A 56,453-nucleotide genomic window follows, 5' to 3' on the forward strand; every position below is an offset into this window, starting at 1 on the left:
GCCGGTCGATGGAGTCCACCTCGGCGACGGGGATGTTGCGCACGGGACCGAAGCTATCGGGTGTTGTCCGCTGCGCGAAGGACAGTGGCGTTCCTTCGAAAGCGCGCCAACCACCGTCTGCCTAACGTGGTCCGGGTGCTCACCTTCGTCCTTCCCCTGCTCGCCCTGGGCCTGCTGACCGGCGTCACCACCGTCCTGTTCGGCTTCGGCGGCGGCTTCGTGGTCGTCCCCGTCGTCTACTACGTCACCCGCGCCCAGGCCGACCCCGGCGTGGACCCGATGGCCGTGGCCGTGGCCACCTCCACCGCCGTGATGGTCGTCAACGCGCTCACCGCCACCCTCTCCCAGCACCGGGCCGGGCGGCTGCGCCGCGACTACGTGTGGCCGCTGGCCGCCTACATCGGCGTCGGCGCGGTGCTGGGCTCCCTGGTCGCCACGGTCGTCGGGGGAGGGGCCCAGCGCGTGCTGTTCATCGCCTACATCGCCGTCACCCTGCTCGACACCCTCCTGCGCAAGGGCTTCCTGACCCGCGACCCCGACGCCGGGCCCCGACTGCTGGGGCGGCGCACCACCACGGCGGGCGGGGTCGCGATCGGCGCGGTGACCAGCTTCCTCGGTGTGGGCGGCAGCGTCATGACCGTCCCCCTGCTGCGCCGCCGGGGCCTGCCGATGGGGGAGGCGACCGCGATGGCCAACCCGCTCAGCCTCCCCGTCGCGGTGGCGGGCACGGCGGTGTACGCGCTGTTCGGCGACGGGGGAGGCACCGGGCCCGGCCACCTGGGTTCGGTGGACCTCGTGGCCGGAGCCCTCCTGCTCGCCGGGTCGCTGCCCGCCATCGCCGTCACCCGCCGCCTGGTGGGCCGGGTGCCCGACCGGGTGCACGCGGTCTCCTACGTGGTGCTGCTGGCGGTGGTCCTGGCGGCCTTCGTGCTCGTGTGAACGTCCGGCCGGGGGCCTCCTACCGCTGACCGGCTCTCAGCGGAACCGTCCCACCGCTGACCTTCCCTCCGCCGCCCCTCCCGCCGAGTACCGCTGGTCGCCGGAGGCTCCGCCGGGACGCGTGTCGGTGCCCAGTCCCCCCGCCACCTGCGGAAATACTGGTCGTATGGATCTAGAGGGAGCCCGCGTCCTGGTGGCCGGGGCCACGGGCGTACTCGGCAAGCACATCAGCAGGGCACTGAACCGGGAGGGCGCGCGGGTCGTCCTCGCCGGACGCGACGAGGAGGCGCTCGACGCGCTCGCGCGGGAACTCGACGGGTCCTCCACGGCCGTGTTCGAGGCGGCCGACACCGAGGGCTGCGCCGCCCTCGTGCGCCGCACCGCCGAGGAGCAGGGCGGACTGGACGGGCTGGTCATCGCCTTCGGCGTCGTGGCCTTCGACACCGGCTCCGACTCCGGGTCCGGCATCGAGGACGCCGCGGTCGAGAAGATGTTCCAGGTCAACACCCTCGCGCCGATGGCGATGCTGCGCGCGGCGGTCGGCGCGGTCAAGCCCGGCGGGGCGGTGGCGGCGGTCACCGCCGTGACCGCCGAGTACCCGACCCACGGCATGGCGGCCTACTCGGCCAGCAAGGCCGCCCTGTCGGCCTGGCTGACCGCCGCCCGCGCGGACTACCGGACCAGGCACGTCGCGGCCCTGGACGTGCGCGCGCCGCACATGGACACCGGCCTCGCCGACCGCCCCCTGGCCGGGACCGCGCCCGCGAACCTGCCCGAGCCCCACCCCGTGGACGAGGTGGTGGACGCGATCGTGCGGGCCCTGCGCTCCGACGCCAGGACGGTGGCCTTCGACCCCCGGGAGCGCAAGCTCACCGTCCGGTAGCCGGTGGCGCCCGCGTCGAGGCCCTGTGCCAGGGTTCGGTCATGGACCCCCGACCTCCCGAACCCCCTCGGTCCGACGAACCGGCCCTCGCGGCGCTGGGCGCCCTGGTGGACCGCTCCGTCATCCAGATCGCCGAGGCCGCACGCGACGCGCGCACCTTCGACCGCGAGACCGTCCGCGCCGTCTCCGACCTGTGGGACAACGCCGTTGTGCCCCTGTTCCGGGCCGCGACGGGTCGGACCGGTCGTGAGAGGGAACGGCGCGCTTTTCCGCCCCGGGCGGGCATGCCATCGCCGGACCGGGCGGCGCGTCAGCCTTCACCGGATCCGACCGCCAAGCCCTCACACCGAACCCATCCCGAAAAAATCAGTGAAGGGTGTCCGCGCCTTTGTCAAACGCCTCCCTGTGCCGTTCGACTTCGGGGAGGTGGTCGGCGGTCCAGGAGCGCAGGATCGAGAAGGGCTCCTCGAGCGTGCGGCCCAGCGGTGTGATCCGGTACTCCACAGCAACGGGGCGTTGCATCAGTACCCGGCGCTGGACGAGGCCGTTGCGCTCCAACCGTCGCAGTGCCTGCGTCAGCGATTTCTGAGTGACCCCGTCGAGCTCCCTCTTGAGCTCGTTGAAGCGTCGCGGCTGCCGGCACAACGCGGCCAGCAGCAGATGACCCCACTTGTCCAGCAGCTGATCCAGGAGTTCGCGCTGCGGGCCGACGATGGTCTCGTGATCGGCCCGATCTTCGCGGATACCAGGTTTCTTTGAAGTACCTGTCATGTACCAGGTATACCAGAGATACCGGCAATCCAGAGGAATCTCATGACCGAACAGTCCCTGCCCAGCCTCAATCTCAAGCGCCAGGACGGAGTGCTATGGGTCTCGATTGATGTTCCGCCCGTCAACCTGATGACGGCGCAGCTCATGCTCGACCTGGACGCCGTCGCCGCATCGGCCGAGAATGATCCCGATCTGCACGTCATCGTGGTCCAGAGCGCTAATCCGGAGTTCTTCCTGGCGCACGGCGACCTGTCATTCGTGGAGGACCCCGCGACCTACGCCGCCCTCCCGGTCGCGGAGGAGACCCTTGTCGGGACGGGCCCGATGATGCGGCTTCATGAACGCTGGCGGCGTCTGCCCCAGACCACCATCGCCAAGGTAGCGGGACTCGCCCGTGGCGGTGGAGCCGAGCTGGTCTCCAGCCTGGATCTGCGATTCGCGGCCCTTGAGACTGCGGCGTTCGGCCAGTTCGAGGCGCTGATCGGCATCGTCCCCGGAGCCGGTGCAACTGCCCACCTGCCCCGCCTCGTGGGTCGCGCTCGCGCTCTCGAGATCGTGCTGACAGGCGGGCTCGTCGACGCGGCGACTGCCGAGCGGTGGGGTTGGGTGAACCGAGCTCTGCCCGCCGCGGAACTGGATGAATATGTTGAGTGGGTCGCACTGGCCATCGCCTCTCTGCCCGACGGTGTCCGCGCCGCGGCTACCGAAGCGATCGACGCGGCCGACGGCACGCTTGAGGGCGCACTGCGCGCGGAAAACCGCCTGCTCGGCGAAACGTTCACTCCCGCGTCTGGAGAGCTTGCCCGGGCAGCGCTCGCGGCCGGGGTTCACACGCGCGAGGTGGAGCTGAACCTCGAAGAGGTGCTGCGCGCGAACCTCGTCCGACATTCGTAACTAATCGCCCTGCGCGGGTGGAGTGCGGAAGTTGCCCGTGCGGTCCGTTTGGTAATTCGGGTCGAACGACCGTACGGGCCGCCTCCAACTCCGTGAAGCTGATTGTCTCGGGATGGGTTCGGCGTGAGGGCTCGGCGATCGGATCCGGTGGTGGCAGATTTCCGGGATACCAGATCGCCCCTGGTCGTAGCATGCAGATGGGGTTCGCAAACCACGAAGCGTGCTAACGCTGCCGTCTCCTGATGAGGACATGTGCTCCATGATGACAAAAGAAGAGGCAATTGAAGTCGGCAGAAAATTCTTTGATGACGCGGTTGGTGAATTAATTCTCCAGGGAGGGATGATATCGGAGCAGGATATTTTCTGTCATGAAAAGTACGTTGTCCTTCCCTGGGATTCGATCGGCTTCCTGGAGGAGGGAAAATGGGAGGAGCGCTTCATTGGGAACGCTCCCATCAGGGTGGATCGGGATACCGGTGATTGCGAATTCATAGGAGTTCTGCAGGCGGTGGAGTACCGAAAGCTCGGTTTTCCTGTATAGCGGAGAACCCTTGGTGCCGTCGGCCGGGGTGAGTCCGCCGAAACGCGGAGCCGTGCCGTGCCAGAGGGCGCCCTGCGCGGACGCCGAGCCGGACCGGGCCGGGCTTCCCTCCGAGGCGGGGGAAGCCCGGGAGACGCTCCGCTGCTCGGCACGCCTGATCGGTTTCCTCTTCGGGTCCCGGTGACGGTTACCGTCGAACGCGGTGGGGCTCGATCCACCTCGACGCACCCCCACGGTTGTCCGGGAACGGCGAGGGCCCGCCCTCCCGGACCGGGCGGCGCGTCAGCCTTCAGGGTCCAGCACCGCCGCCGCGGCGGCCATGTCGGCGTCAGCGCCGGTGGTCAGCGCGTACAGGGCGTACCCGATCGGGGAGGCGTCCCACAGGCACCTGGCCTGCGCCGCCAGGCCGGGGTGGACGTGCCCACCCGCCCGCTCGTAGGCGGTGAGGGTGGCCCGCAGCATCTCTTCGCCCGCGGCGCCGTACTGGGCGGACAGGTCGCGCGCGGGGTCGTCCACGCGGGCGGTCGTCCAGTCCAGGACCCCGGTGATCGCACCCTGCCCGTCGAGCAGCACGTGCGCGGGGTAGATCTCGCCGTGGGTCATCACGGTCCGCTCGGGCCAGCAGGTGTCGTCATCGAGCCACGCCCTCCAGGCCTCGGTCAGGGCGGGGGAGACGGTGAAGGCCTCGCTCACGCGGGCGATGTCGTCCCGCCACGCCTGACGTACCCGGGCCGGGGTACGGACCTCGACGCCCGCCGCCTCGGCCCGCTCCGGCGTGATCGAGTGCAGGCGGGCCAGCAGACGCCCCAGGCGCTCGGCGTAGTCGGGGCTGGCGGGGTCCATGTGCCAGACGGGCTCCCCGGCGTCGGTCAGGGTCAGGCCCGGGTCGCCGGGCAGGGCCGGGTAGGCGATCAGCTCGGGGGAGCGGACCCGCCAGTCGGGGACCGCGACGCCGTCCCCGGCCAGGACCGGGGCGACCAGGTCGAGGATGCGCGTCTCGGCGGCCATGCCCCCGGAGACGTCGGCGCAGCGCGGTACGCGCAGCACCCACCTCCGGCCGGTCGCGTCGCGGGCCATGACGACGCGGTAGTCCAGGCCCGCCTCGTTCACCGTGGCGTCCTCCGCGGACAGGTGCAGGCCGTGGGCGGCGGCCAGGGCGATGGTGTCGTCGATCGTGCTCATGGGGCCAAGTTGCCATCCGTGCCCGCGCCACGCCAAACGACAGGTCGTGCGGGCGCTGTCGGGCGCGGCCCACGAGCGGTCGCGCTCCAGCCCGGTCCCGAGCCGCCGCGGAGCACCGTCCGCCGGGTACGGGTCGGGGCGGCGATCCCGCCGACCGTCCGTCGCGGACGGTCTGGAGCGGGTTCGCCGGATCAGTCGTCCGCGCGGCGGACCACCCAGTCCGGGGCCCACACCTCACCCGGGGTTCGCGGGCCCGAGGCGCGCAGGTACTCGCGCAGCGCGCTCAGCACGGGGTGCCGCTCCCCGCTGCGGGACAGCAGCACGTGCGGGTAGACCGGGGTCGGGTCGCGCAGGGGGACGCGCCGCAGGTCGTGGCTCTGCGGCCACAGGTACCGGTCCCCGCTGCCGACGAGGGTGGCCAGGGAGGCGGAGTCGGCCAGCGCGTCCATCAGGGCCTCGTCACCGAAGTTGGGGCCCAGCGCGTCGATGCTCAGGCCGAAGGCCTCCGACAGCGCGCGGTAGAACTCCGCCCACTCCGTGTCCGGCCTGATCCCGGGGATCCAGATCCGGTGGCCGGCCAGGTCCGCGGGCCTGACCTCGCGTGCCCCCGCCAACGGGTGGGCGGGCCCGACCAGCAGCTCCAGGGGTACGTCCAGGAGCCGTTCGCCGCTGACCCCGGCCGGGACCCGCTCCGCCGCCAGGGCGCGGAAGGACGCGTCGACGGTTCCTTCGAGCACCGCCCGGGCGGCCTGGACGGCGTTCTCCCCGCTCAGCGTGACCGCGTCCAGGTCCGCCCCCGGGTGGGAGCGGTAGAACCGGTAGACGGCCTGGGCCGGGGCGATGCGCCGGTTGAGCACGTCCACGCGCAGGGGGCGGCTGCCGGGGCGCACGGCCCGCTCGGCCTGCTCCAGGGCCGCGAGGACCCTCCGGGCGTGCGGCAGCAGGACCCGCCCGTCCAGGCTCGGCCTGGAGCCCCGGGAGGTCCGCACCAGGAGCGTGACCCCGAGGTGTCGCTCCAGGGCGGCGATCCGCTTGGAGACCGCCTGCTGGCTGATCCCGAGCTCCTCCGCCGCTGCCTGGAACTGGCCGGTCCCGGCGACGGCCACGAACGTGCGCAGCGCTTCGACATCCACGACCCCAGCCTACTGTTACAACTGGTGGTTGTATCCGGTGGGCCGTGCGGTTGTTTGACCGGGCGTCGCGCGGGGTGGTGGGATCAGCGCATGTCCACACGCACAGAGCAGGTCATGTACGTCCAGACACCCGAGTTCGCACGTCACGCGGAGCGCATCGCGGAGGTGACCGACGCGACGTCCCGGCTGAACGTGCTGCCGTTCAGCGACAGCGAGGGCCGCGCCGAACTACTCTCCGTTGTGTTCGGCGGCCCGCTGCCGGAGTCGGTGACGATCTACCCGCCGTTCTTCACCGAGTACGGGCTCGACACGGCGTTCGGGGAGGACGTCTTCGTCAACCAGGGATGCACGTTCATGGACAGGGGCGGCATCCGCGTCGGCGACCGTGTCATGATCGCGCCGAGGGTCAGCCTCATCACCGGCGGGCACCCCCTGCCCCTCGCCGAGCGCCGCGAGTACCTCTCCTTCGCCCCGATCACCATCGGGGACGACGTCTGGATCGGAGCGGCCGCCGTGATCACGCAGGGGGTGACCATCGGCGCCGGTTCCGTGGTCGCCGCGGGCGCGGTGGTCACCCGCGACGTCCCCGCCCGCACCCTGGTCGGGGGAGTCCCCGCCCGCGTGATCGGGGCGATCGACTGAGCCCGCCCCGGGTCACCCGGCCCGCAGGGGGCCGGACTCCGACGCCGGGGCGGCGAAGTACTCGTGCGCCGTGCGGGCGAGCAGCGTGGCGCCGTCGGCGATGACCCCGTTGGCGGCCTCCCCCACGCAGACGGCGGCGAACTCGGGCTGGTGGTTGCTGACCGGAAAGCAGCCCAGGCCGATGTAGGGGTGGATGGCCGGAACGTGCTGGGAGACGTTGCCCATGTCGGTCGAGGCCCGGTTCATCGTCTGGTGTTCGGGGGGCGCGTCGAACCGCCGCCCGAGCGCGAGGGCGTGACGCGTGTAGATCTCCAGGGCGCGCTCGTCGGTGCGGAACTCCGAGTAGGGCTGCGACTCCGGGGTGAACTCCAGGGCGGTGTCGGTCGCCAGCGCTCCGGCCCGGAAGCACTGTTCCACCCGGCGGCGCAGCGGCTCCAGCTGCTCCAGGCTCTCGGCCCGGGTGTACCAGCGGCCCTCGGTCACGGCGGGGATGGCGTTGGGCGCCTGCCCGCCCACCGTCTGGATCCCGTGGACGCGGGTGCCCGGCGGGAGCTGCTGGCGCAGCAGGCCGAGGGCCACCTGGGCGACCACGAAGGCGTCGTTGGCGTTGCGGCCCTCGTGCGGGTAGGCGGCGGCGTGGGCCGACCGGCCGGTGAAGCGGACGTGGTCGTGGGCGACGGCGTAGGGCTCGGCCCGCGGCGCGTCCACCGGCCCGGGGTGGGCCATCAGCGCCAGGTCCAGGTCCCGGAAGGCTCCGGCGTCCAGCAGTTCGATCTTGCCGCCGCCGCCCTCCTCGGCCGGAGAGGCGATCACGTCGATGCGCAGGTCGAGCGGATCCGCCCAGGGGCGCAGCGCGATCGCCGCGCCCGCCGACATCGCGGCGATCAGGTTGTGCCCGCAGGCGTGGCCCAGGCCGGGCAGCGCGTCGTACTCCACGACGAAGCCGACCCGGCGCCGACCGGACCCGTAGGAGGCGTGCAGCGCGGTGGGAAAGCCGAGGTAGGCGGCGTCCACGGCGAAACCGAACCGCTCCAGCAGCTCCGCCGTCCACCGCGCCGCGCGGTGCTCCTCCCAGGCGGTCTCGGGGTGGGCGTGCAGCGTCTCGGAGTAGGAGACCAGGTGCGGCAGGTGCTCCGCGGCGCTCGGCAGCGCGCCGGGTTCAGCGGTCATCGCCCGGCACCCCGTATCCCGGTGAGGCGGCCGGTTCCAGGCCGCGCCGGACGTAGTCGTCGCGCTGGGGGAGCCAGACCCCGAGCAGTTCCGCCAACTCCCCGATCGGGTCCTCCCGCCAGTCCACGCGCAGGTCCGTGTCGCGCCAGCCGTGCGCGGACACGGTGGACAGGCCCGCGGAGTAGACCGGTCCGGCCTCGCCTCCGGCGGCCAGGCCCGCGGCCAGGGCGGTGAGCAGGCGTTCCTCCAGCTCCCCCCGGGCCGAGGCGAAGGCCTCGCACATGGCCGCGGGGACGCCCGGGTCCGAGAGCATGTTCCCGGCGGCGGCGCAGTGGGGGCCGGTGGCCTCGCCGTGGACGCCGAGGGTGAGGCCGCCGCTGAACGTGGCCGCGGCGCCGGAGGCGTCCACCACCGTGAGCTGCCGGTAGGCGATGTCCGGTGCGGTGCCGGTCACGGCGTCGAGCGCGGCCCGGGGGCTCGCGCCCGCCGCGAGCCGGTCCAGCAGCGCCGTTCCCAGCCGGGGGTCGGTGATGTTCTGTGAGGCGACCGCTCCGACGGAGTCGCGCAGGTGGACGACCCGCGCGGCGACGGCGGGGGAGGACGAGGACGCGGCGATGCCGAACCTGCCGTCCTGGTGGGCCGCGATGGAGAAGGTCACTTCCCGCCTCCCGAGATCACGGCGGTCGCGTCGATCTCCACGAGCCATTCGGGCCGGGCCAGGGCCTGGACGACGATGCCCGTGGAGACCGGGTGGACCCCCTTCAACCAGCGCCCCATCTCGCGGTAGACCTCCTCGCGGTAGCGCGGGTCGGTGAGGTAGACGGTCACCTTCACGATGTCCTCCAGACCGCTGCCCGCCTCCCTGAGCAGGAGGTCGATGTTGGCCATGGCCTTCTCGGTCTGCGCGCGGACGTCGCCGACGCCCACGGACTCCCGGGTGTCCAGGTCCTGGCCGATCTGGCCGCGCAGGTACACGACCCCTCCGGCCACCACCGCCTGGCACAGGTCGTTGTCGAGGTTCTGCTCGGGGTAGGTGTCCCTGGTGTTGAACTTGCGGATGCGCGTGTGCGTGGTCAAGGTGTGATCACCCCTGGGTGTGGGACGGGTGCGGGTGCGCGTCGTGGTGTTCCATGTAGCCGCGCTGGATGCAGATCTGGTCGGCCACGTACTTGGCGTCGTGCCAGGCCCCCCAGATGAAGCTCGAACCGCGGCGGGACTGCCACGGCAGCCCCATGAAGTAGACGCCGGGCTCGGAGGAGACCCCGCGCTGGTGCCGGGGCCTGCCGTTCTCGTCGAACGCGTCCACCCGCAGCCAGCCGTAGTCGGCGGTGAAGCCGGTCGCCCACAGGACGGTCCCGATCCCGGCGGCGGCGAGGTCGAGTTCGGTGAGGGGGTCGGTCACCGACTCCGGGTACGCGCCCAGGACGCGGGCCTCGGGCTCCTCGGGCAGGTCGAGTCCGTTGCGTTCGACGTAGGCGTCGGCCTCGTCCAGCAGCGACAGGTAGTTGGCGTCGCCGCGGGCGATGTTGTCCCGCAGGTCGGGCGCGAAGCGGACGGTTCCGGCGTCGAAGGACTCCGTCCGGCCGACCAGCGTGACGCCGCGCCCGGCCAGGGCCCGGAAGTCCACGGTGTGGCCGCCGTGCGCGCCGCTGACCGCGATCGTGACGTGCTCGGCGCCCTGCGCGGGGGCCGAGGCCTCCCACTTGCCGAGGACGCCCAGCCACCAGACGAAGTCGTGCCCCCGGTATCTGCGCGGCGGGCGGTCGTGCGGACCGACGGAGAGGTACACCCGTCGGCCGCTGGCACGGAGTTCGTCGGCGATCTGGACCCCCGAGGAGCCCGACCCGACCACGAGCACGCCGCCCTCGGGCAGCTGCCCGGGGTTGCGGTAGGCGCTGGAGTGGAGCTGGACCAGACCCGAGTCCTCGGGGACGAGCGGGGGGACGACCGGCCGCTGGAACGGGCCGGTGGCGGCCACGACGTAGCGGGCGTCGATGTCACCGTCCGAGGTCCGGACCCGGAACCCCCGGCGTCCGGTGTTGCGCTGCACCGAGGTCACCTCGACCCCGCACCGGATCGGCGCGCCGATCTTCTCGGCGTAGGTCGCCAGGTAGTCCGCGACGCCGTCCTTGGAGGCGAAGTCCTCGGGGTCCAGACCGGTGAACTCCAGTCCGGGGAACCGGTCGTGCCAGACGGGCCCGTTCGTGACCAGCGAGTCCCACCGCTCCGAGCGCCAGCGCTCGGCCACACGGTTCCTCTCCAGGACGACGTGGGGCACCCTGCGGTCGCTGAGGTGCTCGCTCATCGCGATTCCGGCCTGCCCCCCTCCGACGACGACGACCTCGATCTCTTCCAGTGACATGCACAGCCTCCAGGCTCTGGTCAACGCGTGTGTTCGGGGCGGGTGCGTCCCGCGTGCCTCCCCCGGCCGCGCGGGCACCGCCCCCCGGGTCCGGCCGCGGCCGGACCCGGACAGGTGGGGGAGGGCTCAGCGCGGGGCCCGGTCGCTCTCGTGCAGCAGGTCGGAGCCGCTGGTCTCGGGCATGGTGCGCAGTGTGACCGCGCCGATGACGCCGATCACGATCATGGTGAAGGCGGGGACCATGCTGCTGCCGGTGAGGGAGATCAGCCAGGTCATCAGGTACGGCAGGGTTCCGGCGAAGAACGCCCCGGCGACGCTGTAGGCCATCGACAGCCCGCTCTGCCGGGTCCGGGTCGGGAAGAGCTCCGCCACCGCCGACGCGTGGGTGCCCAGGATGACCGCCAGGATCGCGGCCAGGCCGAAGGTCGCGGCGAACGCCGCCCAGGAGGTCTGCACCTGCATCAGCCAGAACAGCGGCACGGCGGCCACGATCAGCAGCGCGGCGGCGGTGTAGAGCACCGGCTTGCGGCCCACGCGGTCCGACACCCTGCCCGAGAGCGGGATGATCCCCATGGCGACGACCGAGGCCACCGCGGAGAGCAGGGCCGCCCGGTCGGCGGGCACGCCCACGATCTCCTCCTGGTAGGTGATCAGGTACACCAGGACGATGTAGAAGGTGGAGTTCATGAAGGTCTCGATGCCGACCGTCTGGAGGAACTGCCTGCCGTTGGAGCGGAACACCTCGACGACCGGCTGGCTCGGGACGTTGTTCATGTCCTCCAGCGCGCGGTACTCGGGCGTGTCCTCGATGCGCAGGCGGATGTAGAGGCCCACCGCGGCCATGGGCACTGTCAGCAGGAAGGGGATCCGCCACGCCCAGTCCAGGACGACCTCGGCCGGGAAGGACGCGTGCAGGGCCCACACGGCGAACGACGCGCACAGGAACCCGGCGACCGAGCCGAACTCGATCCAGGAGCACCCGAACCCGCGGCGCTTGGGCGGCGAGAACTCCGCGAGGAAGGCCGCGGCCGAGCCGAACTCCCCGCCCGCGGCGAGCCCCTGGATGATGCGGGCGACCACCAGCAGGATCGGCGCGAGGATGCCGACGGACTCGTAGCTGGGCAGCAGCCCGAGCATGAGCGTGCCCGCCGCCATCGAGATGATGACGATCGACAGCGTGGTCTTGCGCCCGAAGCGGTCACCGAGGTGGCCGAAGAGCACCGAGCCCAGCGGGCGCACGAAGAACGCCACGGCGAAGACCGCGAAGACCGACAGCAGGGCGGTGGTGCCGTCCTGTTCGGGGAAGAACACCTGCGCCATGGTGGTGGCCAGGTAGGCGTAGACGGCCCAGTCGAACCAGTGGACGAAGACGCCCACCGCCCCGGCGAACACACCCCGCCGCAGGTCCTTCTCGTCGACCTGCTCCGCGACCTCGCTCGTCATCTCTTCTCCTGGGGGTCTCGTCCTGGCGCGCACCGGGGTCGGTGAGGCCGCGGCGGCCTCCCCGTTCGGGGCGTCCCTGCGCATGGTCAGGCGGTCGCTCGTTCGCGGGAGTGGGGTCCCGAACGCCCGGCGGGGAAGGGGCGGGGCCCCGGCGCCGTCGGTATCCGACCTGCCTGTGTCAGGGGTCACCACTATCCAGGCGGGGCCTAGGATCTGTAAAACACATAGTTCCGAAGATCTCCTTCGGAAAAAGCGATAGGGGAGGTCCCCACCGATGGGCGACGTGAGCCTGCGGCAGCTGGAGTACCTGAGGGCCATAGCCAGGCTCGGATCGGTGACGGCGGCGGCGCGGGAGCTGTTCGTCTCGCAGTCGACGGTCTCGACGGCGCTGTCCGACCTGGAGGCCGCGCTGGGGGTCACCCTCTTCGTCCGCTCCCCGAAGGGGATGCGCCCCACCGCGTCGGGGCAGCGCGCCCTGGCCGTGGCCGACGACGTGCGGGCCAGCCTCGAACAGCTCCGGGAGACCGCCAGCCGGGAGAGGGAGGAGGTCGAGGGGGACCTCACCATCGGCTGCTACGCGACCATCGCGCCGATCCTGCTGCCGAGGGTCATCGCGGAGTTCTCGCGCCGGTATCCGCAGGTGCGGCTCTCGTTCGTGGAGGCCTCCCACGGGACCCTCCTGGACGACCTGCTCAACTCCCGCATCGACCTGGCGATCACCTACCACTACGAGCTGGCGGGCGTGCGCCCGGCGGTCGGCGTGGCCTCGACGTGGCTGCGGTCCGATCCCCCCTACGCGCTCACCCCGGTGGACGGGCCCCTGAGCGCGAAGGGGGAGCTGACCCTGGCGGACCTGGCGGACGAGCCGCTGATCCTCTTCGACCTGCCGCCCGGCGGCGACTACTTCCTCGGCCTGTTCGACAGGGCGGGGCTGACGCCCAACGTGCGCTTTCGCACCACGAGCTTCGAGATGGTGCGCGCCCTGGTGGCCCGCGGCCTGGGCAACGCCCTGCTCACCCAGCGCACCGTGCTGGAGCGCAGCTACGAGGACCTGCCCTACGCGACCAGGGAACTCGACATCCGGTCCGAGGGGCTCGGGATCGAGGTCATGCGGCTCGCCGGGCGCAAGCCGGTGCGGCGGATGGAGGCCTTCGTCGACGTGTGCAGGGAGGTCGTGGTCTGACCCGCCGCCCGCGTGGACCGGAGCGGAACGGGGCGGGAGGCCTCGGCGGCGGACGGAGGCGCCCCGACCCCGGACCCGGGCGTCCGGGGCCGGGTCGGCCCGGGGCGAAGCGCTCACCCCCGCGCGGTGCGCTCCTCAGGGGCGGTCCTCGCGCGCCGCCGAGAGCTGTGCGGTGGCCAGGTGCGGGAACTCCGCGGCGGTGGTGAACCGGTCCTGGTCGTGGTGGACGGTGAGTTCGCCGCCGCTGTCGGCCACGCGTTCGCGCAGGGTGGCCAGGCCGCGCAGCCGGGTGGGCGGTTCCTCGGCGGCGCCGTCGTTGACGATGGTGATGCCGGTCTCGGTCAGGGTGATGCGCACCCGGCTGGCCTGGGCGTGGCGCAGGATGTTGGTGGTGGTCTCGCGCAGCACCTGGCCCAGCAGCTCGCCCGCGCCCGGGGCCACCTCGGCGCGGCGGTCCACGCGCACGTCGATGTCGGCGGCCTCGAAGAGGTTCTTGGCGTTCTCCAGCTCCGCCGACAGGTTCAGGCGCCGCTGGGCGTGGGCCAGCTCCCGGGTCTGGGTGATGGTGTCACCCACCAGTGCCTGGATCTCGCCGAGTTCCTCCTCGGCGCGGTCGGGGTCGGCGCGCACCAGTTTGCGGGCCAGCGCGGTCTTGAGTTTGACCACGTGCAGGGTGTGGCCCTGGATGTCGTGCAGGTCGCTGGCGAAGCGCATGCGCTCCTGGGCCACGGCCAGTTCGGCCTCGCGCTCACGCGCCGCCGCCAACTCCGCGATGAGGCCGTGCATCGCGTGGACGAGGATCGTGAGGACGACCCCTCCCAGGGCGACGCCCGCCGAGGCGACCACGTACTGGAGCAGGAAGTCGACCACGCCCTCGCGCGACACCACCAGTTTCGCCGTGAGCCCGGCGGCGGCGAAGACGGCGATCCCCGCCACCGCCGCCCGCTGACGGCGCGGCAGGTCGAGGACGATGATGGTGGACACGATGGCGAACCCGTAGGCGGGCATGGAGACGTCCACCAGGAGCATGCCGAGCAGCCACAGGGCCGCGGTGACGGCCAGACCGGTGAACGTGGCCCGGGAGAGGCGCCCCACGTGCCACCGGCTGACGACCAGCAGGGTCACGGCCAGGCTCACACCCATCAGGAGCGCGTCCCGCCACGAGCTGGCGTTCACCGCCACCAGCAGCGCCCCGACGGCGGAGATCGCACCGGACATGAGGTCCACGTGGAGCTTGCGCAGCCGTCCCTGCGTCTCCTCGGTCTTCTCGGAAGTCAAACGTGTCCCTTCCAGGTTCGTGTCCACCGGCGCACGGTCCTTCGCCCCGTTCCCGGCGTCGGAGCGGCGGCGCCCGGGCGGAGCGCGGGCGGAGCGCGGGTGTGCCGCCCTCCCCGGACGCGGGCGAGGGTCGCGTCCGCGCCAGCGGGCGCCGGGCGCGCCCCCAGTATCCTTCCGGCTCCGCCGCACGCACCAGTGACACCGCGTCATGGCCTGGACCCGACAAACGTCACGGTCAGGTGGTGACGTGGTCCCACTGCCCCCGGAGCGCGACGACGGCTGCAATGGACACCAGTCCCCCGAACGCAGACCGATCGCCGCGAAGACCTCTGGAGCCCGTCACCATGACGACCGACCGTGCCGAAGGCCCATCCGCCGTCCCCGGCGGCGAGGACCCGCCCGCCGCCGACATCCGGACCCCGGCGCGTTCGACGCCGGTCGCCGAACGCGCCCTCGCCCCGGACCTCGCCCGAGGCATGATGCTGCTGCTGATCGCGCTGGCCCACGTGCCGTGGTTCCTGTACCAGGCGCCCACCGGCCTGGCCATGCTGCACCCGGTCGGCGGCACCCTCGCGGACAAGGTCGCGCAGTTCGTGACGATCGTCGTCGTGGACGCCCGGACGCACACGATGTTCGGCTTCCTCTTCGCCTACGGCATCGGGCAGATGTACCGCAGACAGAGGTCGCGCGGCACCAGCGAGAAGGACGCGCGCGGACTCCTGCGCAGGCGCCACCTGTGGATGCTCGCCTTCGGCGCGGTGCACGCCGCCCTGCTGTGGCAGGGCGACATCCTGGGGACCTACGGCCTGATCGGGCTCATCATGGTGCCGCTGTTCCTCAACCGCAGCGACCGCACCCTCAAGATCTGGTTGTCCGTCCTGCTGGCCCTGGGCGCCCTGGTCACCGCCGTCTCGGTGGCCTCGGTCCTGCTGGCGCCGGACGCGGTGTCCACGGCCGCGGCGACCGACATGCAAAGGGCCAGCATCGCCGAGACGAGCTACCTGCTCTCCACCGTGTTCCGCCTCCCGGCCTGGTTCTTCGGGCTCTTCTCCGGCCTGTTCACCCTGGCCCTGCCGACGGTGTTCCTGATCGGCCTGCTCGCGGCGCGGCACCGGTTCCTGGAGGACCCGGCGCGACACCTGGGGCTGCTGCGCCGGGTCGCGGTCCTGGGCATCGCCGTGGGGTGGGCCGCCGGAGCGGTGCTGGGCCTCCAGCACGTGGGCGTCCTGGACGCCGCCCACATCTCGGCGGTCGCCTCGGTGCACTTCTACACCGGGATCTTCACCGGGGTGGGCTACGCCGCGCTCTTCGGGCTCCTGGCGCACCGGCTCTCCGCCCGGGGGACCCGGCGGTCCCTACCGGTCCGGGCGCTGGTGTCCCTGGGGCGGCGCTCCCTGAGCGGCTACCTGGCCCAGTCGGTGGCCTTCGCCCCCTTCCTGGCCGCCTGGGGCCTGGGCCTGGGCGTGTACCTGTCCAGCTGGTCGGCGGCGCTGGTGGCCGTGGGCACCTGGCTGCTGACCGTCGCGGCGGCGTTCTGGCTCGACCGCGCGGGCAGGCGCGGACCGGCGGAGGTCCTGCTGCGGAGGCTGACCTACCGCAAGCCGTGACGCGGGGCCGTGGCGCGCTCCCGCGACGGGGCGGCGCCACCGCCCCGGCATGACGTTTCTGCCCCCTCCCGGCTCCTGACGCGGTGCCACCGGTGGCACTCCGGAGCCGGGAGAACACCGAAAGACGGATTCCAGCCGACGCCGCGGAGCCGCGGACGGACACGGGGGCACGGCCCTCCCGGTCCGCGGCCCCCGTCACCGAACACCAACGAAAGGGATGACATGGCACTGCCCGCGAGGATCCCGGTCGAGGACTTCTTCGGTTCGCCAGCGCGCGCCGGTGCGACGATCTCGCCGGACGGCACCCGGATCGCCTACCTGGCGCCGTGGAAGGACCGGCTCAACGTCTGGGTCCAGGACCTGGACCCGTCCGGGGGCTTGGACGGCGAGCCGCGCTGCGTGACCGCCGACGAGGCCCGCAGCGTGCAGAGCTACCAGTGGACCGACGACCCCCGCTGGCTGCTCTACCTCCAGGACAGCGGAGGCGACGAGAACTGGCACCTGTTCCGGGTCGATCTGGACGCGCCGGGTTCGGCGGCGGTGGACCTGACCCCCTTCCCCGGCGCCCGGGTGGTGGGCTTCGAGCCCTCCCGGGGACAGCCGGGGAGGATGACCGTGTCGCTCAACGCCCGCGACGCCGCCGAGTTCGACCTGCACGAGTTGGACGTGGCCACCGGCGAGCTCACCATGCTCGCCCGGAGCCCCGGCGCCACGGGGGTCTGGTTCCAGGGCCGCGAGGGTGAGCTGTTCACCAGCTCCCTCAACGCCGACGGCGACTTCGAGGTCTCCCGCCGCGACCCCGAAACGGGCGCCCTGCGCCCGGTCCTGGTCCACGAGGGCGCCGACTACCCGCTGGGCGTCTTCCCCGCGCAGGTCACCCCGGACGGGACCGGCATGTGGATCGGCTCCGCCAAGGGCACCGACCGCACCCGCCTGGTGCGCGTGGACCTGTCCACGGGTGAGGAGATCGAGGTGGACAGCCACCCGGACTTCGACATCGACACGCGCGCACAGGTCTTCCCCACCTTTCCCCCGCCGCTGATCCGGGACCGGAGGGGTGAGCTGCTGGGGGTGCGCTACATGGGTGAACGCCAGGTCGTCCACGCCCTGGGCCCGCACTTCGCCGAGGTGCTGGCCAACCTGGAGAAGCTGTCCGAGGGCGACCTGGCAGCGGTGTCCTGCGACGACAGCGGACAGCGGTGGGTCGTGGGCTTCACCCACGACCGGGACCCGGGCGCGACCTGGTTCTACGACCACTCCACCGGGGAGTCCCGGCTGTTGTTCCGCGCCCATCCGCACCTGGACCCCGACGCGATGGCCCCCATGCGGCCGGTCACCGTCACCGCGCGCGACGGGCTGGAACTGCCCTCGTACCTGACCCTGCCGGTGGGCGTGGAGCCCGAGAACCTGCCGATGGTGCTGATGGTGCACGGCGGTCCCTGGGCCCGGGACAACTGGGGGTTCAACGGTTCGGCGCAGCTGTTGGCCAACCGCGGCTACGCGGTGCTCCAGGTCAACTTCCGCGGCTCCGTCGGGTTCGGCAAGGCCCACATGAAGGCCGCCATCGGCGAGTTCGCCGGGAAGATGCACGACGACCTCATCGACGCCGTGGACTGGGCCGTCGCGCGGGGTTACGCCGACCCGGAACGGGTGGCGATCTTCGGCGGCTCCTACGGCGGCTACGCCGCCCTGGTCGGGGTCACCTTCACCCCCGACCGCTTCGCCGCCGCCGTCGACGTCGTCGGCATCTCCGACCTGGCCAACTTCATGCGCAACCAGCCGGCGTTCGTGCGGCCCGCGCTGGCCAACAACTGGTACCGCTACGTGGGCGACCCGGCCGTCCCCGAGCAGGAGGCCGACATGCTGGCCCGCTCACCGATCACCAGGGTGGACCGGATCACCGCGCCGCTGATGGTCGTCCAGGGGGCCAACGACGCCCGCGTGGTCAAGGCCGAGTCCGACAACATCGTCGCCGCGCTGCGCGGGCGCGGCGTGGACGTGGAGTACCTGGTCTTCGACGACGAGGGGCACGCCATCGTCAACCCGGAGAACCTGATCACCATGTTCGGCGCCATCGACCGCTTCCTCGCCCGCCACCTCGGCGGACGGTGAACCCGTGACCGGGTAAGGCCGCGCCCCCGGTGCCAGGGCAGGGGACCGGGGGGAGTGGAGGCCCGCCCCGGGCAAGGCCCGCGGTCGGCGGGGGACGCGTGTGCGTCGCGCCCTCCGCGTCCCGCCCGCCGGGGACCCTGATCAGTAGGGAACGCGGTTGCGCCCGACGAGGAACCACAGGATGGCCCCGATCAGGGGCGCGATACAGACGAAGATGAGCCAGACGACCTTCATCGCCCCGTCCACCCGCGACGTGAGGATGCTGAACACCGCCGCGATGATCAGCACGACCGCCACCAGGGACACCACCGCGACCCCGACCAGCAGCAGGATCGGGAACACGGTGGTGAGGAGGCCCGAGTCGTTCAGCGCCAGGAGTGACATGTGGTTCCCTTTCGAGGTCCGGGGTCGGGCGTCGTGTCCCCGACCGGCCGCGGTGGATCCGCGGACGGACGGGCTCCCGGAGGTCCGCCGGTGCGGGCCGACCGGGCGCCCCCGCGGGGACGAACACCACGCTAGGTGCGTGACCCGGGGAGAGGCATCCCTCTGGAGAACCCACCGTGTCGTCTCCTAAGGCGGCACGCCTCCGGGAGCGGCGTCGCTTTGGTCGGTGCGCCGACCGACTTTCGTCGGTGCCCTCCGGGCGGCCGGCTCCCGGAGCAGGTCGGACCCCTGCGGCTCCTCCGCCCCCCCGGGCCCCGGACAGACCAGCTGCCGCCCGCGCCCGCACCTCGTACGGGCGCGGGCGCGGGCGGCGGCCGGTGGAGCGCGCGGGGCCGCCGCGCCGCGGCGGCCCCGCGTCCGTCAGGGGGTGACGATCCCGGAGAAGTACCGGTCCAGCATCCGGTCGGGCAGGACCCGGGACATCGCGTTCACCAGCCGGGAGTCGGCCCCCACCCGGTAGCGCGTGCGCGGGTTCGCCTCGGTCAGGGCCCGCGCCACGGCACGGGCGAACTCCTCCGGCGTCGTGTCGCTGTCCACCGCCTGCCGGGCGTTGGCCTCAAGGAACCTCTCGAACGTGATCCTGTACAGCGCCGCCACCTCCGGGGGAGCGTCGCGCAGCGCACGAGAGCCCACGTCCGACACCTTGCCCCAGATGGGGGTCAGGATCGCCCCGGGCTGCACGACCGACACCCGCACACCGCTGGAGGCCACCTCGCGCCGCAGCGCGTCGCTCATCGCCTCCTTGGCGAACTGCGCGGCGGAGTAGGCGCCCATGTAGGGCACGGCGACCCTGCCCAGGCCGGAGGTGACGTTGACGACGCGCCCCCTCTGGCGGCGCAGCAGGGGCAGGTGGGCCCTGATCATCGCCAGCTGTCCCACCACGTTGGTCTCCAGCTGGTCGCGCATCCGCTCGGAGCTGACCGCCTCCAGGGGAGCCGAGACGCAGATCCCGGCGTTGTTCACCAGCCCCCACAGGCCGCCGAACTCGCGTTCGCAGAACCGTGCGCAGGAGGCCACGGACTCCTCGTCGGTGACGTCCACCCGCTGGTGGACGAGGCGGCCGTGCAGGGACTCGGCGACGAGCTTCTCGCCGTCCTCGTCCCGTCGCACCCCGGCGACCACGTGGAAGCCGCGGTCCTCCAGTTCCAGGGCGGCCTCCCGGCCCAGCCCGGAGGAGGCCCCCGTCACCACCACTGCCCGGGAGGAGGGATCGAAGGTCACTGGACCGGTCCTTTCACGGAGGAGACGGGGGAGGGGAAGGTGAGCGCCGGTTCGAGCTTGCCGACCAGGGACCGGTGGGACATGAACCGGAAGTAGGCGTCGCGCACCCTGCGCCGCACCGGCCCCTCGGACTGCTCGAAGTCGCTGATGGCGCGGGTCGCCTCCACGATGCCCCGGGTCCGCTCGCGGCGGGAGTCCTCGTAGGCGCGCAGCGCCGTGGGGACGTGGTCGGTCCCGCGCAGGCAGTGGGCCAGGACCACGGCGTCCTCCATCGCCATCGCCGAGCCCTGCCCCAGGCTGGTCAGCATCGGGTGCGCGGCGTCGCCGAGCAGGGTCACAGGACCGTGCCCCCACCGCTCCAGGAACGTGCGGTCCCGCGAGGGGACGGCGAGGATGTCCGCGGGCGGGGTGACCCGTACCGCCTCGCGCACCTCGTCCGGCCAGCCGGACAGGGCGCGCATCACCTCGGCCTTGTCGCCCGTCCAGTTGGCGGAGCGCTCGGCCGGCATGTTCTTGGTCGCCCACCAGTACAGGCGGCCGTGGCCGATGTCCACCAGACCGAACCGCTGCCCGTCGCCCCAGTAGTGCACCACCGACCCCGGAGCGAAGCGGGGGTGCTCGTAGTCGGTGATCCCCAGCCAGCAGATGTAGCCGCTGTCGTGGGCGGGCTCCGGTCCGGCGATCTGCGCGCGGACCACCGAGTGGAACCCGTCCGCGCCCACCAGCAGGTCGGCTTCGTCCGCGCTCCCGTCGGACAGGTGCAGGCGCACCCGCTCGCCCTCGGTCTCGAACCGTTCGGCGGCCCGGCCCAGCTCGATCGGGATGCCCGCCGCCTCCTCCGTCAGGGCGCGCAGCAGGTCGGCGCGGCTGATGCACACGCTGGGCACGCCCAGCCGCGCGATGATCTCGGGGAAGGGGAACTCCCGGATCAGCCGTCCCCGGGTGTCGCGGACGTGGTAGCTGTCCAGTGTCCTGCCGCGTTTGTCCAGCTGGAGGTCGATCCCCAGGAAGTCCAGGGCGGCCACGGCGTTGCTCATCACCGACAGTCCGGACCCGGACGCCCGGATCTCGGGCGCGCGCTCGTACACGCGCACGTCCACGCCGACCCTGCGCAGGGCGATCGCGGTGGTCAGGCCGCCGATCCCGGCGCCGACGACGATCGCGGTCCTTCTGGCTCCCATGTCAGTTCCCCCCGTCCGGCCGGGGGGACACCGCGTCCATGACGGCTCTTACGACTTCGGCCACGTGGGGCTCCTCCATGATCGTGAGGTGGTCACCGGGCACGTCGACGACCGTCAGACGCCCGGAGGTGTGGTAGCGCCACCCGTTGGCCGGGTCGGCGTGCATGCTCCCGATCGCCGAGTGCATCGACATCAGGACGTCGGGCAGCGGCTCCAGTGCGTGCACCAGCACCGCGTCCAGGTCGGTCCCCTCGGGCCGGTAGGCGAAGGCCGACCGCCAGTTCGCCTCGTACAGCCGGAACAGGCGGCGGACGATCGCGTCGGTGCTGCCGGGCGGCAGCACCCCCTCGTCCACGGCCAGGCGGGTGATGAAGTCGAACTTCTCGTCCAGCGTGGTCAGCTCGGAGGGGATCACCGCCTCAGGCGACTCGCCGCCGCGCTCCAGCCACAGCAACTCCCAGAAGAACCAGCCGATGAGGGCCTCGTCGTCGGTCCAGGGACGCCGCCCCGGGTTGAGCGCGGTGGTGTCGAGCAGGACCAGGGAGGCGACCTCCTGGCCCGCAGCGCGCAGCTGCCGGGCCATCTCGAAGGCGACGAACCCACCGAAGGACCACCCTCCGACGTGGTAGGGGCCCTCGGGCTGTACCCGACGGATCGCCTCCACGTACCCCCGGGCCATCTCCTCCACCCCGCGTACGGGCTCCGTGCCCGCGTCGGTCCCGGCGGCCTGGAGGGCGTAGAACGGCCTGCCCTCGGGCAGGTGCCGCGCGAACGGCACGTAGCAGAGCACGTTGCCGCCCATCGGATGGACGTAGAACAGCGGTGGCAGGTCGCCCCCGGGCCGGATCGGCACGAGGGGGTCGAACTCCCGGGTGACGGGCCCGCCGTCCTGCTCCGCTCCGATCCGCTCCGCCAGGGCGGCCACGGTCGGTGCCGAGACGAACTCCGACAGCGGCACGCTCACCCCGAACCTCTGCTCCATGAGCACCACGAGCCGCATCGCGGTGATCGAGGTGGCGCCCAGGTCGAACACGTCGTCGTGCACGCCCAGGCCGGACACGTCCAGCAGGTCGGTGAGCATCTCCGCCAGGGCGCTCTCGCGCGCGTCGCGCGGGGCCACCCTCGCGCCCGTGCCGCCCCGGGTCAGCGCGACGCCGCGCAGCGCGTCGTCGTCGCGCTTGCCGCTGGGGGTCAGCGGCATGGCCTCCACCCACTCCAGGTGGGAGGGCACCATGTACTCCGGCAGGGTCGAGCGAAGACGGCGGCGCAGCGCCTCCAGGTCCGAGCGTCCGGGGTCGCCGACCAGGAACGCGGCGAGGAAGGTGTCCTGCCCCTCGCGCCTGCGCGCGACCACGGCGACCTCGCGCAGGTCGGCCAGGCCCGTCCCGGCCGCCTCGCCGATCGCCAGCTCGACCTCGGCGGGTTCGACGCGGAACCCGCGCACCTTCACCTGCCGGTCCGAGCGGCCCAGGCACACCACGTCGCCTCCGGGCAGGACCATGCCGACGTCGCCGGTGCGGTAGAGGCGCTGGCCGTCCACGGTCGTGAAACGCTCCCCGGTCAGGTCGGGGCGGCCCACGTAGCCGTCGGCCAGGCACACCCCGCCCAGGTGGATCTCACCCCTGCCACCGACGGGGACCGGCCGACCGCGCCCGTCCAGGACCAGCACCCGGGCGCCGTCGATCGCCCCGCCGATGGGCGGGAGGGAGGGGAAGTCCGACGGATCGCCCGTCATGGTGTGGACGGTCACCACGTGGCTCTCCGTCGGACCGTACTGGTTCTCCAGCAGGACGCCGTCCAGCGCGGCGCAGAGGCGGCGGATCTCGTCGGTCACGCGCAGCTGCTCGCCGGAGGAGGCCAGGACCCGCAGGCGCCGGGGCACGATCCCCAGGCCGTCGGCGGCCTCGGCCAGGCGTTGCAGCGCCACGTAGGGCAGGAACACCCGTTCCACGCCCTCACGGTCCATCAGGCGCAGCAGCTCGGGGATGTCCCGGCGCAGCTCCTCGGTGACCAGCACCAGGGCGCCGCCTCCGCACAGCGTGGAGTACACCTCCTGGAACGACACGTCGAAGCTGCTCGGCGCGTACTGGAGGGTGCGCCCGCCCACGGCGCCGCTGGGCCGTGAGTTCTGCCAGGCGACCAGGTTGGCCAGGGAGCGGTGGGGCATGGACACGCCCTTGGGCAGGCCGGTGGAGCCGGAGGTGAAGAGCACGTACGCCTCGTCCTCCGGGGAGATCCGGGGCAGTTCCGCGGCCCTTGCGGCCCCGGCGGGAAGGGTGCCGTCGAACAGGGACTCGGCCGTCAGCAGGCGTTCGCCGTCCTCCACCAGGTGCGCGTGGTGCTCGTGGGCGATGATCCGGGCCGGTTCGGCCAGGTCCACCATGGACCGCAGCCGCCGCACGGGATAGGAGGTGTCCAGGGGGACCACCGACGCACCGGCCCGGGCGATGCCCACCAGCGCGGCGACGGCCTCGGGGGAGCGGTCCATGGCCACGCCCACCCGGTCGCGAGGCCGTACGCCCACCCCCAGCAGGGCGCGGGCCACGTGCGCCGACCGCTCCTCCAGCTCGGCGTAGGTCCAGGAGCGGTCGCCGAACACCAGTGCCGTGTCCTCCGGGCTCCGCCGCGCCTGCTCCTCGAAGGCGCTCGCCACGTCCCGCGAGGCGGCGGCCGTCGGCGCGGGGGAGGCGGGGCCGGCCAGCCGCGCCGGGTCCACCGGGCCGTCCGGGTGCTCGGTCAGCAGCCCCAGCACCCGCACGAGGGTGTTGGCGTACAGGTCGCCCTGGGCGGGCGTGAAGCGGCGGCCGGACAGGTCCAGGCGCAGGGTGATGCCGCCGTCGACGGGGTCGACCATGGCGTTGAGCAGCAGCGCGAAGTTGGTCTCCTCCCACGCCTCGAAACCCCGGTCCTCCACCTCGGGCAGTGCGAACACCGGCCCCAGCTGGCGGAAGTGGATGAAGTTGAACGCGGTGTCCACCAGGGAACCGCCGCCCAGGTCCTCCTGGATGGTCGCCAGCGGCACCCGGCGGTGGGGGTGGCCCTCGCGCTCGCGCTCCACGACCTCGCGCACGGTGTCGAACCAGGTCCGGGGCTCGGCGGACACGCGCACGGGCACGGTGTTGAGGAACAGGCCGCAGACGCGGTCACCGTCCTCGACCTCGGGCCTGCCGTGGGTGACCAGGCCGGTGGTCAGGTCGTTCTGGCCGGAGAGGAGGCGAAGGGCGGTCACGTGGGCGGCGAAGAGCACCGACTTCAGGGGCACCCCGCGCTCCCGCGCCAGCGCGCCGACCCCCGAGACCAGCGGCTCGGGCAGGGCCACCCGGCGCGCGACGACCGGTGCGGCGTCCGGGACGGGCCGCTCGTGGGGGACGAAGCCCTCCAACAGGGGAGGGGCGGCGCCCTCCAGCGCGCGGCGCCAGTAGGCCCGGGACTCCTGCGACTCCGTGGCGGCGCGCTCGTCGGCCACGTGCAGGGCGGGGGAGGGCAGTGGGGTCTCGGGCACGGGCCCGACGTTCAGGCCCAGGGAGTGCAGGTGGTCCTGGAGCAGTTCGCTGACCAGGTTGGCCACGCTGCCTCCGTCCAGGATCGCGTGGTGGAAGCTCAGCACCAGCTCCACCGAGTCGGGCAGCACGAAGAACCGGAAGTGGTGCAGCGGGGCGCGCTCGAACGCGTAGGGGTGCACCCTGCGCTCGCGCATGTGGGCGACGACGGCCTCCTCGGCCCTCTCGGCGGGCTCTCCGCGCAGGTCGGCGACCGAGAGCGCGCCGTCCACGGTGCGCTCCACCAGCTGGAGGGGCTCGGAGTACCCGGCCAGGGCGAAAGAGGACCGCAGCACGGGGTGGCGGGCCAGGAGGCGGTCGAAGGCCGCCCGCATGGCCGACTCGTCCCAGGGGAGCGCGAGGCTGTAGCGGAACACGTCCTTGTAGACGGCGCTGTCCTCGTGCTCGCGGGAGTGGTAGAGCAGACCGAGCTGAAGCCGGGTCAGGGGGTAGGCGTCCTCCCTCCCCTCCAACCGGGCCCGGTCCATGCGCGAGACGAGCGCGAACGGGGCGAGGCCGCTTTCCCGGCCGCGGGCGTCGGCCTCCACCCGGGTGGCGACGGACGCCAGGCCCGCCACGGTCGGGTTGGCCACGAGGTCGGACAGGGAGAAGCCGACTCCGGCGCGCTCGGCCAGGGCGCGCACCCGCAGCATGGTGATCGAGTCCCCGCCCAGGGCGTAGTAGTCGTCGTGCACGCCGACCCGCCGCACGCCCAGGGCCTCGGCCCACACGCGGGACAGGACCCTCTCGGTGCCGCTTCCGGGGGCGTCGCCCCCGGAGCGGTCACCGGGCAGCTCGGGCGGGGGCAGGGCCCGGCGGTCGGTCTTGCCGTTGGGGGAGAGCGGGATCCGCTCCAGGCGCACGAACAGCGAGGGGAGCATGTAGTCGGGCAGGGAGCGGGAGAGGAGGTCGCGCAGCTCGGCGGGGGCGAACTCCCTCGGGCCCGCGTAGTAGGCCACGAGCAGGGCGTCCCTGCCCTCGGGGCGGTGGTCCACGACGGCGGCCTCGCGGACGCCCTCCACGCAGACCAGGGCGTTCTCCACCTCGCCCAGTTCCACGCGGTTGCCGCGGATCTTCACCTGTCCGTCGATGCGGCCGAGGTACTCGATGGTGCCGTCGGCGAGCAGGCGCGCCAGGTCACCGGTGCGGTACAGGCGTCCGCCGGGGTTGAAGGGGTCCTTGAGGAACCGCTCCCGGGTCAGCTCGGGTCGGCCCAGGTAGCCGCGGGCCACCTGGACACCGCCGATGTGCAGTTCTCCGGGCGCTCCGACCGGCTGCGGGCCCCCGTGCTCGCCCAGCACGTAGAGGGTGGTGTTCTCCACCGGGCGGCCGATCGGCACCCGGGTGACGGGCCCCTCCTCGGCGGCCAGGTCGTGGTAGCTGACGTCCACGGCGGCCTCGGTCGGGCCGTACAGGTTGACGAGCAGGGGTGAGTGCGCGCCCCCGGCCGGGCCGAACACCCGGTGGAAGCGCCGGACCCGCTCCGCGGGCAGGGCCTCCCCGCTGCAGAAGACGTACCGCAGCGAGTCCAGGCCGACGCGCAGGTCGGGCTCGTCCTCCAGCAGGTCCAGGAACGGGCCGAGCATCGAGGGGACGAAGTGCACCGCCGTGACCCGGTGGCGGCGCACGGCCCGCGCGATCTCGCGGGGGTCCTTCTCCGCGCCGGGCGGCAGCATGGCCACCCGCGCCCCCTGGGCGCCCCACCAGAACAGCTCCCAGACCGAGACGTCGAAGGAGGTCGGGGTCTTCTGCAGGAGGGTGTCGCCCGGGCCGATCGGGTACCGGCGCTGCATCCAGGTCAGGCGGTTGACCACGGAGTGGTGCTCGACCATGACGCCCTTGGGACGGCCGGTGGAGCCGGACGTGTAGATGACGTAGGCGAGGTCCCCCGAGCCCGACACGGGGGTGAGCGGGGCGTCCGCGCCGTTGAGCAGGTCGCCGATCCGGTGGACCGGGGCGGCGCCGGGCGCTGATACCTGCACGCCCTCGCTGGTCAGGACGGCCTTGGCCCCGCTCTCGTCGAGCAGCATGCGCACGCGGGCCTCGGGGTGCCCGGGGTCCACGGGCACGTAGGCGCCCCCCGCCCGGAGCACGCCCAGGAGCGCGGGCATCAGTTCGGGGCCGCGCTCGGCCACCACCGCGACGCGGTCGTCGGTCCCCACGCCCTCGGCGCGCAGGGCGCGCGCCACCTGGTTGGCCGCCCGGTCGAGTTCGGCGTAGGACGTCACCGCGCCCGAGGCGTCGTCGACCACGGCGGTGAGTTCGGGCGTGCGCTCGGCCTGCTCGGCGAAGAGCCCGTGCAGGGTCTTCTCGCTGGGGTAGCGGGCGGTCTCGCCCTGGCGCAGGCGCACGACCTCCTCGTACTCCGCCGGGGTGAGCATGGACAGGCCGGAGAGGGGAAGCTCACGCAGGTCCAGCCCCTTGCGGACGAGTTCGCGGACGTGTCCGGCCAGCGCCTCCGCGCTGAGGTCCCCGTCGAAGACGTCCAGAGCGAAGTCCAGGTCGATCCTCAGGTCGTCCTCGTCCTCGAAGGCGTGGACCATGACCGACAGCGCGTTCTCCTCGTGCACCGGGGCCATGATCGTGGTGTCGCGGCGCACCGCGGGCAGGGCCGGGGGGCGCGGGTAGCGCATGTAGGAGACGGTGACGTCGAACAGGCGCCGGGCGCCTCCGCCCCGGGCCGGGGCCTGGCGCAGGATGTCGCCGAAGGGCAGCCGCTCGTGGCCGCGCAGCTCACGCAGGTCGTCGCGCACCCTGGCGGACAGGTCGAACAGGGACTCGCCCTCCTCGACGCGGACGCGCAGGGGCAGGTTGTTGGCGAACTGGCCGACGATCTCCCGCTCCTCCTCGGTGGGGCGGTTCAGGAAGGGCACGCCGAGGATCACGTCGGAGGAGCGGTGCACACGGGCCAGGGCCACCGAGAGCGCCGAGGCCAGGTAGGCGAAGGGCGAACCCCCGGCCTCCAGGACGCGGCCGACCGTCTTTCCGTCGATGGTGAACGAATGGCGGCCCCTGCGGGAGAGCCCGGCGGACGTACGGGGGAACAGCGCGGGGGAAACGCCGTCGAGGTAATTCCTGTAGAACTCCCGGTCGCTGTCCTGGGCAGGGGGCGCATGTCCGGTTCCTGAATTGGCCAGTGTCCCGGAGAAAGATGTGCCCTTTCGTTCGGGAGGGGCGGCGCCGGTCAGCGCGGAGCGGTACTCCTCCACTATCTCCAGCGTGACGGAGTTCAGGGACCAGGCGTCGGTGATGATGTGGTGCGCCTTGACGACGAGGTGGACGAGGTCCTCGCGTTCCACGACCAGGGCCGCCCGGACCAGCGGGCCCACGCGCGGGTCCAGGGGGCGGTACAGGGCGTCGCGCAACCAGTCGCGAAAGGCCCGCCCGGCCTGGCCGCTCTCCGTTAAGTCCACCTGCTCGATCAGCTCTGACCAGGCGAAAAGGTGCTCCTCGGCGAGTTCGGCCCAAGGCGTGGCGTCGGCGTCCTCGCGGAGGCGGAGCCGGAAGGCGTCGTGGCGCCCCAGGGTGCGGGCCACGCAGTCGCCCAGCAGCGCGCGGTCGACGCGCCCCTCCAGCCGTTCGTGGATGACGACGTTGAACTGGGGGCTTTCCGGAAACCGTGACTCAGCTGCCCAGATGTCACTCTGATACTCGTTCAGGGGGTGCCCGGAGTTATTCATCATCGTGTTCACGTCTCGTTTCCAATATTTTGCTTCGTGATCCTTGGCATTGCTTCGGGGGTGGCCATTTCCGGTGGTCCGGGGGCGGCGCGGCTAAACCAGTTTCAGGCTAGTTCTCGCAAACTCGGGAGGCGACTGCGAAATCAGGTAGGAATTCGACCGAACGGGTAGTCGGGCGCTCCCGGCGTCCGCGGACGCGGGGTGAGCGGTTGTGTGTCGTTCGTCACTTTGGCTTGCGCGCGGGTGGCGTCGGGTAGAAATTGGGACGGGCGTCCCAGTTTTTTGGCGGGGCGTTCCCGTCACGAACCCCCTACACGCGGAAGGACCCCTGCGCCATGCCCAATCCGTACGCGCAGATCTTCGCGGTGCGTGGAGCCAAGGGCTTCACCGCCGCCGGAATCATCGGGCGCATGCCCGTGGCCATGACCAACATCGGCATCATCACGATGCTGTCCACCACCCACGGCAGCTACGCCCTGGCGGGCGCGGTGGCCGCCACCTTCACCCTGTCCATGGCGCTGATCACCCCGCAGGTCTCGCGTCTGGCCGACCGCTACGGCCAGCGCCGCGTGCTGCCCCCCGCGGCCGCCGTCAGCGTCGCCTCCCTGCTCCTGATGCTGCTGTGCGTGCAGTTCGACGCGCCGTACTGGACCCTCTTCGCGTTCGCGGTCCCCGCCGGGACTATGCCGAACATGTCCGCGATGTCCCGCGCGCGCTGGACCGAGCTGCTGCGCGGCTCGCCCCGGCTGCACACCGCCTACTCCTTCGAGTCCGTGGCCGACGAACTCACCTTCATCACCGGCCCGGCGCTGTCGGTGGTGCTGAGCACCATGGCCTTCGCCCAGGCCGGTCCGCTGGCCGCGGCCGCCTTCCTGGCCCTGGGCGTCACCCTGTTCGTGGCCCAGCGCGGTACGGAGCCGCCGCTCCAGGCCCCCGTGGCGCCCGGGACCAAGGGCGCGGGCGCGCTCAGCGGCTCCCTCCTGGTCCTGGTGCTGACCCTGCTCGCGGGGGGCGTCATCGTCGGCTCGGTCGACGTGGTCGCGGTGGCCTTCGCCGAGTCGCTCGGCGTGACCAGCGCCACCGGCGTCGTGCTGTCGGCCTACGCGCTCGGGTCGGCGATCTCCGGACTGACCTTCGGGGTGCTCAACCTGCCCTGGCGGCTCCACACGATGCTGATCGTGGCCGTGGCCGGCACGTTCGTGACCACCCTCCCCTTCCTGGTGGTCGGTAGCATCTGGACCCTGTCCGTGGCCGTGTTCTTCGCGGGGATCTTCTTCGCTCCCACGATGATCCTGGTGATGACGCTGATCGAGCGGACCGTCCCGCCGTCCAAGCTGACGGAGGGCATGACCTGGGCCCTGACCGGCCTGACCATCGGTACCGCGATCGGCACCTTCTCCTCGGGTCTGGCGGTGGAGGAGAGCGGCACCACGGGCGGCTTCCTCGTCGCGGTCGCGGCCGGCGCCCTCGCCCTGGTCCTGACCCTGGTGTTCGCCCCCCTCCTGGCCCGGGCCCAGGCGAGGGCCGAGCTGGCGCAGGAGGAACAGGCCGCGGAGGAGGCGGCCGGCACCGCCGGGTGAACGCCCCCGGGGGCCCGCGCCGACCTCCGCCCCGCGGCACCACCCGACCCGAACCGGAGGAGAAGCGTTGAAACAGTCGGACGGACGCCGCCTGAAGGGCGAGCAGCGCCGCCAAGCCCTGATCGAGGCCACCCTGCGCGTCATCGAACGCGACGGGGTCGCCGGGGTCAGCCACCGCACGGTCTCCCAGGAGGCGGGGGTGCCCACCTCCGCCACCACCTACTACTTCACCGGCCTGGGCGACCTGCTGACCGCGGCCCTGACCAGTGTGATGGACGAGGACTCCGAGCGGATGCGCCGCATGTCCTCGGGGGGCGACCGCCGACGCGACCTGGCCGAGCTGCTGTCCAAGGTCGTCTCCGACCCGGGCCGCCTGCTGGCCGAGTACGAGCTGTTCCTGCTGGCCGCCCGCCAGCCCCACCTGCGTGAGGCCACGGACCGCTGGCTGGCCGCGGTCTCGGCCTTCGCGCGGTGCTACACCGACGACCCCGTGCGGGTGCGCAACGTGGCGGCGGTCATCGACGGCATCCTCCTGCACACCCTGCTGAGCGACCACAAACCCGACGCCGACGAATTCGCGGCCCTGCTGGAGGACGTCCTTCCGCACGCGCCCCGGACCTGAGGCGTACCGCCCCCGACAACCCGCCGCGGCCCTCCCCTTCGGGGGAGGCCGCACCTATTGACCCGCCTCGGTCCTCCCCTTCGGGGGAGGCCGTCTTATGATCCGCCTCGGCCCCTCCTTCGGGGGAGGCTGCTCCGCCACGACGACACGAGCCCCTGCCCCGGTCCGTGTCACCGAACCCACCACGGCAGTGTGAACACGTCGACAGGAGACCAGTCGTGATGAACGCAGTCAGCGGCCCGCCCGTCGCGCCCACCGGGAGCGGGCGCCCTCTGCGCGGCCGTGACCGGGAGCTGGCCGGGTTCGCCGGCGTCCTCGAACACCTACCGGGACGGTGCGGCACCCTCGTCCACGTGGAGGGGGCCGTCGGCTCGGGCCGCACACGGTTCCTCCAGGAGTGCATCGACCTCGCCAGGGAGCGAGGCTACCGCGTCAACCCCGCGGGCCCCCTGAGCGGACTCGTACACGGGCGCGGTCCCGACGTCCCGGCGGAGCGCTACCTGATCGTGGTCGACGACGCCGACCGCCTGAGCGATCTGGAGCTGCGCAACCTCGCGCTGTTATGGGAGCAGAGCGGGTGGGGGAGCGTGTGGCTGGTGGCCCGCCGCCCCGGCGCCGGGACGCGCCGCCTCCACTCGCGCCTGTCCACGCCCAGCCGCGAGACGGTGCGCATCGCCCTGGGAGCGCTCGCGCCGGACGAGGTCCACTGGCTGTGCCGCGACATCCTGGGCGCCAGCCCCTGCCCCGAGCTGGTCCGCCTGGTGAGACAGGCCGAGGGCAACCCCCAGCTGGTGGTCGAACTCCTCCACGGCCTGCTGGAGGAGCGTTCGGTACTGGTCGACGGCCCCTGGGGGCGCCTGGTCGCCGACCAGCTGCCCCGGCGGCTCCACCACTGGGCCGAGGCCGTGCTGGACGAGTGCTCCGCCGAGTGCAGGCAGTTCCTCAGGGTCCGGGCCGTGCTGGACGACGGGGTGACCCTGGACCGGTTCCTGGCGTTCCTGGGGATGCGCCCGGCCGAACTCCTGCCGCTCATCGAGGAGGCGCGCTGGGTGGGCCTGCTCAGGCCCGGGCCCGACCTCGGCTTCTCCAGCCCCCTGGTGCGGCGGGTGATCTCCTCCATGGTCCCGGAGGACTTCCGGCTGGTCATGCGTCGGGATTCCCACACCCCCGAACCCGCGGCGCCGCCTTCGGGCGTGTCCGCGCTCCGGCCCGGCCCGCGCGCGGACCGGGCACCGGAGCGCGATCCGCGACGGGCCCGACCCCTCACCGATCAGGAGCGCACCATCGTCGAACTGGTCGCCGAGGGGTTGACCAACCGCCAGGTCGCCCGCCGCCTGACCATCTCACCCAACACCGTCAACTACCACCTCAAGAAGCTCTTCCGGGTCTACGGCGTGGGCTCACGCATGGAACTCCTGCACACCCTGCGCCGACACGAGCCGGTCGGCTTCGGCTGATCCCGCGGAGCGCCGCACCCCTACCACCGCGAACCTGGCCGCGGCGAACGCCCCCCGCGAACCGCCGAAGTTGCACGCCGGGTTGAGCCCGCTGCCGTGCAGGTCGGAGAAGACCGACGACTGGGTCATGAGCCAGCCGCCCGTGAGATTGATCGACACCCCCACCCCGCACGCACGGGCCGCGGCCTCGGCCCCCCGTCGCACCTCCTCGCGGGTGGTGTGCACGCCCAGAGCCAGGGAACCGCTGGTCAGCGCGATGTCCTGGACGGACTCCAGGGCCGCCCGCGCCGAGGGGACGGGGACGACGAAGGAGACCGGCGCCGGGTGCTCCCGGTACAGCCGGGGTGAGCCCGGTGCGGCGAGCACGGCCACGGGGGGTCGTACCACGGCCCCCCGGTGGCCGGGGTGGACGACCTCCGGGCCGGTGAACAGCACCTCGCCCATCCTTCCGGAGGCAGCCTCCTCCCACACCCGCGCGGCCTCGGCGTCGGGCAGGGCGCCCAGCAGTTCGGCGGACTCCTCCCCCCGGCTGAGCAGGGCGTCGACACGCGCGCCCAGGTCGGCGACGAGGTCGGACAGGCTCTTGTGCCCCTCGTCGGTGTCCACCCCCCGCTCGGGGACGAACAGGTTCTGCGGCGCGGTGCACAGCCGCCCGCTGTACAGGGCCAGGGTGAAGGCCAGGTTGGCGACCATGCCCCGGTAGTCCCCGGTGGAGTCGACCAGGACGGAGTTGACCGCGCCGCCGTTGGCCAGGACGGTCGCGCCCGGAGCGGCGTTCTCCTCCAACCAGGTCCCGAAGGACGAGGAACCCGTGTAGTCGACCACGCCCACCCCGGGCCCGTGGGCCAGGTCGCGGGCCAAGCCCTCGCCCGGCAGCTCCGGTGCCAGGCAGACGGTGTCGGGGCACAGGCCGTACTCGTCCAGGACCTCGCGTGCGACGCGCACGGTCAGCGCCAGGGGAAGCACCGCCTCCGGATGCGGCTTGACGAGCACGGCGCTGCCCGCGGCCAGGGAGGCGAACAGGCCGGGGTAGGCGCTCCAGGTCGGCACCACCCGCCCGGCCACCACCAGCCCCACCCCGCGGGGGACCACGGAGAACTCCTTGACCAGGACCTCCTCCCCGGTCGGGGTCGGCTTGCGCCACACGACCCGCTCCGGCAGCCGCGTCTGCTCCGCCAGGACCAGCGCCACCGCCTCCAGGCCGCGGTCCTGGGCGTGGGCGGCCCCGGCGTGGAAGGCCATGAGCTCCCCCTGCCCGCTGGTGTGCGCCGAGGCCAGCGCGAACTCGTGGGACCGGGCGTTGATCCGGGCCAGGATCTCCGCGCACACCGCCGCCCGCGACCACGGCGACAGCGCGGCCCAGGGCCGCGCCGCCTCCGTCATGGCGGGCAGGAGCACGTCGGGGCGGACGTGGGGGTAGGAGATCCGCAGGGGGAAACCGAACGGGGACGTCTCGCCGCCGGCTCCCGGGTCCGGTCCGACACGGCCGTCCTCGCCGGGCTGGCCCAGCTCGAAGTGTCCGCCGAGCAGTTCGCGGAAGGCGGTCCGGCCCCTCTCCGCCGCGCCGGGGCCGTAGGAGTCGCGGTCCTCCCCGTAGGCGGCCCAGTACAGCCGGGTGGAGACGGCGGACAGCGCCGCGCGCAGGAGGCCGTCGTGTCGGTCGCGGAGCCCGCGAAGGCCGTGGTGCGACGTACTTGCGGTGGCGGTCTCGGACATGGGCTCTCACTTCGGGGCGGGGAGGAAGGGGGGTGTGCGCGGCCGGTGCACCCGATGCTAGGGCCGTGCGCGGGGGCGGTCCACTACCCGTACTGGTAGCGGTTCTCCCTGGTCGGGTGAGGTCACGGGGGCCGCCCCGGCCCGATGGCTCCTCGGCCGGGGCGGCCCCACCCCCCTCCGCCGCGGCGACCGTGCACCGGATGGGCGGGGAGGGGCCCGGACGGGGACGCGGGCTCAGGGCGTGCCCGTCCGGGGGAGGGGTGGCGGTTCAGGAGGTCCGGGCGGGCGCCCGGCCCAGGAGGGCCGTGGCGAGCGCGCCCAGGGCCAGGGCGGCGGCCAGCCACAGGACCGCGGTGCCCCCCGCGCCGTCCAGGACCAGACCGCCCACCAGCGCGCCGAGCGCGATGCTGCCGTTGAACACGCCGACGAACAGCGACGAGACGGCCTCGCGCTCCTCGGGGGCGGCGCGCATCATCCAGGTCTGGGCGCTGACGGACACCCCGCCGTAGGCCAGACCCCACACGACCATGAGCACTCCGGCGCCCAGGACCGTGACGCCGATCCAGGGCAGGAGGAACACCGATCCGCCCAGGGCCGCGCCGAGCACCAGCAGGGTGGCGCGCGGAGCCCGGACGGCGCGCGGGCCCGAGGCGAAGTTGCCGACGACACCGGCCAGACCGTAGACCAGCAGCATCGTGCCGATGAGCCCCGCGCCGACGCCCGCCGTCGTCTCCAGGACGGGGCGGACGTAGGTGTAGGCGGCGAAGTGGCCGGTCACCAGCAGCACCGCCAGGAGCAGACCGGTGGTCACCTGGGGGTTGCGCAGCAGGCCGGTCACACCGCTCAGGCGGGCCACCCGCTCGGAGGGCAGGCGCGGCAGCAGTACGACCATGGCGGCCGCCACGAGCAGGGCCAGTACCGCGAACGACACGAAGGCGGCGCGCCAGTCGGCCAGGGCCCCGATGTAGGCGCCCACCGGGACGCCGAACACCGAGGCGATGGCGATCCCGCTGAAGATGGTGGAGGTCGCCGACCCCACGGACCGCTCGGGCACCAGCCGGGGCGCGAGCCCCGCCGCCAGGGCCCAGACGCCGCCCATGCCCAGGCCGACGAGCACGCGGGCCGTGACCATGACGGTGAAGTTCGGCGCCCAGGCCGACAACAGGTTGGCGGCGGCGAGCAGGAGCATGAGCGCCACGAGGACGACCTTGCGGTCGGCGCGGCCGACGAGGGTCGGGACGAAGGGCGCGGTGGCCGCCGCCACCAGTCCGGTGATGGTCAGGGTCAGACCGGCGGTGCCCTCCGTGACCTCCAGCGAGGCGCCCATGGGGGTCAGCAGCCCGACGGGCAGCATTTCGGTGGTGACGACGGTGAAGGTGCCGAGGGCCACCGCGACGACGGCGGACCATCCCCGGGCGGGGGAGAGCGCGGGCTGGGAAGCCTGTGGCGACGAGGTCGTGGACATGCTCTGAGTCAAGTGCCCTTCCGGTCGTCGAACAACGGCGAATCCCTCATACTTCGATCAGCCGGGCTCATCGATCCCGGCCCCCGGGACCGGACCGCCCGGGCACCGACGCCGGAAGGGTACGGCTGTGGCGCGTGAGATCGACTTCCACGAGATCGAGTGCTTTCTGGTGCTGGCCGAGGAGCTCCACTTCGGCCGTACCGGCGAACGCCTCCGCATCTCTCAGAGCCGGGTCAGCCAGCTGATCCGTTCGCTGGAGGGCCGGGTCGGCGCACGCCTGGTGGAGCGCACCAGCCGCCGCGTCCGGCTGAGCGAGTTCGGCGCCGACTTCCTGGAGTCCCTGCGCCCGTCCTACGGCGCGCTGGTCAGCGTGTTCGAGGACGCCCGCTCCCGGGCGCGCTCCACGGTCGAACGGGTGCGGATCGGGTTCCAGGGGGCCGTATACGAGCCGCTGGCACAGGCGCTCACCGTGTTCGAGCGGCGCAACCCCCGGGTCGCGGTCGACCTGGTGGAGATCCCGCTGGCCGACCCCTTCGGAGCCGTGCGGGAGGGCAGGGTGGACGCGGCCGTGGTCCTGACCCCCGTGCGGGAACCCGACCTGACCCTGGGCCTGGCCTTCTCCCGGCAGCCGCAGACCCTGGCCCTGTCCAGCTCCCACCCCTTCGCCGGGCGGAACGAGATCGGTGCGGAGGAGCTGGCCCGTGTGCGGCTGGTCCCGCTGGCCGGACGGGCGCCCGCGTACTGGAGGCAGGTCAACTCGCCCCGGGTGACCCCGGGCGGCGCGCGCATCCCCCAGGAGGGAGGGGCGGTCACGCTCCAGGAGGGGTTGTCGCTGGTCGCGGCGGGCCGGGGCGCCCTGCTGGTGTGCGGTGCCACCGCCGAGTACAACCGGCGGCCGGACGTGACCTACGTGCCGGTCACCGGGCTGGCCGAGTCGGAGCTGGGGCTGGTCTGGCGGACCGCGGCCCGTGGGACGCGGCTGACGGCCTTCGCCGCCGTGCTGGCCGAGACGGTCTCCTGATCCGGGGCGACCGCCCCGGCTTCCCAGTGTCCCGGAGTGGTCGCCCTCCGTGATAATCCTTGTATGGCACTTCCTCTCGACCCCCTGATCACGGGCACGGGCCCCGGGCTGGTCCTGGCCCACGGCGCGGGCAGCGACGTCCGGGACAGCTTCGGCCCTCTGCCCGAACTCCTGGCCGGACGCCACACCGTGGTCGGCGCCGACTACCCGGGCTCGGGCGGTGTCCCGCTCCCCGCGGGGCCCCTCACCCTCGACCTGCTCGCCGACCGTCTGGTGGCCTCGGCCGACGCGGCGGGCCTGGGCGCCTTCGCGGTGTCCGGGTTCTCGATGGGGTCCGCCGTCGCCGTGCGCGCGGCCACCCGCCACCCCGACCGAGTCAGGGCCCTGGTCCTGTCGGCGGGTCTGGCCGCGGCCAACCCCCGCCTTCGCCTGGTCGCCGACACCTGGCGGGCCCTGGTGCGCGCCGGGGACGCCGAAACCCTGGCCTCCTACCTGTCCCTGCTGGTCAACAGCCGCGCGTGGCTGGGCCAGCGCACCTCCGAGCAGGTGCGCGAGCAGGTCCTCCTCTTCGGGCGGGACGCGCCGCCCGGCACCGAGGCCCAGCTGGAGCTGCTGAGCGGAATCGACGTGCGGGGGGAACTCGGCCGCGTCCGCGTCCCGACGCTGGTGGTCTCACCCGCCGATGACCTGCTCCTGACCCCGGCCGACCACCGGCGCCTGGCCGCGGGCATCGCCGACTCCGTCCTGGTGTCGATCGACTGCGGGCACGCCCTGGCCGGTGAGCGCCCCCGGGAGTGGGCCGAGGCCACCGGGCGCTTCCTCGCCTCCGCCATGTGCTGAGGGAGGGGTCAGTGCCCGCCCACCACGCCCTCCAAGGAGGCGATCGCGCGGACCGGGGCCGGAACCGGGCGCCCGGCGTCCTGGCGGGCCTCCACCGCCCGCAGCGCGGACATGACCGCGCCCGCGCCGACCGCGCGCAGGGGTTCGGGAGGGAACGACGGGTCCGGGAGCCGGGTGAGGGCCGACGTGGACCACTCGTCGCGGACGCCGAGCACGAGGGAGGCGACCACCCTGGCCATCATGCGGGAGGCGGCGAGCCCGTCGCCGGAGTACCCGGCCGCGTAGACCACGCCGGGCGCCGTGTCCAGGCGTCCGGCGAAGGGGAGCGCCGTGGGCGTGTACTCCACCGGGGCGGTCCACGCCGCCTCCACGGGCAGCCCGGCCAGCCGTGGCAGGACCATTTCGAGCTGCCTTCGGACCTCGGCCGGGCGCCGGGGCGGCCCCCACAGGGTGCTCTCCCCGGTGCGGGAGACCCCGGTTCCGCCCTTGCCGAACACCAGGCGTCCGTCCGGGGTGGTCCGGTAGTAGTTCAGGCGGCGGCGGGCGTCGGTGACGGCGGTGGCGCCGTCCCAGCCGGACTCGGCCAGGAGGCGGGGTGCGGGCTCGGTGACCAGTGTGTCGCTGGCCAGCGTGACCATGCGGCGCCCCAGGCCCTCGACCCGCCCGGCCCAGGCGTTGACGGCGAGCACGACCCGTTCGGCGGTGACGGCGGCGCGCGGGGTGGTGACCCGCGTGCCGCCCCGGACCGGGGTCAGGCGGACGACGGGCGTGCCCTCGTGGACGCGGACCCCCCGTTCCAGGGCGACCCGGCGCAGGCCCCGGGCCAGGAGCGCGGGCTGGAGCGTGGCCGAACCGGGGTCGACGATCCCGCCGAAGTGGCGGTCGGTCCCCGCCAAGCTGCGGGACTCGGCCACCGACACCTCGCGCAGGGGTTCGACCCCCGCCTTCTCCAGGGCGTCCAGGACGCCCAGCCAGGCGTCCCGCTGCGCGGGTGAGGTCGCCGCCCACAGCCAGGAGGCCCGGCGGTACTCCACGTCCAGTCCGTGCAGGTCGACGAAGGAGAGGATCTCCTCCACCGCCCTGGCGGACTCCTCACCCAGGCGGCGGGCCTCCTCGCGGTCCCGGCTGAGGGCCAGGAGGGACTCGAACCTCCCCCACAGGGGCATCAGGAAACCGGCGTTGGCGCCGCTGGCCCCGCCCCCGCACACGTCCGCCTCCACCAGCAGGACGTCGGTCCCGGGCGCGCGGTCCAGGATCTCCAGGGCGGACCACAGCCCGGTGTAGCCGCCGCCGATCACGCACACGTCGCAGGAGGCGGAGCCCTCCAGGGGAGGGGTCCGCCCGTCCTCCCCCTCCCGTGCGAGGGCCTCCCGCAGCCAGAAGGAGCGTCGGGAGGGAACGGGGGTTCCCGTCCCCGGCCAGTCCTGGGGAAGGACGATGTCCGGCATGGTCGCAGAACCCTTTCCGTGGGTCGCTTCGGACGATTTCGTCCGGAACGATCCTAGAAAGGGCTCATTTCTGGGAGCCACTGCGCGGACGGGTAGTCCTCCTGCCCGAAAGGGCGCGGGAGCGTGCCTTGCGCCGAAGGTCCCCGGGAGCCTGCCGGAGGCGGAGTAGCCTCGGCGGGGAGAGGGAGGATCACCATGACAGGACAGGGCATGACCCCCGGACCCGACCACCCCATCACCGTCGAGCCCACCGGTGCGCGCGTCGTCGCACGGGTCGGGGACCGCGTCGTCGCCGACACCGAGGACGCGCTGACCCTGCGGGAGTCCGTCTACCCGCCGGTCCAGTACGTTCCGCTCGCCGACGTGGACCCCGCGGTGCTGCGGCCGAGCGCGACCACCACCCACTGCCCCTACAAGGGCACCGCCACCTACCGCACCCTCGCGGTCGGGGAGGGTGAGGAGCTGGTCGACGCGGTGTGGGCGTACGAGGAGCCCTACCCGGCGGTCGCGGAGATCGCCGGGTACGTCGCCTTCCAGCCGGGCGGGGTCCACGTCACCGTCGAGCCCTGAGCGGTCGCGCGGCGGGCACCCCCACGGGGCGGTAGCCGCTGCTCGCCCAGCCCGCGGTGGTCCGGCGGCGCGGGTTCGTCCTCCGACCCGGGAGGTGCGGTCGGGGGATGGAGACCGGGAGCGTGGGCGGGTGCGCGCTGCACGGGAACGGCGTTCGCGACGCACACGGGCGAGACGGTCCTCGCCGTCGGGGAGGAGCGTCAACCGCACGGCGGGCGGCGCTCGCTGGAGATCGTCTTCGCCTCGGGAACCGTGCGGTGCGAGAGCCGGTCCGGGGACCTGCGCCTGTCCGCCGGATGAGCCGCACGCCGGTGCCGCCGCGCCCCGCGCGACAGCCGTGCTCGTAGGCGCCGCGCACCCACGGCCATCGACGCGGAGCTGGCGGCGAAGACGTCGGGAACGGTCCCGGATCCCGCGGCCTCCCTCAACCCCCGGGCGCCGTCAACAGCCGTGTTCGTCGGGCGCGGGGCGGAGCCGCCGCCCCTCGGGGGTGAAGGTGAAGGACGCGCGGAACGGGCCGCCGCCGAAGCGCACGGCGAGCAGGACCGGCTCGGGGCGCGCGGGAGGCCAGGAGGGCTCGGCTCCGGGTTCGGTGCCGTTCCAGAGGTGGAAGAACACCACGGGCTGAAGCCGGTCCTCGGTCAGGTAACCCAGCGTCTTGCCGGAGAAGGGGCTGCCTCCGCCGAACAGCACCGACGGGGGACCGAACTCGGCGACCACCTCCGCCCACACGCGGTCGGTCTCCGCCCAGCGGCGGACGCGGCCCGTGAGCGCGTCGTAGGCCCGGGCGTCCAGGACGCGTTCGGGTTCCAGCCAGCCGCGCCGGTGCGCGAGCTCGGCATGGACGGAGGCCATGCCGTGCTCGTAGTCGCCGCCCGGAACAAGCCGCCGGAAGGCTCCGGTGACCCCGGTGGGGGACCAGGCCCCGCGCTCCTCCAGAAGCCGCTGGTGCTCGGCCCCCGCCCGCGGTTCACGCTCCATGAACAGCAGGTGGTCCACCAGCATGCGCAGGGTGGTCTCGCCTCCGTACATCCCGGGTCGCCGCAGGGCCAGGTTCAACTGGCCGACGAGGTGGGAGTGCATGTCGTCGGATGTCACAAGTGTTCTGGAAGCGCCCATGCGCGCATTCTTCCCGCTGGGCCGCTCGGGCGCTTCCTCGGGCTCCGGGCCGTCGCGGCAGGGGTTGACGAACTTGTGTTAGCGAGTAACAATTCTTGCGTCGGAACCGGTCGGGGGAGTGGCGGACATGGACCAGCGCACGCGCCGCAGACAGCGCAACAGGGCCGCCATCCAGGAGGCCGCCCTGCGCCTGTTCGAGCGGCAGGGCTACGAGGCGACCACGGTCGCCCAGATCGCCCGCGAGGCGGGCGTCTCGCACATGACGTTCTTCCGCTGCTTCCCCTCCAAGGAGGACGTGGTCCTGCGGGACGAGTACGACCCGATGCTGGAGGAGCTGGTCCGCGAACAGCCCGACACGCTCCCGGCCGTCGAGCGGATCCACCGGGCCACCCTGGTCGGACTGGGCCGGGTCTACGAGGACAACCGGGAGGCGCTGCTGGCCCGTGCCCGCCTCCTGCTGTCCATCCCGGCCCTGCGCTCGCGTATCGGCGAGAACCTGGCCTCGGCGAGCACCGCCTTCGAACGCGGTCTGGCCCCGGCCCGGGCCGGGGAATCCGGCCCGACTCCGCCTGGCAGCGGAGCCTCCGGCCCGGACTCGCCCGCAAGCGAGGTCCCCGCTCCGGATCCTCCTGGAAGCGAAACCCCCGTCCTGCCTCCGCCCGGGACCGAACCCCCCGACCTGGAGACCAGGGCCGTCGCGGCCGCCTGCTCGGCGGCGCTGTCCGAGGCCGTCATCGCCTGGGCCGACTCGGGAGGGCAGGACGAACTGCCCGCGCTCGTCGACCGGGTCTTCCTCGCCCTGCGCGCTTCCCCACCCGACCACCACCGACCCTGAGGACCCCCATGACCGACCAGGTCATCACCGTCGAGGACCTCCTGGTCCGCTACCCGAACACCGACCGGCCCGCGGTCGCGGGGATGAGCTTCTCCGTGGCCCGCGGCGAGGTCTTCGGATTCCTCGGCCCCAGCGGCGCCGGGAAGTCCACGACCCAGAAGGTGCTCACCCGGCTGCTGCGCCGCTACGAGGGCGAGGTGCGCGTCCTCGGGCGGCCCCTGCGCGACCGGGGCGCGGACTACTTCGAACGCGTGGGCGTGGGCTTCGAGCTTCCGGCCGGGTTCGGCAGGCTCACCGCCCGCGAGAACCTCGCCGCCTTCGCCTCCCTCTACCGCGGACCCGTCGAGGACCCCGGCGAACTCCTGGCCAGGGTGGACCTGGCCGACGCGGCCGACCGCAGGGTGGACGACCTGTCCAAGGGCATGCGCATGCGGCTCAACCTGGCCCGCGCGCTGGTCAACAGACCCGAACTCCTCTTCCTGGACGAGCCCACCTCGGGCCAGGACCCGGTGCGCTCCGCCCTGCTGCGGGAGGTCATCCGGGAGGCGGCCGACCGGGGGTGCACGGTCTTCCTCACCACGCACGACATGGCCACCGCCGACCTGCTGTGCGACCGGGTCGCCTTCGTGGCCGGGGGACGGATCGCCGCCGTGGACACCCCGCGCGGCTTCAAACTCCGCTACGGCCGCCCCGGACTCGTGGCCCGGGTCCGGGGGCGGGCCCCCCGGGAGATGCCGATGGAGGCCCTGGCCGGGGACGCCGAACTCCTGGCGCTGCTGAGGCGGGGCGAGGTGGAGACGCTGCACACCCGCGAGGCCTCGCTGGACGAGGTCTTCGCGACGGTCACCCGGGAGAGGCTGTGAACCGCGCCCACCCGGGAGGGGCCGTGAACCGCCTGCTCGCGGCCACCGCGCTGGAGTCGCGGGTCGGGCTGCGCTACGGCGTCGTGCCCGTGGCCGCCGCCCTCGGCCTCGTGTGGACCGTGGTCCTGCTCGCGGTCCCCGCCGAGGCGGCCGGGACGGTGGCGTCCTACCTGCTCTTCCTCGACACGGCGGGCTTCGGCGCGCTCTTCGCCGCGGCCCTGCTGCTCTTCGAACGCACCGAGGGAACGCGTTCGGCGCTGACGGTGACCCCGCTGCGCGCGGGGGAGGGGGTGGCGGCCCGGCTCGCGGTGCTCACCGCGCTGACGCTGCTCATCGCCGTGCCGATGCTCGCGGCGGCGCTGCGGGGCCGGTCCGCCGACCTCGTGCGGGCCCTGCCGCCGGTCCTGGCCGGGGTGGCGCTCACCTGCCTGCTCCTGCTCACCGTGTGCCTGGTGGTGGGCGCCCGCTCCCGTGACCTGTCGGGCTTCCTCCTGGCGGCCCCGCTCACCGTCGCGCCGTTGATCCTGGTCCCCCTCGTGCACGTCGGCGGGATCCTGGAGCACCCGCTCCTGTACGCGGTCCCGACCACCGCGGGCGCCGACCTCATCCGTCTGGGGACCGCACCCGGCTCCCCCGACGCGTCCCCCACGGCCCTGGCCGCGGGCACGGTCTACGCGCTGGCGTGGGCGGCGGCCGGGGTGGCCGCCGCCTCCCGCGCGGTCGGACGCGGAGCGGCCCCCGCGCCCCGGCGGCACGCCAGCGGCAGGGGCGCTGACGGCCGGGGTGCGAACGACAGGGGCGCGGCCGGGCCCGCCTTGCCGGTCACCGGGTCCGCCCGGCCGGTCACCGGACGCGGCGGCCTCCCGGCGATCGTGCGCTTCGCCCGCGTCGACCTCTTCGGCACGGGGCGCGACCCCCTGCTGCTGCTCATGCTCGGCGCCCCGGTGCTGTTGGCGCTGGTCATCCGCCTCGTCTTCCCGGCGGCCTCGGAGTTCGTCCTCGGCTCCCACGGGTTCGACCTCGCGCCGCACACCCCCGTGGTCCTGGCGGCGCTGGTCCTGCTGCACGTGCCCATGATGTTCGGGGTGGTCGGCGGCCTGCGCGCCGTCGAGGACTCCGACGAGAACGTCCTGCTCGTGCTGCGCGCCTCGCCGGTGTCCGTACCCGCCTACCTCGGCTACCGGACGGCCCTGGTCACCGTCCTGTCCCTGGCCGGGCTCGCCGCGGCCCTGCCCCTGAGCGGGCTCATGTCCTCCGGGTGGTCCGCGCCGGTCGTGGCCGCCCTCGTGCTCGCTGCTCTACAGGCACCGCTGCTGACGGCGTCGATGACCGCGCTGTCGGCCAACAAGGTGGAGGCCCTGGTGGTGGTCAAGGGCGTCGGCGCGCTCCTGGTCCTGACGCCCGTGGCGGCCTGGGTCCTGCCCGCGCCCTGGAACCTCCTGCTGCTGCCGCTTCCGCCCGCCTGGCCCGTCCTGGCCCTGCCCGGCTACGACGCCGGACCGCTGGGGCCGTGGCCGTGCCTGGCGGGCGGGGTCCTGGTCGCGGCCGCCGCCCTGGCGTTCCTCCTGCGGCGCACCGTGCGGCGGATCGAGGGCGCCTAGGCCGACGCGCGGCCGGGGAGGCGTCCCCGGCCGCGCGGTGAGGCCGCGGACCGGGGACACCGGAACCCCCCTGGCCCCGTGGAGGCCCCGGGGCGGATGGGCGGCCACCCGTGACGTTCAGGCGGGCAGGTCGCGGCGGCGCAGCGCCCACAGCCCGACGGCCGTGAGCACCGCGGCCAGTGCCGCCAGCAGCGGGTAGGAGGCCCAGGTCTCCCGGTAGTACGGGTTGACGTGGGCGAAGGGCGAGACCAGCACGAACACCGCGTCCGGCACCAGGTTCACCTTGACGGCGATCTCGGTCAGGATCCCGAGGGACAGGAACCCCCAGCCCACGGCCGCGCACGCGCGCGGAACCGCCCCGTAGGCCAGGAGGGTGACGGCCACGACCACCCACACGGCCGGGGCCAGGGACAGCGTCAGCGCGGTGAAGCGCCCGACGTCGGCCCACACCCGCTCACCGCCCGGACCCGCGCCTAGGCCCAGCGCGATCCCCAGGGCGGCCAGCAGGACCACGGGGGCGGCGAAGGCCGCCGCGGCGTGCGCCAGCGCCCAGGCCGTCCGGCCGGTCGGCCCCGCGAGCAGCAGCTCTCCCCTTCCCGAGTGCTCCTCCGCGCGCACGCGCAGGGCCGTGAGCACGGCGTGGGCCGCCACGGGGAACACGAAGGCGAAGACGACGTAGACGAAGAAGGTGTCGGCGGGCGCCACACCGAGTTCGGCGGCCATCGCGCGCACCCACGGCATGTCGGCGTACTCGGCCATCGCCTCCGCGCCGGTGCGGCCCATCGCCAGCCCCATGACCGCGAGGGCGGCCGCCCACGCCAGCACGGAGCCGCGGTGCAGCCGCCAGACCAGGGCGGGCACCGAGCGCAGCCACCCGGCCGCCCGCACGGGGCCGCCCCGCCGGGAGAACAGGGCGGAGCCCAGGTCGCGCCGTTCGGCCAGGGCGAACGCGGCCGCGAGGGTCAGCGCGATCCAGCCTAGGACCGGGATCAGGGCCCACCACCGCTCGTCGGCGAAGGGGCGCACGTTCTCCAGCCACCCGTTGGGCACCGCCCACGTCAGCCACAGGGCGTCCCCGCCCGCCGCGGCGCCCGTGCCGCGCACCATGTGCATGACGTAGAACGCGCCCAGGGCCAGTCCCGCCGCGGTTCCCGGGCCGGTGGTGCACTGCACCGCCACGGCGGCCAGGCCCGCGCCCACCCCCGCCGCGGCGGCGGTGACCAGCGCCAGCGCCACCGAACCCGCCACGGGCAGGCCCAGGGCGAGCAGGCCCGCCGCGACGACGGCCGCCAGCAGGGCCGCCGAGGCCAGTACCACGGTGAGCACGGCCGCCAGGCCCGCGTGTCGGCCCAGCGGTGCGCCCCCGAGCAGTTCGCTCCGGCCCGAGGCCTCCTCGGTACGGGTACCGCGCACCACCAGCAGCACCGCGCCCAGGGCGGCGCACATGGTGGCGGCGGCGAACGCCTGCTGGGCGACCAGGGCCTCGGTGCTCGCGGCGAAGGCCCGGCTCTGGAACAGGGCGAACATGGGCACGCCCTGGAGCTGCTCCCACCGCTCCTGGCGGGACTCGGGGGTGGGGTAGGTGGCGTCGGCCGCCGCCGCGCCGCCCAGGGCGATGCCGGCCGTGACGGTCAGCCACACGGCGATCAGGACCCGGTCGCGGCGCAGGGCCAGCCGCGCCAGGTGCCGTGTTCCGGCCGGTAGCGGGCGGAAGGCCGCGCGGGCGGGCCGTGCGGCGGAGGGCGCGCTCATCGGACCCGCTCCGGGTGTTCGCCGCCGAGGCCGACCGCGGTGTAGTGGCGCAGGAACAGCTCCTCCAGGGTGGGCGGTCGCACGGTCAGGTCGCGCACCCCCAGCTCGGCCAGGCGCGCGCACAGCGGTTCCAGGGCCGACGGCTCGGCGTGCAGGCGTACGCGCGGGCCCTCCACCGCCAGGTCGTGCACACCGGTCAGGGCGGTGAGCCCGTCGGGGGGTCCGGTGAGCTCGGCGGTCACGGTCAGGCGGGACAGGTGGCGCAGCTCGGCCAGGGTCCCGCTCTCCACCGTGCGTCCGGCCCGGATGATGCTGACCCGGTCGCAGAGCGCCTCCACCTCGGACAGGACATGGCTGGAGAGCAGTACGGTGCGTCCCCGCTCCCTCTCCTCGGCGACGGCGTGGCGGAAGACCTCCTCCATGAGCGGGTCCAGGCCCGAGGTGGGCTCGTCCAGGACCAGGAGTTCGGTCTCGGCGGCCAGCGCGGCCACCAGCGCCACCTTCTGCCGGTTGCCCTTGGAGTAGGCGCGGCCCCGGGTGCGCAGGTCCAGCGCGAAGCGGTCCACGAGCGCGGCGCGGCGCCGCGGGTCGGTCCCGCCGCGCACGCGGCCGAGCAGGTCCAGGGTCTCCCCGCCGGAGAGCCCCGGCCACAGGGCGACGTCGCCCGGGACGTAGGCCAGTCGGCGGTGCAGGGCGGCGGCGTCCCGCCAGGGGTCGCCGCCGAGCAGGCGCGCGGTACCGGAGTCGGCCCGGGCCAGGCCGAGCAGGACGCGGATGGCCGTGGTCTTGCCCGCGCCGTTGGGCCCGAGGAAACCGTGCACCTCTCCGGTTCGTACGCGCAGGTCCAGCCCGTCCAGGGCCCTGGTGGACCCGAAGCGCTTGGTCAGGCCCGCGACGTGGATCGCGTCCGTCATGGTTCTTCTCCCGGGGGGTCGGAGTCGGGGTGGGGGAGGGCGTCGGCGATCCGACGCCCCTGCTCGCCGGCGAAGAAATCGGCCATCGCGGTGTAGACCCCGGCCATGGCCGCGCCCACGCGCGGAGCGTGGGCGGGGTCGAGCGAGTCGGCCGCCATGCGGCGGGACAGGTGGGCGTGCAGGACCAGCGTGCCCAGGTGCATGGCACCCATGACCGCGGCGGTGTCCCGTGTGACCCGCGCTCCCGGCGGATAGCGGTCGGGCCAGTGCTCGCTGAGGAAGCGCTCGGCGAAGTCGGCACCGGTGTCGAAGAACTCCGAGGCCGAGGCGGACCCCTCCACCAGGGCACGGGCGAGGTAACGGGTGCTGGTGTGGCTGGCCTGGTACATCGCCGCCCCGAACCCCGGGGCGGACGCCTCCTCTCCCAGGCTGCCGCGGGCCTGTTCGAGCAGGGTGCCGATGGCGTACGCGTCGCAGGCGGCGCGCAGGCCCTCCTTGGAGCCGAAGTGGTGGCGGATCAGGCCGGTGGACACTCCCGCCTCGGCGGCGATGGCCTGGACGGTCGCGCCCTTGATCCCGCGGTCGGCGAAGACCGCCAGGGCGGCGTCGCGGATGCGCGCCCGTCCGGTGAGGTCCTCGTTGGGCGGCGGTGGTACGGAGCTCATACCGTCAGGCTACACGTTCATGTAGCGAACTACACGTTCGTGTAGCACTTTTTGCCCAGGGTCGACCGGTCGACATGAAAGCGGGTGGTTCCCGTGCCCCGTGGGGCGGCGGTGCCTCCTGGCCGGACCGGTCACACGCGGGGCGACGGGACCGGACGCGGGCCGCGGGGCTACCCGGCCGCACGACCGCGCACGAGACGGTGTGGGGCGGGCCCGGAACAGCGAGGGGCGTGCACGGGACGGGGGATCGCGTAGGGGGCGGCGGGAAGCGGGTGCGGGTCGGCGGGGGCCGGGCCTGGACCGGTGAGGGCCGCACGCGGGACGGCGGTGACCGGGTGCGGGACAGGGGGGACGGCACCGCCGTCTCCCCGTCCCGGCCCGACGGGCGCGGCGCGGGCCCCGCACCCCTTCGCGGGGCCCCGCGCCGCGGACCCTAGACCGGCTGGTCGAAGCGGGGCGTGCGCGCGAACAGGTCGGTCACCTCGCCCGACACCTCGAAGGGGGCCGTGCCGCGGCGGAAGACGATCGCCGGGCCCGGCGCGCCCGGCTGCACGGCGGTACCGCCCACGGTCGCGCGGACCACGTCCGACCCCGCGCCCCGCACGCGCAGGTGCGTCCCCTCCCGCAGGCCGAGGACGTCCACGTCGTTGGCCTCCAGGAACTCCGTCAGCCGGGTCTCACGGGTCTCGCCCTGGTGCGTGGACCGGGGGTCGGCGTCCAGGTAGTGCGGGTTGATCTGGAACGGGACGAACCCCAGCGCGGCGAAGGACGGCGGCTCCACGATGGGCATGTCGTTGGTGGTGCGCAGCGTGGGAGCGGTGATGTTGGTGCCCGCGCTCGCCCCCATGTAGGGCAGCCCGGCCAGGACGCGGTCGCGCAGGTCGTCCAGGAGCCCGGTGCGCTGGAGGGCGGCCACGAGGCGGAACGTGTTGCCCCCGCCCACGAAGACGGCCTGCGCCTCGTCCAGGACCCGCGCGGCCCCGGCGTCCGCCGGGACCCCCGTCACGCGGACCCCGCGCGCCGCGAAGGCCTCGGCCACCCGCGCGGTGTAGGCGCCGTGGTCGCCCCCCGCGAACGGCACGAACGCGACCGCGTCGCGGCCGTCGAGGAAGGCCTCCACCTCCTCCCACGCGTGGTCGAGGTAGCCCCGGCCGTGGTTGGTCGAGTTGGAGAAGAGCAGCAGCTCGGGCATGGTCCCCCTTCAGGGAGCGGTCGGGCGCGGGGAGGGGCGGGAGCCGTGCCCCCGCCTCCAGTTGCGCGTGGGCGGTGCCGGGCGGCGGTTGGACAGCAGCCCGGTGAGACCGTCGGCCGCGGCGCGCAGCGGCGCCAGGTGGTCGAGCAGGTCGTCGTCGTGGTCGGAGTGCTTGTTCTCCACCAGCGTCACGGAGCCGACCGGGCGCTTGCCGCCGAACACGGGGACGGCCAGCGCGCGGGACGCGGCGTCGTACTCGCCCTGGGAGAGCGCGTAGCCCTGCTCGACGGCCTCGTCGAAGAGCTCCTCGACCTGCTGCTCGTCGAAGGGCGTGAGGTCGGAGAAGCGGGCGGAGGGGCGCCCCGCCAGCAGGGCCCTGCGCTCGGCCGGGTCCAGGAAGGCGAAGTAGGCCCGGGAGGTGGCCCCGGCGTGGGCGGGGTAGAGCTCGTCGAGGAAGGGGTGGGAGCGGCGCGGGCCCTCCGAGCCGCCGACCGCGGCGATGCAGCGCACGTGCGCGCCGTCGGGGACGCAGAACAGGCAGGTGCGGCCGCTGGAGCGGGCCAGATCGGCGAGCAGGGGCTCGGCCAGGGCGGAGAGGCCGCCCGAGCGCTCCCACAGCCCGGCCATGCGCCACATGGCGGGGCCCATGCTGTAGCGGCGCGTGTCGGGGTCGGCGCGCAGGAACCCCTTGCCCGCCAGGGAGGCCAGGAGGCGCTGGGCGGTCGACTTCGACAGGCCGAACTCGTCGGCGAGTTCGAGGACGCCCCAGCTCGTGCGGTACTCGTCGAAGCTGAGGAGGACGTCGAGCGCCCGGTCGACCGTCTGGAGCGGGCCGGTGCGTGCCGTGGAACCGGTGGACATGGAAGCCCACCCTACGTCTGGCGGAGGGACCGGCACCCCCTGCTCCGGGGATCGAAATGTGATCTTAACTCCCACATAGTGGGAAACCTTTGCTCCGGCGGGTGAACGGAAGGCAGCCTGGGCGTGACGGGCCAGGACGCGGCAGCCGCGCACCGCAGGCCTTTGACCAGCGACACTCCGTCCTCGACGGACGTGAGTCATCCCCGAAGGACACACATGGAACCGTCGGCACCTGGTTCGTCCACCGAACCGCAGACCCCGGGAAGCGCCCGCCACCCGCGCGCGTTCGAACCCGTCGTCGTCATCGTCACCGTCCTGGTGAGCCTCCTCGGGGCCGTCATCGGGATCCACATGATCACGACGCTCGGGGTCTCGCCCAACACCAGCGTCATCGGCGCGGTCGTGGCCATGCTCATCGGCCGGATCGGGTTCCTGGGGCTGCGCTCGATGCGTAACACCCACCGGCAGAACCTCATCCAGTCCTCGATCTCCGGCGCGACCTTCGCCTCGGCGAACTCCCTGCTCACTCCGATCGCCATCCCGTTCCTCTTCGGCCGCCCCGACCTGGTGTGGCCGATGCTGCTGGGCGCGTCCCTGGGCCTGCTCATCGACGTGTTCGTGCTGTACAAGGCGTTCGGCTCCCGGTTCCTGCCCGCCGACGCGGCCTGGCCGCCCGGGGTGGCGGCCGCCGAGACCATCAAGGCGGGTGACCGGGGCGGACGCCAGGCGGCCATCCTGGTGGGCGGCGGCGCGGTCGGGCTCGGCGCGTCCTTCCTGGGCATGCCGATGTCGGCGGCGGGCATCGCCATGATCGGCAACGTCTGGGCCCTGCTCATGTTCGCCGTGGGCCTGCTCGTGGCCCAGTACTCCCCGGCGGTCATCGGGATCGACCTCAACTCGATCTACGTGCCGCACGGCGTCATGATCGGCGCGGGCGTGGTCGCGCTGGCGCAGATCGTGGTCATCCTCGCCGGCCGCCAGGGACGCCGGGAGAGGGAGCGCGAGGCCGCCCGCGACCGCGCCGCCCAGGACGACCCGTCCCTGGCCTACACGGTGGACCGCGCCACCCTGGGCCGGGCCCTGGGCTCGGGCTACGTGCTGTTCGCCCTCGGCGCCCTCGTGCTCGCGGTCACCGGCGGGATCTGGGCGGACATGAGCTGGCTGGGCATCCTCGGGTTCGTGCTGTTCGCCGCCGTGGCCGCCCTGGTCCACGAACTCATCGTCGGCCTGGCCGCCATGCACGCGGGCTGGTTCCCCGCCTTCGCGGTCACCCTCATCTTCCTCATCCTCGGCCTGGCGCTGGGCATCCCCGGGGTGCCGCTGGCCCTGCTCGTGGGCTACTGCGCGGCCACCGGCCCCGCCTTCGCGGACATGGGCTACGACTTCAAGGCCGGGTGGGTGCTGCGCCGCGACCGCCGCCCCTACACCGCCTACGAGCTCGACGGACGCCGCCAGCAGCTCATCTCCTCCATGATCGGGTTCGCCGTCGCCATCGGCATGGTCGCGCTGCTCTGGCAGGGCCTGTTCGAGGACGGCGCCGTGCCGCCCACCTCGATCGTCTACGCCGACACCATCAAGGCCGGGCTGAGCGACCCCTCCGTCCTGCTCCAGCTCGCCCTGTGGGCCGTGCCCGGCGCGATCGTGCAGCTCCTGGGCGGCCCCCGGCGCCAGATGGGCGTCCTGCTCGCCACCGGCCTGCTCGTGGCCACGCCCAACGCCGGATGGCTCGTCCTGGCCGGACTGGCGATCCGCCTGGTGTGGGAGCGCCGCCGCGGCGAGAAGGGCGAGCAGGAGATCGCCCTGGTCGGCGCCGGACTCATCGCCGGGGACTCCGTCCACTCCGTCGGCACCGTCTTCAGCCGCTGAACCCGGGAGGAACCATGACACGACTCGGAGTCGTCACCATCGGCCAGGCGCCGCGCACGGACCTGACCCCGGAGATCACCGCCCTGGTGCCCGAGGCCACCGTGGTCGAGCGGGGCGTCCTGGACGGCCTCACCCGCGCCCAGATCGAGGCGCGGCCGGTGGCCCCCGACGACCACGCCCTCACCACCCGCCTCGCCGACGGCACCTCCGTCGTCCTGGGCGAGTCCCTGGTCATGGAGCGCCTGCCGGGCCTGCTCGCCGACCTGGAACGCGAGGTGGACGCGGTGCTGCTCGCCTGCACCGGCGCCTTCCCGGAGCTGGAGCACACCAAGCCGCTCTTCGTGCCCGACCGGATGATCGCCTTCGGGGCCGCGGCCCTGCTCGGCGACACCGGGCGCCTGGGCGTCGTGTGCCCCCTGCCCGAGCAGAGGCGCGACACCGAGGCCAAGTTCGGCCGCCGCCTGCCCGCCGGGACCCGGGTGCTCACCGACGTGTGCTCCCCCTACACCGGAACCCCCGACGACCTCGCCGCCGCCGCGCGGCGCCTGGCCGACGCCGGAGCCGACCTCCTGGCCCTGGACTGCGTCGGCTACACCGAGCGGATGCGCGCCCGCGCGGCCGCGGCCTCGGGCCTGCCGGTGGTCCTGGCCCGGTCGGTGTGCGTGCGCCTGGCCTCGGAGGTCCTGGACTCGCTCGGCGCGCGGACGGAGGCGGCGGCATGAGGATCGGCGTCATCCGGGTGGTCACCACCGACGACCAGGAGCAGCTCGACGCGCACGGCCGCGTCATCCGCGGGGAGCTCGGCGTGGACACCGTCTCGCGGTGCCTGCCCGACCAGCCCGACGGCGTGCACGACGACGCGACCTTCGCGCTCGCCTCGGCCAAGGTCGCCGACCTGGCCGCGCGCATGGAACGCGAGGACGGCGTGGACGCGCTGCTCGTCAGCTGCGCCGCCGACCCGGGTCTGGCCCGGGCCCGCGCCGCGGTCGGCGTTCCCGTCGTCGGCGCGGGGGAGGCCGCGGCCCGCCGGGCCCTGGAACTGGGCTCGAAGGTCGGCGTCCTGGACCTGACCACCCGCACCCCGGACTCGGTCACCTCCGTGCTCGGGCCCGCCCTCGTCGCCGCGCTCGTGCCCGAGGGCGTGCGCCGGACCCACGACCTGCGCACCGACGCGGGCCTGGCCGCCTCGGTCCGGGCCGCCGAACGCCTGGTCGCCATGGGCGCGGACACCCTGATGTTCGCCTGCACCGGCATGACCACCATCGGCCTGGCCGCCCGCCTCACCGACCGGGTCGGCGTCCCCGTCGTGGACGCCGTCCGCGCCGGGGCGCGCGCCGCCGTGCGCGCGGCCGAGGGCGCGGCCGAAGGCCCGGCCGCGGGTGCGGCCGGGGACTGAGCCCGGAACCGCCACAACACGGCGAACGGCGACGCGACAGCGCGGCAAGCCGTGTCGCCCGCGCGCACAGGCCGCGCGGCGACCACACGAACGACCGCCCCGGCCGGGCGCCGACCGCGGCGCCCGGCCGGACCGGGCGGTCCACCACCTGAGAGAGGGAACCCATGTCCTGGAGCCACGTCATCGAGACCCACGACCTGCTCGACACCCCGGCCGCGGACGGGGCGTCCGTGGCCGAGTACCTGCGCCGCCACGGCGCGGCCGACGGCGAGGTCCTCGTGGAGACCGTCGCGGGCGAGGGCGGGTCCACCGACTTCGTCCGGGTGACGATCGCCGGTACCGACGGCGCCGCCTCCGGCGGCTCCGCGCCCACCCTGGGCATCCTCGGCCGCCTCGGCGGCCTGGGCGCGCGCCCGGAGCAGATCGGCTTCGTCAGCGACGGCGACGGCGCCCTCACCGCCGTCTCCGCGGCGGCCAAGCTCCTGGACATGCGCCGCCGGGGCGACACCCTGCCCGGCGACGTCGTGCTGGCCACCCACATCGACCCCGACGCCCCGACCCAGCCCCACGACCCCGTTCCGTTCATGGGCTCGGTCGTGGACCAGGACGTCAGCAACCGGCACGAGGTCCTGCCCGCCATGGACGCGATCCTGTCCGTGGACACCACCAAGGGCAACCGGATCTGCAACCACCACGGCATCGCCATCACCCCGGCCGTCGTCGACGGGTGGATCGTCCGGGTCCCGGAGAGCCTGCTCGACATCGTCTCCCGCACCACCGGCCGCGCCCCGGTCGTCATGCCGCTGACCATGCAGGACATCACCCCGTACGGCAACGGCGTCTACCACGTCAACTCGATCCTGCAGCCGTCCACGGCCACCAGCGCCCCGGTCGTGGGCGTGGCCATCGTGACCGAGGAGGCCGTGGCCGGGTCGGCCACCGGCGCCACGGACCTGCGCAGCGTGGAGAGCGCGGTCCGGTTCGTCATCGAGACCGCGAAGGACTACGGACGCGGCATCGCCCGCTTCGTCGACGCCGACGAGGTGCGGCGGCTCCAGGAGCTGTACGGGAGCATGTCGCACCTGCGCGGCGCGGGCGAGCCCGCCTCCTCCTGAGGCGCTGGGCTCCGGAGGTCTCGGGGAACGCCGTCCCGCCCGGGCCACGGGTCGGGACGGCGTTCCCCGTCCCCCGGCGGGGCCCGCCGTGCTCGGGCCCTCGGGGCGGTCAGGCGCCGCCCAGGGTCGAGGCGTCGATGACGAACCGGTACCGCACGTCCGAGGCCAGCACCCGCTCCCAGGCCTCGTTGATCTGGTCGGCGCGGACGATCTCGACCTCGGGGGCGATGCCGTGCTCGGCGCAGAAGTCCAGCATCTCCTGGGTCTGGGCGATACCGCCGATCTTGGAACCGGCGAACGAGCGGCGGTTCTCGAACAGCGTGAACAGCGTCACCGCCACCGGCTCCGGCGGCGCGCCCACGCTCACGATCGTGCCGTCCAGCGCCAGCAGGTCGAGGTAGGCGTCCAGGTCGATGGGCGCGCTGACCGTGTTGACGATCAGGTCGAAGGTGTTGGCCAACCGCTCGAAGGTGTCCGGGTCGCTGGTGGCGTGGTAGTGGTCGGCGCCGAACCGCAGCCCGTCCTCGCGCTTCTTCAGGCTCTGCGAGAGCACCGTCACCTCCGCCCCCATGGCGTGGGCGATCTTGACCGCCATGTGCCCGAGGCCGCCCAGCCCCACCACGGCGACCTTCTTGCCCGGCCCGGCGTTCCAGTTGCGCAGCGGCGAGTAGGTGGTGATCCCCGCGCACAGCAGGGGCGCGGCCTTCTCGAAGGGGATGGCCTCGGGGACGCGCAGCACGAAGTGCTCGTCCACGACGATGCGCTCGGAGTACCCGCCCTGGGTCACGGTCCCGTCCCGGTCGGCGCCGTTGTAGGTGTCGGTGAACCCGCGCAGGCAGTACTGCTCCACACCGGCCAGGCAGTTCGCGCACTCCCGGCAGGAGTCGACCATGCAGCCCACCCCCACCCGGTCGCCGACCTTGTGGCGGGTGACCTCGGAGCCGACCTCGGCGACCACACCGGCGATCTCGTGCCCCACCGTCAACGGATAGGGGACCTCGCCCCAGTCCCCGCGGACGGTGTGGATGTCGGAGTGGCAGATCCCCGCCCAGGCGATGTCGATCAGGACGTCCTTCGGGCCGACCGCCCTGCGCTCGATCGTGCCCGGCGCCAGGGGCGCGGTCGCCGACGAGGCCGTGTAGGCGTGAACGAGGGACATGAATCTCCTCAGAAGAGTGGGTGTCGGATGCGCGTCGAACCCCGTGCGAGGGCGTTGTCAGCCCTTCGGGCACGGGTCGACGGGGACGGCCGGCCGCGCATGCCGCGTCGGCCGCCTCCAGCAGTCAAACACCCCGACGCCCCGTTTGGGAGGTTCTGTCAGTGCCCGTCACGGTAGGACCCCCCTGCGGGGCTTCGCCGTCTCCGGTCGGACCGCCACCGGCGAATCCCCGCCCGGCGACCGAGGGAGTCCCTCCTGTTCGGGGTAACGACAGGACCTCCCACGAGTCCGTTCGGCTTCCTAGCCTGGAGGACATGGACCACCGCAACCAGATCCGGGACTTCCTCTCCACCAGACGGGGGAGGATCACCCCCGAGCAGGCGGGACTCGTCGCCTTCGGCGGCAACCGGCGGGTGCCGGGCCTGCGCCGCGAGGAACTCGCCATGCTCGCCGGGGTGAGCGTGGACTACTACACCCGCATCGAGCGGGGCAACCTCAAGGGCGTCTCCGAGAGCGTCCTGCACGCCCTGGCCGAGGCGCTCCGGCTCGACGACGCCGAGCGCGCCCACCTGTTCGACCTGGCGCGCACGGCGGGGGAGGCGCCGGGCAGGCCCAGGCGCCGGTCGGCGCGCCAGCGCGTGCGGCCCGGCGTGCAGCGGATCCTCGACGCGATGACCGGCGCACCGGCGGTGGTGCAGAACGGGCGGCTCGACATCCTGGCCGCCAACCGGCTCGGCCGCGCCCTGTACGCGCAGGTCCTCGACATGTCCGGGCGGCCCGCCAACTACGCGCGGTTCGCCTTCCTGGACCCCCGCGCGCGGGACTTCTACCCCGACTGGGAGCGGGCGGCCAACGACACCGTCGCCGTCCTGCGCACCGGTGTCGGACGCGACCCCTACGACCGTGCCCTGTCGAACCTGGTGGGAGAGCTGTCCACGCGCAGCGAGGACTTCCGGACCCGGTGGGCGGCGCACAACGTCCACCAGCACCGCACGGGCACCAAGACCATGCACCACCCCGTCGTGGGCAGGCTGGAGCTGGGCTTCGAGGCCATGGAGCTGACCGCGGACCCCGGCCTGTCGCTCTTCGCCTACAGCGCCGAGCCGGGCTCGTCCTCCGCGGAGGGCCTGGACCTGCTGGCGAGCTGGGCCGTCACCTCCGAACGCGAGCGGGACGGGGTCCCGGCGGCCGACGGCGACCCGGCCGTCTCCTTCCCCCGTTCGGACACCTAGCGCGCCCGGAGCCGCCGGGGGAGCCCGCGGCCCCCGCTCCCGGACCGGAGAACAGACGGACGACCCCGACCCCCGCGCGGGCCCGTTCGCCTTCGCACCCGAGGGGTCCGTGTGCGGATCCGTCGCGGCCGGACCCGACCGCCGTGGTCGCGGCCGTGCGGGACACGGCGGGCTCACGACACCCGACCCGAGAAGAGGAAAGCACCCCGTTGACTTCCTCTCCTGCCTGAAGGCAGGAGAATCCGGAACCACCTACCGGTGGTTCGAGGCCAACGCCTCGTCACGGGTCGCCCCGTGGCCTTCCTGTTTCATTGCCGGTCGCCCCGTCCGGGAGGACTCCCGTTGAGGTCTCACACCAGCTCCACAGGCCAACACCGCCAGCCCGGCGGCTTCGAGATTGTTCGCCGCGTTCACATCCCGATCATGGGTGGTCCCGCAGCCGGGGCACGTCCACTCCCGTACACGCAACGGCAACGACACATTGAGGTACCCGCACCCGGGCGTCGAACACAACTTGGAGGAGGGAAAGAACCGGTCCACCACGACCAGATCGCGTCCGTACCAGGCGCACTTGTACTCCAGCATCGTGCGCAGCTCACGCCAGGCCACATCCGAAATCGCTCGGGCGAGTCTGCGGTTTCTGACCAGGTTGCGCACCGTCAAATCCTCGATCACGACCACTTGGTTCTCGCAGACGAGTCGAGTGGAGAGCTGGTGCAGGAAGTCGCGCCTGCGGTCGGTGATGCGGGCGTGCACCCGCGCCACCTTGCGGCGGGCCCGCTCCCGGTTCGCGCTGCCCTTGGCCTTACGGGCCAGCGCCCGCTGCGCCTTGGCCAGCTTGGCGCGATCGCGTTGTTCGTGGCGGGGGTTGTCCACCTTCTCCCCCGTGGACAACACCACCAGCGACGTCACACCCATGTCCACACCCACCGCGTCGTTGGCGGCCGGAGCCGACTCGA

Annotated in this window: 47 protein-coding genes (2 of these 47 cut by a window edge); 22 read left to right on the forward strand and 25 right to left on the reverse strand. The window is 73.4% G+C overall.

The window, feature by feature from the left end:
• Positions 1–43: the 5' end (the start) of an AraC family transcriptional regulator gene (locus EV372_RS22635; protein WP_130397665.1), read on the reverse strand. It extends 725 nt beyond the left edge of the window; 43 of the gene's 768 nt are visible here — the first part of the coding sequence; its start codon is at positions 41–43; the stop codon falls past the left edge of the window.
• A gap of 83 nt (positions 44–126) precedes the next feature.
• Between EV372_RS22635 and EV372_RS22640 the strand changes: the two genes are divergently transcribed.
• Positions 127–939, forward strand: a complete 813-nt coding sequence (locus EV372_RS22640; protein ID WP_197044293.1) for a sulfite exporter TauE/SafE family protein — start codon at positions 127–129, stop codon at positions 937–939.
• A 166-nt stretch (positions 940–1,105) separates the two neighbouring features.
• Positions 1,106–1,822, forward strand: coding sequence for an SDR family oxidoreductase (locus EV372_RS22645; protein WP_130397667.1), 717 nt, complete (start codon positions 1,106–1,108; stop codon positions 1,820–1,822).
• A gap of 366 nt (positions 1,823–2,188) precedes the next feature.
• Here the strand turns inward: EV372_RS22645 and EV372_RS22655 are convergent, their stop codons facing one another.
• Positions 2,189–2,593 (reverse strand): winged helix-turn-helix transcriptional regulator, encoded by a 405-nt coding sequence (locus EV372_RS22655; protein ID WP_130397668.1) that lies wholly within the window; start codon positions 2,591–2,593, stop codon positions 2,189–2,191.
• A 42-nt stretch (positions 2,594–2,635) separates the two neighbouring features.
• Here EV372_RS22655 and EV372_RS22660 point away from each other — a divergent pair, with 42 nt between their 5' ends.
• Both EV372_RS22660 and EV372_RS22665 read left to right on the forward strand, forming a co-directional pair.
• A complete protein-coding gene (locus tag EV372_RS22660) occupies positions 2,636–3,487 on the forward strand; it encodes an enoyl-CoA hydratase/isomerase family protein (RefSeq protein WP_130397669.1) in 852 nt (283 codons plus the stop codon).
• Between the two features lie 220 nt (positions 3,488–3,707).
• The gene (locus tag EV372_RS22665) at positions 3,708–4,028 is read left to right on the forward strand and encodes a hypothetical protein (RefSeq protein WP_130397670.1); all 321 of its coding nucleotides are present in this window, start codon (positions 3,708–3,710) and stop codon (positions 4,026–4,028) included.
• Between the two features lie 282 nt (positions 4,029–4,310).
• Here EV372_RS22665 and EV372_RS22670 read toward each other — a convergent pair whose 3' ends face one another.
• A complete protein-coding gene (locus tag EV372_RS22670; protein ID WP_130397671.1) occupies positions 4,311–5,210 on the reverse strand; it encodes a macrolide 2'-phosphotransferase in 900 nt (299 codons plus the stop codon).
• 191 nt (positions 5,211–5,401) lie between these two features.
• Positions 5,402–6,343, reverse strand: a complete 942-nt coding sequence (locus EV372_RS22675; RefSeq protein WP_130397672.1) for a LysR family transcriptional regulator — start codon at positions 6,341–6,343, stop codon at positions 5,402–5,404.
• A 114-nt stretch (positions 6,344–6,457) separates the two neighbouring features.
• On the opposite strand from EV372_RS22675, the gene EV372_RS22680 reads away from it, so the two are divergent.
• Entirely contained in the window at positions 6,458–6,985 is a 528-nt protein-coding gene (locus EV372_RS22680; RefSeq protein ID WP_130399060.1) for a sugar O-acetyltransferase, read from the forward strand.
• Positions 6,986–6,997: 12 nt separating this feature from the next.
• Here EV372_RS22680 and EV372_RS22685 read toward each other — a convergent pair whose 3' ends face one another.
• The 5 genes from EV372_RS22685 to EV372_RS22705 all read right to left on the reverse strand — a co-directional run bounded on the left by EV372_RS22685 (position 6,998) and on the right by EV372_RS22705 (position 11,960).
• Positions 6,998–8,155, reverse strand: coding sequence for an amidohydrolase (locus EV372_RS22685; RefSeq protein ID WP_130397673.1), 1,158 nt, complete (start codon positions 8,153–8,155; stop codon positions 6,998–7,000).
• Complete coding sequence (locus EV372_RS22690) at positions 8,145–8,813, reverse strand: DUF1028 domain-containing protein (protein ID WP_130397674.1); 669 nt, start codon at positions 8,811–8,813, stop codon at positions 8,145–8,147. The genes EV372_RS22685 and EV372_RS22690 overlap by 11 nt, the downstream gene beginning before the upstream one ends.
• Complete coding sequence (locus EV372_RS22695) at positions 8,810–9,232, reverse strand: RidA family protein (RefSeq protein WP_130397675.1); 423 nt, start codon at positions 9,230–9,232, stop codon at positions 8,810–8,812. The genes EV372_RS22690 and EV372_RS22695 overlap by 4 nt, the downstream gene beginning before the upstream one ends.
• Before the next feature lie 7 nt (positions 9,233–9,239).
• Positions 9,240–10,517: a flavin-containing monooxygenase gene (locus tag EV372_RS22700; protein ID WP_130397676.1), complete on the reverse strand. Its 1,278-nt coding sequence runs from the start codon at positions 10,515–10,517 to the stop codon at positions 9,240–9,242.
• Between the two features lie 126 nt (positions 10,518–10,643).
• The gene (locus EV372_RS22705) at positions 10,644–11,960 is read right to left on the reverse strand and encodes an MFS transporter (protein WP_130397677.1); all 1,317 of its coding nucleotides are present in this window, start codon (positions 11,958–11,960) and stop codon (positions 10,644–10,646) included.
• 274 nt (positions 11,961–12,234) lie between these two features.
• Between EV372_RS22705 and EV372_RS22710 the strand changes: the two genes are divergently transcribed.
• Positions 12,235–13,143: a LysR family transcriptional regulator gene (locus EV372_RS22710; RefSeq protein ID WP_130397678.1), complete on the forward strand. Its 909-nt coding sequence runs from the start codon at positions 12,235–12,237 to the stop codon at positions 13,141–13,143.
• Between the two features lie 135 nt (positions 13,144–13,278).
• On the opposite strand, the gene EV372_RS22715 is transcribed toward EV372_RS22710, so the two are convergent.
• Positions 13,279–14,448, reverse strand: coding sequence for a histidine kinase (locus tag EV372_RS22715; protein WP_130397679.1), 1,170 nt, complete (start codon positions 14,446–14,448; stop codon positions 13,279–13,281).
• Between the two features lie 317 nt (positions 14,449–14,765).
• Between EV372_RS22715 and EV372_RS22720 the strand changes: the two genes are divergently transcribed.
• Entirely contained in the window at positions 14,766–16,028 is a 1,263-nt protein-coding gene (locus tag EV372_RS22720; RefSeq protein WP_130397680.1) for a DUF418 domain-containing protein, read from the forward strand.
• Positions 16,029–16,250: 222 nt separating this feature from the next.
• A complete protein-coding gene (locus EV372_RS22725) occupies positions 16,251–18,140 on the forward strand; it encodes an alpha/beta hydrolase family protein (protein ID WP_130397681.1) in 1,890 nt (629 codons plus the stop codon).
• A 141-nt stretch (positions 18,141–18,281) separates the two neighbouring features.
• Here EV372_RS22725 and EV372_RS22730 read toward each other — a convergent pair whose 3' ends face one another.
• The 4 genes from EV372_RS22730 to EV372_RS22745 form a co-directional block, all read right to left on the reverse strand.
• On the reverse strand, positions 18,282–18,524 hold the full coding sequence (locus tag EV372_RS22730) for a PLD nuclease N-terminal domain-containing protein (protein WP_130397682.1): 243 nt from the start codon (positions 18,522–18,524) through the stop codon (positions 18,282–18,284).
• Between the two features lie 420 nt (positions 18,525–18,944).
• Positions 18,945–19,805 (reverse strand): SDR family oxidoreductase, encoded by an 861-nt coding sequence (locus tag EV372_RS22735; protein ID WP_197044294.1) that lies wholly within the window; start codon positions 19,803–19,805, stop codon positions 18,945–18,947.
• On the reverse strand, positions 19,802–20,986 hold the full coding sequence (locus tag EV372_RS22740) for an FAD-dependent monooxygenase (protein WP_130397683.1): 1,185 nt from the start codon (positions 20,984–20,986) through the stop codon (positions 19,802–19,804). Before EV372_RS22740 ends, EV372_RS22735 begins: the two co-directional genes overlap by 4 nt.
• A 1-nt stretch (position 20,987) precedes the next feature.
• Positions 20,988–28,208, reverse strand: coding sequence for an amino acid adenylation domain-containing protein (locus tag EV372_RS22745; protein ID WP_130399062.1), 7,221 nt, complete (start codon positions 28,206–28,208; stop codon positions 20,988–20,990).
• 332 nt (positions 28,209–28,540) lie between these two features.
• Here EV372_RS22745 and EV372_RS22750 point away from each other — a divergent pair, with 332 nt between their 5' ends.
• The 3 genes from EV372_RS22750 (at position 28,541) to EV372_RS29260 (ending at position 31,864) form a co-directional block, all read left to right on the forward strand.
• On the forward strand, positions 28,541–29,785 hold the full coding sequence (locus EV372_RS22750; protein ID WP_130397684.1) for an MFS transporter: 1,245 nt from the start codon (positions 28,541–28,543) through the stop codon (positions 29,783–29,785).
• Between the two features lie 121 nt (positions 29,786–29,906).
• Positions 29,907–30,407 (forward strand): TetR/AcrR family transcriptional regulator, encoded by a 501-nt coding sequence (locus EV372_RS22755; RefSeq protein ID WP_130399063.1) that lies wholly within the window; start codon positions 29,907–29,909, stop codon positions 30,405–30,407.
• A 221-nt stretch (positions 30,408–30,628) separates the two neighbouring features.
• Positions 30,629–31,864 (forward strand): helix-turn-helix transcriptional regulator, encoded by a 1,236-nt coding sequence (locus EV372_RS29260; protein WP_197044295.1) that lies wholly within the window; start codon positions 30,629–30,631, stop codon positions 31,862–31,864.
• Here the strand turns inward: EV372_RS29260 and EV372_RS22765 are convergent.
• Positions 31,808–33,580 carry an aldehyde dehydrogenase family protein gene (locus EV372_RS22765; protein WP_130397685.1) on the reverse strand — a complete coding sequence of 591 codons (1,773 nt, stop codon included), beginning with the start codon at positions 33,578–33,580 and terminating at the stop codon, positions 31,808–31,810. The genes EV372_RS29260 and EV372_RS22765 overlap by 57 nt on opposite strands.
• A 268-nt stretch (positions 33,581–33,848) precedes the next feature.
• A complete protein-coding gene (locus EV372_RS22770) occupies positions 33,849–35,045 on the reverse strand; it encodes an MFS transporter (RefSeq protein ID WP_253793017.1) in 1,197 nt (398 codons plus the stop codon).
• 127 nt (positions 35,046–35,172) lie between these two features.
• Here EV372_RS22770 and EV372_RS22775 point away from each other — a divergent pair, with 127 nt between their 5' ends.
• Both EV372_RS22775 and EV372_RS22780 read left to right on the forward strand, forming a co-directional pair.
• Positions 35,173–36,066: a LysR family transcriptional regulator gene (locus tag EV372_RS22775; RefSeq protein WP_130397686.1), complete on the forward strand. Its 894-nt coding sequence runs from the start codon at positions 35,173–35,175 to the stop codon at positions 36,064–36,066.
• A 63-nt stretch (positions 36,067–36,129) separates the two neighbouring features.
• Positions 36,130–36,906, forward strand: a complete 777-nt coding sequence (locus tag EV372_RS22780) for an alpha/beta fold hydrolase (protein WP_130397687.1) — start codon at positions 36,130–36,132, stop codon at positions 36,904–36,906.
• Positions 36,907–36,914: 8 nt separating this feature from the next.
• Here EV372_RS22780 and EV372_RS22785 read toward each other — a convergent pair whose 3' ends face one another.
• The gene (locus tag EV372_RS22785) at positions 36,915–38,354 is read right to left on the reverse strand and encodes an NAD(P)/FAD-dependent oxidoreductase (RefSeq protein ID WP_130397688.1); all 1,440 of its coding nucleotides are present in this window, start codon (positions 38,352–38,354) and stop codon (positions 36,915–36,917) included.
• Between the two features lie 195 nt (positions 38,355–38,549).
• Here EV372_RS22785 and EV372_RS22790 point away from each other — a divergent pair, with 195 nt between their 5' ends.
• Positions 38,550–38,924: a DUF427 domain-containing protein gene (locus EV372_RS22790; protein ID WP_130397689.1), complete on the forward strand. Its 375-nt coding sequence runs from the start codon at positions 38,550–38,552 to the stop codon at positions 38,922–38,924.
• Positions 38,925–39,365: 441 nt separating this feature from the next.
• Here the strand turns inward: EV372_RS22790 and EV372_RS22795 are convergent, their stop codons facing one another.
• Positions 39,366–40,022 (reverse strand): hypothetical protein, encoded by a 657-nt coding sequence (locus EV372_RS22795; protein WP_130397690.1) that lies wholly within the window; start codon positions 40,020–40,022, stop codon positions 39,366–39,368.
• Positions 40,023–40,170: 148 nt separating this feature from the next.
• On the opposite strand from EV372_RS22795, the gene EV372_RS22800 reads away from it, so the two are divergent.
• Genes EV372_RS22800 through EV372_RS22810 form a run of 3 tightly spaced genes read left to right on the forward strand, consistent with a single transcriptional unit; the run spans position 40,171 to position 43,342 of the window.
• Complete coding sequence (locus tag EV372_RS22800; RefSeq protein ID WP_130397691.1) at positions 40,171–40,878, forward strand: TetR/AcrR family transcriptional regulator; 708 nt, start codon at positions 40,171–40,173, stop codon at positions 40,876–40,878.
• Positions 40,879–40,886: 8 nt separating this feature from the next.
• Positions 40,887–41,741, forward strand: a complete 855-nt coding sequence (locus EV372_RS22805; RefSeq protein WP_130397692.1) for an ABC transporter ATP-binding protein — start codon at positions 40,887–40,889, stop codon at positions 41,739–41,741.
• 23 nt (positions 41,742–41,764) lie between these two features.
• Positions 41,765–43,342 (forward strand): fluoroquinolone export ABC transporter permease subunit, encoded by a 1,578-nt coding sequence (locus tag EV372_RS22810; RefSeq protein WP_130397693.1) that lies wholly within the window; start codon positions 41,765–41,767, stop codon positions 43,340–43,342.
• Positions 43,343–43,459: 117 nt separating this feature from the next.
• Here the strand turns inward: EV372_RS22810 and EV372_RS22815 are convergent, their stop codons facing one another.
• The 5 genes from EV372_RS22815 to EV372_RS22835 all read right to left on the reverse strand — a co-directional run bounded on the left by EV372_RS22815 (position 43,460) and on the right by EV372_RS22835 (position 48,726).
• Entirely contained in the window at positions 43,460–45,094 is a 1,635-nt protein-coding gene (locus EV372_RS22815) for an antibiotic ABC transporter (protein ID WP_130397694.1), read from the reverse strand.
• Positions 45,091–46,008, reverse strand: a complete 918-nt coding sequence (locus EV372_RS22820) for an ABC transporter ATP-binding protein (protein WP_130397695.1) — start codon at positions 46,006–46,008, stop codon at positions 45,091–45,093. The genes EV372_RS22815 and EV372_RS22820 overlap by 4 nt, the downstream gene beginning before the upstream one ends.
• Positions 46,005–46,673, reverse strand: a complete 669-nt coding sequence (locus tag EV372_RS22825) for a TetR/AcrR family transcriptional regulator (protein WP_130397696.1) — start codon at positions 46,671–46,673, stop codon at positions 46,005–46,007. Before EV372_RS22825 ends, EV372_RS22820 begins: the two co-directional genes overlap by 4 nt.
• 433 nt (positions 46,674–47,106) lie before the next feature.
• The gene (gene pepE, locus EV372_RS22830; protein WP_130397697.1) at positions 47,107–47,865 is read right to left on the reverse strand and encodes a dipeptidase PepE; all 759 of its coding nucleotides are present in this window, start codon (positions 47,863–47,865) and stop codon (positions 47,107–47,109) included.
• 9 nt (positions 47,866–47,874) lie between these two features.
• Entirely contained in the window at positions 47,875–48,726 is an 852-nt protein-coding gene (locus EV372_RS22835) for an IclR family transcriptional regulator (RefSeq protein ID WP_130397698.1), read from the reverse strand.
• Between the two features lie 216 nt (positions 48,727–48,942).
• Between EV372_RS22835 and EV372_RS22840 the strand changes: the two genes are divergently transcribed.
• The 4 genes from EV372_RS22840 (at position 48,943) to EV372_RS22855 (ending at position 53,103) form a co-directional block, all read left to right on the forward strand.
• Positions 48,943–50,592 (forward strand): OPT/YSL family transporter, encoded by a 1,650-nt coding sequence (locus EV372_RS22840; RefSeq protein WP_130397699.1) that lies wholly within the window; start codon positions 48,943–48,945, stop codon positions 50,590–50,592.
• 14 nt (positions 50,593–50,606) lie between these two features.
• Positions 50,607–51,314 carry an AroM family protein gene (locus tag EV372_RS22845; RefSeq protein WP_130397700.1) on the forward strand — a complete coding sequence of 236 codons (708 nt, stop codon included), beginning with the start codon at positions 50,607–50,609 and terminating at the stop codon, positions 51,312–51,314.
• On the forward strand, positions 51,311–51,988 hold the full coding sequence (locus EV372_RS22850; RefSeq protein WP_130397701.1) for an aspartate/glutamate racemase family protein: 678 nt from the start codon (positions 51,311–51,313) through the stop codon (positions 51,986–51,988). Before EV372_RS22845 ends, EV372_RS22850 begins: the two co-directional genes overlap by 4 nt.
• Before the next feature lie 164 nt (positions 51,989–52,152).
• Complete coding sequence (locus EV372_RS22855) at positions 52,153–53,103, forward strand: DUF1177 domain-containing protein (protein ID WP_130397702.1); 951 nt, start codon at positions 52,153–52,155, stop codon at positions 53,101–53,103.
• 109 nt (positions 53,104–53,212) lie between these two features.
• Here EV372_RS22855 and EV372_RS22860 read toward each other — a convergent pair whose 3' ends face one another.
• Complete coding sequence (locus tag EV372_RS22860) at positions 53,213–54,262, reverse strand: NAD(P)-dependent alcohol dehydrogenase (RefSeq protein WP_130397703.1); 1,050 nt, start codon at positions 54,260–54,262, stop codon at positions 53,213–53,215.
• Between the two features lie 314 nt (positions 54,263–54,576).
• On the opposite strand from EV372_RS22860, the gene EV372_RS22865 reads away from it, so the two are divergent.
• Positions 54,577–55,494 (forward strand): helix-turn-helix transcriptional regulator, encoded by a 918-nt coding sequence (locus EV372_RS22865; protein WP_130397704.1) that lies wholly within the window; start codon positions 54,577–54,579, stop codon positions 55,492–55,494.
• Positions 55,495–55,746: 252 nt separating this feature from the next.
• Here the strand turns inward: EV372_RS22865 and EV372_RS22870 are convergent, their stop codons facing one another.
• Positions 55,747–56,453, reverse strand: the 3' portion of a protein-coding gene (locus EV372_RS22870; RefSeq protein WP_197044296.1) for an RNA-guided endonuclease InsQ/TnpB family protein. 526 nt of this gene lie beyond the right edge of the window; the window shows 707 of its 1,233 coding nt (coding positions 527–1,233); its start codon lies off the right edge, out of view; the stop codon is at positions 55,747–55,749.

It is taken from the genome of Nocardiopsis sp. CNZ308 (assembly GCF_004217075.1).

What these genes read in the sequence shown, in the direction of transcription:
- EV372_RS22645 (WP_130397667.1), top strand. Translation starts at nt 1,106, where the DNA reads ATGGATCTAGAGGGAGCCCGCGTCCTGGTGGCCGGGGCCACGGGCGTA.
- EV372_RS22655 (WP_130397668.1), bottom strand. Translation starts at nt 2,593, where the DNA reads ATGACAGGTACTTCAAAGAAACCTGGTATCCGCGAAGATCGGGCCGAT.
- EV372_RS22660 (WP_130397669.1), top strand. Translation starts at nt 2,636, where the DNA reads ATGACCGAACAGTCCCTGCCCAGCCTCAATCTCAAGCGCCAGGACGGA.
- EV372_RS22670 (WP_130397671.1), bottom strand. Translation starts at nt 5,210, where the DNA reads ATGAGCACGATCGACGACACCATCGCCCTGGCCGCCGCCCACGGCCTG.
- EV372_RS22680 (WP_130399060.1), top strand. Translation starts at nt 6,458, where the DNA reads ATGTACGTCCAGACACCCGAGTTCGCACGTCACGCGGAGCGCATCGCG.
- EV372_RS22685 (WP_130397673.1), bottom strand. Translation starts at nt 8,155, where the DNA reads ATGACCGCTGAACCCGGCGCGCTGCCGAGCGCCGCGGAGCACCTGCCG.
- EV372_RS22700 (WP_130397676.1), bottom strand. Translation starts at nt 10,517, where the DNA reads ATGTCACTGGAAGAGATCGAGGTCGTCGTCGTCGGAGGGGGGCAGGCC.
- EV372_RS22705 (WP_130397677.1), bottom strand. Translation starts at nt 11,960, where the DNA reads ATGACGAGCGAGGTCGCGGAGCAGGTCGACGAGAAGGACCTGCGGCGG.
- EV372_RS22710 (WP_130397678.1), top strand. Translation starts at nt 12,235, where the DNA reads ATGGGCGACGTGAGCCTGCGGCAGCTGGAGTACCTGAGGGCCATAGCC.
- EV372_RS22720 (WP_130397680.1), top strand. Translation starts at nt 14,766, where the DNA reads ATGACGACCGACCGTGCCGAAGGCCCATCCGCCGTCCCCGGCGGCGAG.
- EV372_RS22725 (WP_130397681.1), top strand. Translation starts at nt 16,251, where the DNA reads ATGGCACTGCCCGCGAGGATCCCGGTCGAGGACTTCTTCGGTTCGCCA.
- EV372_RS22730 (WP_130397682.1), bottom strand. Translation starts at nt 18,524, where the DNA reads ATGTCACTCCTGGCGCTGAACGACTCGGGCCTCCTCACCACCGTGTTC.
- EV372_RS22740 (WP_130397683.1), bottom strand. Translation starts at nt 20,986, where the DNA reads ATGGGAGCCAGAAGGACCGCGATCGTCGTCGGCGCCGGGATCGGCGGC.
- EV372_RS22745 (WP_130399062.1), bottom strand. Translation starts at nt 28,208, where the DNA reads ATGATGAATAACTCCGGGCACCCCCTGAACGAGTATCAGAGTGACATC.
- EV372_RS22750 (WP_130397684.1), top strand. Translation starts at nt 28,541, where the DNA reads ATGCCCAATCCGTACGCGCAGATCTTCGCGGTGCGTGGAGCCAAGGGC.
- EV372_RS29260 (WP_197044295.1), top strand. Translation starts at nt 30,629, where the DNA reads ATGAACGCAGTCAGCGGCCCGCCCGTCGCGCCCACCGGGAGCGGGCGC.
- EV372_RS22765 (WP_130397685.1), bottom strand. Translation starts at nt 33,580, where the DNA reads ATGTCCGAGACCGCCACCGCAAGTACGTCGCACCACGGCCTTCGCGGG.
- EV372_RS22770 (WP_253793017.1), bottom strand. Translation starts at nt 35,045, where the DNA reads ATGTCCACGACCTCGTCGCCACAGGCTTCCCAGCCCGCGCTCTCCCCC.
- EV372_RS22780 (WP_130397687.1), top strand. Translation starts at nt 36,130, where the DNA reads ATGGCACTTCCTCTCGACCCCCTGATCACGGGCACGGGCCCCGGGCTG.
- EV372_RS22785 (WP_130397688.1), bottom strand. Translation starts at nt 38,354, where the DNA reads ATGCCGGACATCGTCCTTCCCCAGGACTGGCCGGGGACGGGAACCCCC.
- EV372_RS22790 (WP_130397689.1), top strand. Translation starts at nt 38,550, where the DNA reads ATGACAGGACAGGGCATGACCCCCGGACCCGACCACCCCATCACCGTC.
- EV372_RS22800 (WP_130397691.1), top strand. Translation starts at nt 40,171, where the DNA reads ATGGACCAGCGCACGCGCCGCAGACAGCGCAACAGGGCCGCCATCCAG.
- EV372_RS22805 (WP_130397692.1), top strand. Translation starts at nt 40,887, where the DNA reads ATGACCGACCAGGTCATCACCGTCGAGGACCTCCTGGTCCGCTACCCG.
- EV372_RS22815 (WP_130397694.1), bottom strand. Translation starts at nt 45,094, where the DNA reads ATGAGCGCGCCCTCCGCCGCACGGCCCGCCCGCGCGGCCTTCCGCCCG.
- EV372_RS22820 (WP_130397695.1), bottom strand. Translation starts at nt 46,008, where the DNA reads ATGACGGACGCGATCCACGTCGCGGGCCTGACCAAGCGCTTCGGGTCC.
- EV372_RS22825 (WP_130397696.1), bottom strand. Translation starts at nt 46,673, where the DNA reads ATGAGCTCCGTACCACCGCCGCCCAACGAGGACCTCACCGGACGGGCG.
- pepE (WP_130397697.1), bottom strand. Translation starts at nt 47,865, where the DNA reads ATGCCCGAGCTGCTGCTCTTCTCCAACTCGACCAACCACGGCCGGGGC.
- EV372_RS22835 (WP_130397698.1), bottom strand. Translation starts at nt 48,726, where the DNA reads ATGTCCACCGGTTCCACGGCACGCACCGGCCCGCTCCAGACGGTCGAC.
- EV372_RS22840 (WP_130397699.1), top strand. Translation starts at nt 48,943, where the DNA reads ATGGAACCGTCGGCACCTGGTTCGTCCACCGAACCGCAGACCCCGGGA.
- EV372_RS22845 (WP_130397700.1), top strand. Translation starts at nt 50,607, where the DNA reads ATGACACGACTCGGAGTCGTCACCATCGGCCAGGCGCCGCGCACGGAC.
- EV372_RS22850 (WP_130397701.1), top strand. Translation starts at nt 51,311, where the DNA reads ATGAGGATCGGCGTCATCCGGGTGGTCACCACCGACGACCAGGAGCAG.
- EV372_RS22855 (WP_130397702.1), top strand. Translation starts at nt 52,153, where the DNA reads ATGTCCTGGAGCCACGTCATCGAGACCCACGACCTGCTCGACACCCCG.
- EV372_RS22860 (WP_130397703.1), bottom strand. Translation starts at nt 54,262, where the DNA reads ATGTCCCTCGTTCACGCCTACACGGCCTCGTCGGCGACCGCGCCCCTG.
- EV372_RS22865 (WP_130397704.1), top strand. Translation starts at nt 54,577, where the DNA reads ATGGACCACCGCAACCAGATCCGGGACTTCCTCTCCACCAGACGGGGG.